A 48,862-nucleotide genomic window follows, 5' to 3' on the forward strand; every position below is an offset into this window, starting at 1 on the left:
AATAACCTGATCCAACTGGATGCGCCCATGGTCAGGAAGCACACAGACAACCCGCATCCCCTTTCGCACGATCTCACCGCTGGCTCCGTCCTGCAGAACCAGCCGCTCTTCCACCATGCCATCCCGATACCGGTGCGCAATCTGCATCGAACTGACCTGATCACCCCGGGCATACACAAAGACGCCGCGATAGGACGTCATGTTGAGGGCAGGACCAAGACGGTTGAGCCAATATTCGGCGCTCTGTTCATTCTTCCCGGCGCTCTCCGCCGTCTCGGCAGACACTTGCCCTGTCAGAACGGTGAGCAACGTCAACATGACCAGCCCGTGCCTGATTGCACCAGGGAATCGACTCTGGATTGCCATTGCGATTCTGCCCATCAGCCGTTTAACTCCAGCCAGTGTCCTGCAAACATGAAACGTCAATACCCTGGTCCGGACGCGCTAACGACACGCGCATAGCCAACGGAGCCTCGACCGGCTCCTACGCTGTTGTGTTGGGCGTGCTCAAGAAGATAGCGGCTAAGATGTTCCCATTGCTCCTCATCAAGTCCTTGCAATGCCACCTCCGGCACCGGCTCGACCGCCGACTCCTGCCGATCCTGTTCTTCTGAAACGCCCGCGGCTGCAATCGCTCCACCATCTTCGGCGGACTCCCAACCAGCACCGGCGCCAAAACCAATCACCGCTGCCAGTGTGACCATCGCAACCGCTGGCCAATGCCAGCTTTTGTCCCGGCGGGGCATCGAGCCGACTGTCGCAGCAGGCGATACCGCACCGCTGCCATCCAGAACATCCCTGACCCCAGCACTGACATCCACAGCCTCCGGTGCCACGCTGCCCTGATGCATGAGATCCCGCACCTGCTGCCAACGCTGCCACTGCGACCGAACCTGATCCTGCTCAGCGTGTGACAGCAGTCTGCGAACTGACAATTCATCTGCCTCGTCATCCATCATTGCCGACAGCGTTTCTTTGAGACGATCATCCATAGGATGCAACCTCATTACGTCCGGGAATCATTTAACAAAGGGCCCAGGTGGCGATCCACTGCATCCCGTGCCCTGAATATTCGTGACCTTACCGTGCCGATGGGGCACTCGAGAATACCGGCGATGTCTTCGTAACTCAGCCCGTCGTACTCCCTGAGCAAAAACGCAGATCGAAGCTCCTCCGGCAAGTTTGATATCGCCACCCTGAGCGCGCTCTGCAACTGATCCCGCTGCAACAGTTTCTCCGGTGACGCATTGTCCCTGAGTCTTGAACCGTCGTCGTAATTCTCGGCTTCCCCCGCGTCGGCACTGCCTTGCGGACGACGCCCGCGGGACTCAAGAAAATTCTTGGCCGTATTCACGGCTATACGGTACAGCCAGGTGTAGAACGCGCTGTCTCCCCGAAAACGGTCAATCGCCCGGTACGCCTTGACGAAGGTTTCCTGGGTAAGGTCCATCACCTCCTGGCTGTCGTAGACATAACGACTGATAATCGACGCAACCCTGGACTGATATTTGACAACCAGAAGATCAAAGGCGGGCCGATCACCATGACGGACCTTTCTTACCAGCTGAAGGTCTGTCTGGCTTTCGCTGCCGTCTTCCTTGTGTCTTTCTGTATCCGCATTCATAGACGGAGTGCCGGAGTTGCCATAGCGTTCGACCGTCTGGCCCACTTGCCTGCTATTCAATGGAATCATGCTGCTGTCCGGCATCCGATGAGTCTACAATGCCCCCTTTTATCCGGGAGCACCCCGTCAGGCCAAATAGACAGCGAGCGCAAAGTTTAGTTCAATACACATCCACATTATGGCCCGCGATTACGACCCGATGCCACAGTCCTACGAATTCGATGTCCTGATTGTCGGCAGCGGTGCTGCCGGCCTCACTGTTGCCCTGAATTTGCCCGAGCACCTGCAGATCGCCGTCATCAGCAAGGCCGATATCAGCAGCGGCGCAACACTCTGGGCCCAGGGCGGCATTGCCGCCGTGCTGGATGACGACGACTCTCTTGAGAATCACGTCAGCGACACCCTCAACGCCGGGGGCGGCCTCTGCCACGAGGATGCTGTCCGGTTTACGGTTGAGCATGGCCGCGAGAGCATCAACTGGCTGATCGACAGCGGCGTCACCTTTACCCGCGATGACCAGTCCCAGTACCACCTGACACGGGAGGGCGGGCATAGCCACCGCCGCATTATCCACGCGGCCGATGCCACCGGCCACGCTGTTTCCACCACCCTGACGTCCCAGGCCCAGGCGCGCCCCAACATTACCCTGATGTCCCGCCGGGTTGCCGTAGACCTGATCACCAATCGCAAGCTGGCATTGCCTGGAAACGCGTGCGTAGGCGCCTACATACTGAACCTGGAAGACAACCATGTCGAACTGTTCCGGGCCCGGTTCACTATCCTCGCCACGGGCGGCGCCAGCAAGGCGTATCGCTATACCACCAACCCGGACGGAGCTTCGGGAGACGGTATAGCCATGGCCTGGCGCGCCGGCTGCCGGGTCGGCAATATGGAATTCAACCAGTTCCACCCCACGTGCCTGTACCACCCACATGCCAAGTCGTTCCTGATTACCGAGGCAGTGAGGGGTGAAGGCGGTGTGCTGAAGCTTCCGGACGGCTCCCGCTTTATGGATCGCTTCGATGATCGAGGCGAGCTGGCGCCCCGGGATATCGTGGCCCGCGCCATCGACCACGAAATGAAACGGCTGGGTGCTGATCATCTATACCTGGACATCAGCCATAAACCGGCCGAGTTCATCAAACAGCATTTCCCAACCATTCGCGAAAAATGCCTGACGTTCGGGATTGATATCACCAAAGAACCGATCCCGGTGGTACCCGCCGCGCACTACACCTGTGGCGGCATACTCAGTGACGAACGCGCCCGCACCGACATCAACCAGCTCTATGTTGTCGGCGAGGCTGCGTTTACCGGTCTGCATGGCGCCAATCGCATGGCCAGTAACTCCCTGCTTGAATGCCTGGTCTACGGCCGTGCCGCCGCTGCGGATATAGCGCGACGGGAATCGGACATTCCTGCACCACCCCAAGCACCGGACTGGGACGAAAGCCAGGTAAGGGATTCCGACGAAGACGTGGTAATCTCCCACAACTGGGACGAACTGCGGCATTTCATGTGGGACTATGTTGGCATCGTTCGTACGACCAAACGCCTGCAGAGAGCCAAGCACCGGATTGATCTGCTGGAACGGGAAATTGGCGAGTTCTACAGCAACTACCGCGTCTCGAACGACCTGCTTGAGCTGCGCAACCTGGTGACCGTGGCGGACCTGATTATCTGTTCCGCGTTGCAGCGCCGGGAAAGTCGCGGCCTGCACTACACACTGGATTTCCCCGGACTACTCCACGAGGCAAGGGATACCGTACTGGTTCCCACCACTTACCGACGGTCGTCTCCCTGAAGGAAATGGCTCGGTCCACTCCAATGCCCACTGGTTAACTGAGAGAATCAATGTCTGACAACACCGAATTCAACCGCCTCTACTGGCACAGCCGCCGCGGCATGCTTGAACTGGACGTTTTGCTGATCCCGTTCCTTGAAAACGCCTATCGAGACCTTCCCACTGAGGACCAGGCACGGTACCAAAAGCTGATCAACTGCGAGGACACCGATATGTTCGAGTGGTTCATGCAGCGCAGCCGCCCGGAAGACCCCGACCTGCAACGCATCGTTGACCTCATACTGAACCGTGTCCAGCCGGATTGAACTGGCACTGATTCCATCCCACGCTGTCGGGTTACTGTGCACCCTGCCCTGGCTGGCGCTGACCCTGTTCGTAGCCGCCGTAGCCAGTGAGTTCAGCCCCCTCCTTCTGGTGCTGGCTATCCCCTCACTCGTGGGTGCGGTTTTCGAGTATCGCCGAACCGGCTTGCTGGTCGGTCCGGCAGCCGTAACCGAACTACGGGTTGAGGGCGAGCAATTATACGTGCGCCTTCGCTCTGGGCAGGACCGCGCTGTCCAGGTTGCGGACGAAAGTCGTCTGGGTGCCAACTTTGCGATCTTGAAACTGCAGCATTCCGGCACCATATCGTGTACATATCCTGTTGTCCTGGTTGCCGTTACGCCGCGGTTTCGCAACATCCCTTCCGATGCATTCCGCCGTTTGCGGGTCTGGCTTCGCCTGGGCCCGACCTCTGGCAGCAAGGCATCTGGTCGCCAAACGCAGGAAATCCACTGATTCTGGAGCGCTTCATGTCAGACATCGAAAGTCCGTTGGCCAACCATCCGCTTCCCCAGCCCCGCTGCGTTTTCATCTCTGACCGTGTCATGGTTCGAATAGCCGGGCCAGGCACCGACAAGTTCCTGCAGGGGCAGTTCAGCCAGCAGATCGACGATGTCACCCAGGGTCATTCGCCAAGAGCGGCAGCCTGTACACCCAAGGGGCGCGCCTATTGCCTGACCCGGTTGGTGAGGGATGGTGATGACATATTGATGGAGCTGCCAGCGAATCTCTCCGACGGCACGGTGACTCATTTGCGCAAGTACCTGATGCTGTTCCGTGGTACGTCAATGGAGGTAGAGTCGGACGCTCGGATCATCGGACTTCTGGGCGATGCCGCAGTAGAAAAACTGCTGCCAGAAGGCACCGGTGCACTGGCAGTCGCAGGCGATTCCGTGAAAATCAACGGAGGCCACGTGATACGTACGATGGACACCGCCGAGGGCATGGCTCGCTATGAACTCTGGCAAACGTGTGATCTGGACACATCGCTACAACAGGCTCTGGCGGACATTCCTGCAGCCCCCCTCGCCGATTGGCAGGCTTCCGAAATTGCTGCCGGCGTAGCATCGCTCACGGCCGCCACCACGGAGAGCTTCGTGCCGCAAATGCTGAACTGGCAGCATGTTGGAGGCATCCACTTCAAGAAAGGCTGCTACACCGGGCAGGAAGTGATCGCGCGCATGCACTTCCTGGGGCAACTCAAAAAAAGCCTTTTCCGGTATACCTGCAGCGATGCCGGCACCCTGCCTGCCCCCGGTGAGTCGCTGCTGGACGGAGATCGGTCAGTGGGAAATGTCGTGAATTCTGTTGGTTTCTCTGACGGACACTCGGAGATTCTGGCCGTTGTGCGCCACGATGCGGCGGAGAAATCATTGGTACCCGAGAGCGCCTCCGACGCGGTTCTGTCACTGCGCCCCTTGCCGTATTCTGTTCCGGAGCGTGAAAAAACCGACACGCCTGATACATAAGTTGACAGGAAGAATCCCGATAATTTGCTATAAAGTACGTCATATACATGAACATATTAGCCTTTCCGGACGTTCCTGCCGGCCAGGTGACACTTAACAGGCGGATTCAAACTGACTATGTCCAACATTGTAGAAACCATAAAAACCGACCTGACCGACGCTATTGAAAACGACAAACTGGTACTTCCGACACTTCCGGAAGTTGCGCTTCAGGTACGCGACATCGCAGAAAACGAGGACTCGGCCATTATTGACCTGGTGAAGGTCATCAGCAACGACACGGCCCTGTCAGCCCGTATCATTCGAGTCTGCAACAGCCCGCTATTTCGCGGCAGCCGGGCGATTGAGAACTTGAATATGGCGGTTGGTCGCCTGGGCATGGCTTATACCAGCAACCTGGCGATGGGTCTTGCCATGGAGCAGATGTTCCAGGCCACTTCGGACATGATCGACAAGCGCCTGCGTGCCACCTGGCAAAAGAGCACTGAGGTGGCCGGGGTGTGCCATGTGCTGGCACAGCATTACACCAATCTCAAGGCAGATCAGGCCACCCTGGCCGGGTTGGTTCACCTCATCGGGGTGTTGCCGATTCTGCGCTATGTGGAAGACCGGGATATTCAGATCAGTAGCATCATGCTGGACAATGTGATTGATGAGATTCATCCGCGTATCGGGGCGACGATTCTGCAGAAATGGGATTTCCCGAAAGAACTTCAGAATGTGCCTCTGGAATACGCGAACCTGCATCGTGAGGTGCCAGCAGCGGATTATGCGGATCTGGTGATGATTGCCAATCTGCAGTTGATTGCCGGGACAGATCATCCCTGGACGGAGGTGGACTGGAAGACAATTTCGGCGTTTGATCGTCTTGGGTTGGATCCTGAGGTGGATATGAGCGAGGAAGAGGACCTGAATGCGCAGATGGAAGCTGCTATGGCGCTTCTTCAGTAGGTTTGGGGGCTGGCCGAAGGTGGGGGCCGCTCTTTCGGGCCGCTTCATTTTTTCAGGATTGGCTCTTACCGTATTGTTCCAGCAGCTGCGATTTGTTTGGCAAAGACCAATCAACGGTCGGCAGGCCCTTCTGCTGTAACCACTCGTTGGCCCGGGAAAAATGCTTGCAGCCGAAGAAGCCGCGGTAGGCGCTTAACGGCGATGGATGTGGCCCGTCCAGTACCAGATGCTTGCTTCGGTCGATGTGCTGGCCTTTTTTCTTGGCGTAGCTTCCCCAGAGTAGAAACACCACCCCTTCACGCTCGCGGTTAATGGTTTCGATAACGCGGTCGGTGAAGGTTTCCCAGCCTTTGCCCTGGTGGGCGCCAGCCTGGCTTTGGACGACGGTGAGGACGCTGTTGAGAAGGAGCACGCCCTGCTCCGCCCAGGGTTGCAGGCAGCCGTGGTCTGGGGGCTGGATGCCGAGGTCGGCGTGGATTTCTTTGAAGATGTTGACCAGCGACGGCGGCGTGGCCACGTGCGGGCGCACGGAGAAGCACAGGCCGTGGGCCTGGCCGGGACCGTGGTAGGGGTCCTGGCCGAGGATAACCACGCGCACCTTATCCAGCGGTGTGCTGTTCAGGGCGTTGAAGCAATGCTGGCTAGCGGGGAACAAGGTCTTTCCCGCCTGCTCTTCCGCCGCGAGGAATTCAGCCAGCTGCTGCATGTAGGGCTGACGGAATTCGTCACCAAGGTGCTCCGTCCAACCTCGCCCTGATTTTAGCTGGCTTGCCAGTATCTCCACCGGCTGCATGTTCAGCCCTCGTCTTTCTTCGTTTCAGCCTTGTGCTCCGGGCGCATGGCGGGGAACAGGATAACGTCGCGAATCGAGGCGGAATCCGTCAGAAGCATGGCCAGACGGTCGATGCCAATGCCTTCACCTGCGGTTGGTGGCAGGCCATATTCCAGCGCCATGACGTAGTCTTCGTCGAAGAACATGGCTTCGTCGTCGCCGGCGTCTTTCTCGGCCACCTGATCCTGGAAGCGCTCAGCCTGGTCTTCCGCGTCGTTCAGCTCGGAGAATCCGTTGGCGATCTCGCGGCCGCCCACGAAGAATTCGAAACGCTCAGTGACGAACGTATCGTTGTCCTTGCAGCGGGCCAGCGGTGACACTTCTTTCGGGTAATCGGTAATGAATGTGGGCTGCATCAGGCGATGCTCAGCAGTCGCTTCAAAGATTTCGATCTGCACCTTGCCCAGTCCCCAGCCTTCTTTAAGGTGAATGCCCAGATCCTTCGCCACCTGTCGAGCACTGGTTTCATCGGCCAGTTGTTCGGCTTTGATATCGGGGTTGTATCGCAGGATGGCGTCCACCACGGTCAGGCGCTCGAAAGGCTTGCCGAAGTCGTACTCAATGGTTTCTTCTTCGCCATCGGACAGGGTACGGGTGTTCACCACCGTGGTGGTACCGAGTACTTTCTGGGCAATGGTGCGCAGCATGTCTTCGGTAAGGTCCATCAGGTCGTTGTAATCGGCATAGGCCTGATAGAACTCCACCATGGTGAATTCCGGGTTATGACGGGTGGAAAGCCCTTCATTACGGAAGTTGCGGTTGATTTCGAATACCCGCTCGAAACCACCGACCACCAGGCGCTTGAGGAACAGCTCCGGAGCAATACGCAGGTACATGTCGATACCCAGGGCGTTGTGGTGAGTCACGAACGGACGCGCCGTGGCACCACCAGGAATCACCTGCAACATCGGGGTTTCGACTTCCATGAAGTCTCGGTCGGTGAAGTACTGACGCATGACGCTGATAATCTTCGAACGTGCATAGAACACGCGGCGACTGTCTTCGTTCACCATCAGGTCAACGTAGCGGTGACGATACCGGGCTTCCGTGTCGGTCAGCCCCTTGTGCTTCTCCGGCAATGGACGCAGCGACTTGGTCAACAGCGTGTACTCGTCCATGCTTACATAGAGGTCACCCTTGCCTGACTTACACAGAATACCCCGCACCCCCACGATATCGCCCAGATCCCAGTGCTTGGTGTCTTTCTGGACATCTTTTGAGGCGTAGATCTGAATGCGGCCCGTCATATCCTGAACCACTTTGAATGCTTTACGATCAAGCATCATGCGGCCGGCAACAGCCACCTGAATGCCCATCTCAGCCAGCTCTTCCTTGCTCTTGTCGCCATATTTGGCCAAAAGCTCGGCCGCGGTTGCGTCGCGACGGAAGTTGTTGGGAAAGGCATTGCCCTGATCACGCATCTCCGCCAACTTGGCGCGACGCTCGGCAATCAGCTTGTTGTCCTCTGGCTGTGCATTCGGGGTGTGTTCAGTCATGTTGGCTCGCAAAATCGGGAATTGTCCGGGTTAGCATGGCAAAGGCGCTGTTTACAGCGCCATCTTCAGGCTGGCTTCGATGAACTTGTCGATGTCACCGTCCAGCACCGACTGGGTATTGCTGGTTTCCACCTTGGTGCGTAAGTCCTTGATACGGCTGTCGTCCAGCACGTAGGAGCGGATCTGGCTGCCCCAGCCGATATCCGCCTTGGCATCCTCAGCCTTCTGTTTCTCGGCGTTACGCTCCTGCATCTCACGCTCAAACAGCTTCGCTTTCAGCTGTTTCATGGCCTGGTCTTTGTTCTGATGCTGGCTTCGGCCAGCCTGACAGGCCACGACAATACCAGTGGGATTGTGAGTCAGACGCACAGCAGATTCGGTCCGGTTTACGTGCTGACCACCCGCACCCGAGGCGCGATAGACGTCGACACGAAGGTCTGCCGGATTGATTTCAATCTCGAAGCTGTCGTCCACTTCCGGTGAGACAAAGACGGATGAGAACGACGTGTGACGGCGGTTGCCGGAATCAAACGGCGACTTTCGCACCAGACGATGCACACCGGTTTCCGTGCGCAACCAACCAAACGCATAGTCGCCCTGGATGTGGATGGTCGCACTCTTGATGCCAGCCACATCGCCTTCCTGCAACTCGACGATCTCGGCTTTGAACCCACGACGCTCCGCCCAACGCAGGTACATACGCAGCAGCATATTGCCCCAGTCCTGGGCCTCAGTACCGCCCGAGCCGGCCTGGATGTCCAGGTAAGCGTTGTTGGCGTCCATCTCGCCGGAGAACATGCGGCGGAATTCGAGCTTCTCGAGCTCTTTGTCAAGCCCGGCCAGATCGGCTTCGATCTCCGCGGCCGTGCCCTCGTCCTCTTCCTCGTCCGCAATTTCGAGCAGACCCTCGGCGTCTTCAAGGCCGGAGGTGAGGTTGTCGATGGTACGAACAATCAATTCAAGATCGGAACGTTCCTTGCCCAGCGCCTGAGCCCGTTCGGGGTCTTCCCATACGGAAGGCACTTCCAGCTCACGCTCAACTTCGGTCAGTCTTTCACTACGCTGATCGTAGTCAAAGATACCCCCTGAGCGCTTCAGTGCGCTCACGAAGGTCTTTTATCTTCGTAACAATGGGATTGATTTCCATGAAATCTTTACTCTCGCTCGGAAAATGAATGCGATCAAAATCAGACGCGAGATTCTACCGGAAATCTGTTCTTAAATCAGCCGGTGGGTTTTTGACTGGGTGCATGCATTGGTCGGCGACGCCCTTCCAGGATACGCGGTGAATACATCCATGTACGCTCGACAAAAACATCCATGTTTTTGACGATCCTGAAAGGGCGTCACCGACCAATGCCTAAACCACGAGTTATCGCCACAAACGTATGAATACGGAGCGATCTCTCAGGTTTGATCGGCATGGGGGTGGGGGTCTTTTTCTGTCGGGAAAAGGTGTCTGAGCGAAGCGAGTTTTTTTCCCAGAAGAAAAAGACCCCCACCCCTGTGCCAGACGCCTAAGTCAGCCCAGCGGCTCCAGATAATCCACCAAAAGCTGCAGGTTAGTACGCCCACGAAAGGTATTTGCATCAGGTTTGTAAACCACCCGCGCACCAGTCCTGGTGTAGTCGGGCACTTCCGGCCCGGTGTTGAAGGCGATGCCATCGATGATGGCGCCGCCCTCTTCCGGCTGGAGCACCAGCTTCAGGTGGTTCTCGCCAACGATGCGCTGGCTGACCACACGGAAGTTGCCGTCAAACAGGGGCTCCGGGAAATGCTGCCCCCAGGGACCGGCACGCTTTAACAGGGTGGCGGTTTCCAGGTGAAGCTCGTCCGGGCTCAGGGGGCCATCGGTGGTAATGGCCGCCTCAAGGTCTTCCGCCCGCAGGGTATCGCGGACCGCCCGGTCGAACGCATCACTGAACGCATCCAGATCACCGCGGGACAGAGTCATGCCTGCCGCCATGGCATGGCCGCCGAATTTTTTCATCATCCCCGGGTGCCTGGCATCAACCACGGCGAGCACGTCTCGGATATGCAGGCCAGGGATGGAACGGGCGGAACCCTTGATGTCCTCGCCGTTGTCGTCGGGGGCGAACGCAATCGTCGGGCGGTGGGTCTGCTCGCGGATACGGGCCGCCAGAATGCCGATCACACCCTGGTGCCAGTCGGTGTCAAACAGGGCCAGGCCCCACGGCAGGCCCTCGATGTCCAGCGACATGGACGCCAGCAGATCCTGGGCCTGGGTTTTCATGTCTTTTTCGATGGTACGACGTTCACGGTTGAAGGTATCCAGTTCACGGGCCAGGCGCTGGGCTTCGTCACGGCTGTCCGCCAGCAGGCAGGCAATGCCCACGCTCATATCGTCCAGGCGACCGGCAGCATTCAGCCTTGGGCCAACCACAAACCCGAGATCCGTGGAGCTGATTTCGCTGTGGTCGCGGCCTGCCACTTCCAGCAGCGCCAGAATACCGGGGCGGGCCTCCCCCTGGCGGATGCGGCGCAGGCCCTGTTCCACAAAGATGCGGTTGTTATGGTCCAGGGGAACAACGTCCGCTACAGTGCCAAGCGCCACAAGATCCAACAGATTGCCGAGATTAGGTTGCGGCTCTGGCAACAGGCCCTGCTCACGCAGATGCTTTCGAAGAGCCGTCAGCACATAGAACATCACACCCACGCCCGCCGCGTTCTTGCTCAAGAAGGGGCAGCCGGGCTGGTTGGGGTTCACGATGGCGTCCGCCTCAGGCAGGGTTTCACCGGCCAGGTGATGATCGGTCACAACCACCCGGATGCCCAGTTCCCGGGCTGCGCGAACACCTTCCACGGCGGAAATACCGTTGTCCACGGTCACCAGCAGGTCCGGCAGCGCACCCTCATCTCTCAACCGGTGGATAATGCCCGGCGTCAATCCATAACCGTCGGAAAACCGGCTGGGCACACGGAAGTCAATATCGTTCAGCCCCAGCATCCCCAATCCCAGCATGGCAACTGCCGTGCTGGTGGCGCCGTCGGCGTCGAAGTCCCCAAGCACCAGCACTCGCTGCTGACTGGTGATGGCTTCCGCCAGGAGCGCAACGGCACGGTCGACACCTCTTAGATCCATGGGCGATGCCAGGTGTTTCAGTGTGTAGGTGAGTTGGTCATCGGAAGTCACGCCACGGGCGGCGTATAGACGGCGAAGCAGTGGGGGCAGATTCTGGCCCCAGTCCGGAGTGGTGTCCGGGCTGGGGCGACGAAGGATTTTTTTGGGCGTCATACCACTCAGGTATTTTTCCAGTGTTTGGCGATAAAGTCCTGCACGGCGGACAGGTCATTATCCAAAACGGTGTATCGCTCCTCCCGTTCGAACAAATCCGACATATGCACCGGCAGGGACGGCTCGGCTTTAACACCTGAGCGCAACACGGCATCCGGGAACTTGGCCGGATGCGCAGTACCCAGGGTAATCATCGGTACCGCCGGGTCGCGACGACAGTTTCGGGCCGCACGCACGCCGATGGCGGTATGGGGGTCGAGCAAGTACTCGTTCTGGTCAAACACCTCACGGATGGTGTCTGTGGTGCCCTCATCACCCACCGCGTCACTGTCAAACAGTTTGCGAGCGTGCTTCCAGCGGTAATCTTCAATGCTGACTGGGCCCTTGGTGGCATTCTCCAACAGGTCCTTTACCGCAGCCCCGTCGCGGCCGTGCAGGTCGAACAACAGGCGCTCGAAATTGCTGGACACCATGATATCCATGCTTGGTGACAAGGTATGCTCAAGCTGGAGCTGCTCGTAGCGATTGCCACTCATAAAGCGATGCAGGATGTCGTTACGGTTGGTGGCGATCACCAACTGGGAGATCGGCAAACCCATTTTCTTGGCCAGATAACCCGCGAAGATATCGCCGAAGTTACCCGTGGGCACCGAGAAAGCCATACTCCGATCCGGACCGCCGAGCGCCAGGGAAGCATGAAAGTAGTAGACGATCTGAGCCATGATACGGGCCCAGTTAATGGAATTCACCGCCGCAAGCTGGGTTTGACCACCGAGGAACGACTGGTCACCAAAGCTCGCCTTCACCATGCGCTGGCAGTCATCAAAGTTGCCGCGCACCGCGATGTTATGGATATTGTCACCCTTCACGGTGGTCATCTGGCGACGCTGCACCTCGGACACCCGTTCATGGGGATGCAGGATGAAAATGTCGACGTGTTCGCATCGGCGGCACCCCTCAATGGCGGCGGAGCCGGTATCACCGGACGTTGCCCCCATGATCACCACGTGCTGCTTGCGTTTCTCCAACACGTAGTCCAACAGGCGCCCCAGCAGTTGCAGGGCAAAATCCTTGAACGCCAGGGTTGGGCCACGGAAAAGCTCCATGACCCACTCATTGGTGTCCAACTGAACCAGCGGGGCCACCGCTTTATGGGCAAATACATCACCGTAGGTCTCGTCCAGCATCCTGCGGAAATCCTCCGCAGGAATCGCATCGTCGACAAACGGGTGCATTACCTTGAAAGCGAGCTCGCTGTAGGAAAGCCCACGCCAGCTTCGAATTTCTTCCAGGCTGAAATGAGGCAACGATTCCGGGACATACAGGCCACCGTCGGTGGCCAGGCCTGTCAGCAGGACGTCTTCAAAGCCCAGGGCGGGAGCTTCGCCCCGTGTACTGATGTATCTCACCTTGCGTTCCTGTCAGTTAAAGTTTTCGGCGCGGATACGGACGACTTTTTCGTCGATATCGCTCAGGGCTTCCAGCTCTTCAATAGCGCGGTTGATCTGTCGCTCCTGGACCGTGTGGGTCAGGATAATTACCGGGATGCGGCCATCTTTCAGCTCCGATTCCTTCTGCATAATGGACTCGATGTTGATGCCGTGCTCACTGAGAATGGAAGCGACTTTCGCCAGCACGCCGGGACGGTCCAGCGCCTGTATGCGCAGGTAATAGGCGGACTGAACATCCTCCATCGGCAGCACCGGCAGATCTTCCATTGCCGCAGGCTCGAAGCCAAGGTAGGGAACCCGCTGGTTGCTCTTGGCAGCCACGGAACGGGCCGCGTCGATGATATCGGCGATAACCGCTGATGCCGTGGCCTCATCGCCGGCGCCGGGGCCGTAATACATGGTCTGGCCAACGGCATCGCCGTCCACCAGGACCGCGTTCAACACACCATCCACCTGTGCAATGAGATGGCTGCGTGGAACCAGCGTGGGATGCACACGCAACTCGATGCCCTCATCGCGGCGACGCGCGATCCCCAGGTGCTTGATGCGATAACCAAGAATTTCCGCGTGAGCGATGTCGTAAGGGGTGATTTCCGAAATCCCCTCGGTGTAGGCTTTTTCAAATTGCAGCGGCACACCAAAGCCTGCAGAGGCCAGGATCGTCAATTTGTGTGCAGCGTCAATGCCTTCCACATCGAAGGTCGGGTCCGCCTCGGCATACCCCAGGTCCTGGGCTTCTTTCAGCACTTCAGCGAACTCACGACCGGCGCGCATCTCGGTGAGAATATAGTTACCGGTGCCGTTGATGATGCCGGCGATCCAGTCAACGCGGTTGGCGGCCATGCCTTCGCGAACAGCCTTGATGACGGGGATACCGCCAGCAACACCAGCCTCGTAGGAAACGATCACATTCTGCTTCGCCGCTGCCTCGAAAATCTCGTTGCCATGGACCGCAATCAACGCCTTGTTGGCGGTGACTACGTGCTTGCCATTTCGGATGGCAGCCAGCACCAGCTCCCGGGCGGTTTCGTAACCACCAATCAATTCGACCACAACATCCACAGACGGGTCGTTCACCACGTCAAAAATGTCGGTACTGAACGGGATATCCCCCAGATCAATATCATTGCGCGGGGTGCGTGTCGCCACCCGGGCAATACGGAGATTGAAACCTGTCCGGCCTGTGATCAGGCTGGCATTACGGGTCAGTACGTTGAACGTACCACCACCGACTGTTCCCAGTCCGCAGATTCCGACATTGACGTCTTTCAAGCTTTCACCTCTGTTCCCGATGGGTTGCTGTGGGGAGCGATAGTATAACGGTTAACGGGCGCCCGAATAAGCCCCGCCTGATGAACAGGCAAACAAGGCATTCCGTAGCCTATCAGAGCAGCCCCAGGCCTTCAGCCAGTTTTTCAGACGGCACGTAACCACGCACCATATTACCGTCTTCCAATACGATCGCCGGGGTACCCGTCACACCGACGCGACTACCCAGCTCGAATTGCTCCCTGACCGGGTTCTCGCAGCTCTGATCATCCACGGATCGACCCTGCTTGGCGGCATTCATGGCAGCCTGCGGATCATCGGAACACCAGACGGAAATATACTTGCGAAAAGAGGGCGTATTGGGGCCGGAACGGGGAAAGCCATAGTAATTGACAGTAATACCCAATTCGTTCAGTCGCGGAACCTCGTCATGCAGCTTGCGGCAGTATGGGCAATCGATATCGGTGAACACAGCAATAGAAGCCTTTTCGGTGCCCTTGGCCGGAAAACTGATCAGCCCCTCATCACCGAACTCGTCCATGGTTTGAGCGCGCTGGGACGCCCTGCCCTGTTCAGAGATATTGGCAATACCGTTCGCGGTCACTTTCAGCAGGTCGCCGGTCAGGAGGTACTGACCATCGGCCGTTGTGAAAATGGTATCGCCGTTATTACTGTACACCTCGTACAAACCCTCAGCCTCCGACTTGCGGACATCGGATATCTTCAGCCCCGGAATCGCTGCGGTGAGTTTGTCGGAAATCGCATCCTCGACCTCGCCCGCATGAGCAGTGTGAGCGCCAGCCGCCAGAGCCGCGAGCACCAGTGGCAGCATGGGTTTAAACAAGTTCTTTATCAGCATATTGGTTTCCAGTTTTCCAGAATCACGAAGGTATATAGCCTGTGAGACGGCGAATTCCGCCGAGTTTGTGCGACACCGCTGCCCGCAAAAAGTTCAGTGTACCAAGCGCCATGCCCGCCGACTAACCCGGGATGTTACGACACTCTAACTAACCGCGCGGATGGTGAGCCTGATGCAGCGATTGTAATCGCTGACGTGCCACATGGGTGTATATCTGGGTTGTCGATAAGTCCGAATGCCCAAGTAACATCTGGACCACCCGTAAGTCGGCACCATGATTCAACAGATGCGTCGCAAAGGCATGGCGAAGAGTATGGGGTGACAGATGCTTGCGAATTCCAGCACGGAGTGCGTAATGTTTGATCCGATGCCAGAAGGTCTGCCGCGTCATCGCAGCGGGACGGTTACCCGGAAACAGTGCGTTGCTGGCCCGCCCCTTGAGAAGCTCACCTCGCCCCTCCCTCATGTAACGTACCAGCCAATCAACTGCCTCTTCACCAAGCGGAACCAGGCGCTCCTTGTTTCCCTTGCCAACAATCCTGATCACCCCCTGGCGCAGGTTCACCTCATCCACCGTTAAAGCCACAAGCTCCGAAACCCGCAAACCGCAGCCGTACAGGATTTCCATCATCGCCTTGTCGCGAAGCTCAATGGGCACTTCAGGATCGGGTTCCGACAACAGGTTTTCCACGTCGTCTTCCGACAAAGAATCCGGCAACCGTCGAGGAAGGCGGGGGCTATCTATTCGCAGTGTAGGGTCTTCAGCGATCACGCCTTCTCGCAAAAGGTAGCGGAAAAAACGACGAAGACCGGAGAGGCGACGGGCAGCCGTGGAGGTTTTGAAACCATCAGACAACCCACGGGATATCCAGCCCAGCAAGTCGGTCCGGCGCACCTCGGTCAGCAGGGGCGTTCCCGGCTGCTCCTGCAGCCAGGCCGCCAACCGCTCAAGATCACTGCGGTACGCCTGACGGGTTTTTTCGCCCAAGCCATCTTCAAGCCAGATGGCATCGGTGAAGCGCACAATGACCGCTTCATCCTGCGATCTAAGCTCAACTCTGGAGGTGGGTTTCCGGGGCATGGCGGCCTACTCGAAACGAAACGGGCACGAAAAGTTCCGGCAACCGGATACGAAAAAGGCAGCCTTGGGCTGCCTTTTCCTGACGAACTGTACCAGCAACTTCTGCTGATCAGCCCAGCTTTTCCTTGATACGAGCTGCCTTGCCAGACAGGTCGCGCAGGTAGTAAAGCTTAGCCTGGCGAACGTCACCACGACGCTTCACACTGATGCTGTCGATCAGCTTGGAGAAGGTCTGGAAGGTACGCTCAACACCCACACCGTAGGACACTTTCCGTACAGTGAAGGAAGAGTTCATGCCACGGTTGCGCTTGCCGATCACAACGCCTTCGAACGCCTGCAGACGCTCACGGTTGCCCTCGGTAACGCGAACCTGGATTACCACGGTATCACCCGGCGCAAAGGCAGGGATTTCCTTGGTCATCTGCTCTGATTCAATTTGACTGATGATGTTGTTCTTGCCGCTCATCGTATGTGCTCCTGATACCCAATCTTTTAATGCCCTGATGATTCAGAGGCACCCGGTTCGTTCAAAATCTCTTCCAGCAGCTCACGCTCTTCGTCCGTAAACACCCGCTTATCCAGCAGGTCGGGGCGTCGCTCCCGGGTTCGCCTCAACGACTGTTTCAGCCGCCAACGCCGGATCTGATCATGGTGACCGCCTAACAAAACATCCGGCACAGCCTGACCTTCGTAAACCTCCGGCCGGGTGTAGTGCGGACAATCCAGCAAACCGTCAGCAAAGGAATCCTGCTCTGCCGACTGCGCATGACCCAGCGCTCCGGGGATGAGGCGTGTAACCGCATCAATGACAGCCATGGCCGCCAACTCGCCACCGGAAAGCACGAAATCTCCCAGTGACACCTCCCGATCGACTTCCGCCGATATCAGGCGCTCATCAACACCCTCATATCGCCCAGCGACGAGAATAAGACTCTCTTCCGCTGCCAGCGATTCAACCACGCCCTGATTCATCGCCTCCCCCTGGGGAGACAGATAAACCACGCAGGCGCGTCCGGGTGCAGACTCCCTTGCCGCATGGATGGCATCCCGTAGTGGCTGAATTTTCATCAGCATACCGGGGCCTCCACCGTAAGGCCGGTCGTCTACCGTTCGGTGACGATCATGAGTGAATTCCCGAGGATTCCAGGCCGTGAACGTCAACAGACCATCACGAACGGCCCTTCCGGTAATCCCGTAATCCGTCACCGCAGCGTACATCTCCGGGAACAGACTGACTGCGCCAATCCACACCCGTCAGAACTCCGGATCCCAGTCGGCCACCAAACGCGAGCCGGCCAGATCCACACTCCGGATTACCTGGTCCGGAAGATAGGGAATCAGCCGCTCGCGCTGGTCAATGGAGGCGTCGGTTGCCCGCACCACCAGGACGTCGTTGGAGCCTGTTTCTATCAGATGATGCACCTTACCCAGGCACTCATCTTCTGTCGTGAAAACGTCAAGGCCTTCCAGTTGATGCCAGTAGTACTCCCCTTCGGGAAGCTGCGGCAATTCCTCGGTAGACACGATAACGTCGGCACCACAGTAACTGTGGGCCACTTCACGATCATCAATACCTTTTAACCTGACGACGATCCCCTGGCCTTGCCGGCGACCTTCCTCAAGCCTGGCCGGGATACGCTTGCCGTTGTGGACCAAGGTCCAGTCGCGGTAGTTCAGTATTCCGTCCTTGGGGTCAGTGTAGGAGTAGACTTTAAGCCACCCCTTGACCCCAAACACCGAGGTAATCTGACCAATCACAGTTTCCTGCGAGTGTTGAGCCATACCCTAACCCCGGTGGTGAAACGTTCTTTCAATTACTCTGCCGCAGCGCCTTTCAGCAGCTGTGCAACGCGCTCGCTGGTCTGGGCGCCTTGACCCAGCCAATGATCGACGCGATCACGATCAATACGCAGACGCTCTTCCTGGCCACGGGCAACCGGGTTGAAGAAACCGACGCGCTCGATAAAACGACCGTCGCGGGATTTGCGGCTGTCTGTCACTGTCAGATGGTAGAACGGGCGCTTCTTGGAGCCGCCACGAGCCAAACGGATTATTACCATTTCGACCAATATCCTGTTCTGTTGTACGAACTTTGTACGATTCACACCCGCCAAGCTTCAGAAAACACTGGCTGGCGCGAAGACCCATACTCGAAAGGGGCGCTATTCTATGCTAAATGAACGCCAAAGAAAACAGGGAATACATCCCGGTTTCTACATACGCCCACGCGGGGGCATACCACCGCCTGCGCCACCCGGCGGCATCATACCGCCAAGACCACGCATCATGTTAGCCATTCCGCCTTTCTTGCCGAATTTCTTCATCATTTTCTGCATTTGCTTGTGCTGCTTAAGCAGACGATTCACATCCTGAATTTGCGTACCGGACCCCGTCGCAATGCGGCGTTTGCGGGAGTTGTTAATCACATCCGGGTAGCGGCGCTCCTTCGCCGTCATTGAGCAGATAATGGCCTCCATCTGCCCCATGGACTTGTCATTGACCTGTTGCTGGGCCATCTGCGCCATCTGACCCATGCCGGGCAGCTTATCCATCAGACCGCCGATGCCGCCCATGCTTTTCATCTGCTGAAGCTGGTCACGGAAGTCTTCAAGATCAAAGCTCTTACCTTTCTTGATCTTCTTTGTCAGTTTCTGGGCTTTCTTCTGATCAATCTTGCGCTCGGCTTCCTCTATAAGGGAGAGCACATCCCCCATACCCAGAATCCGGGACGCCACCCTGTCAGGATGGAACGGCTCCAGGGCATCGGACTTCTCACCCACACCCAGGAACTTGATCGGCTTGCCGGTGATGTGACGCACCGACAACGCGGCGCCGCCACGGGCGTCGCCATCGGTCTTGGTCAGGACAACGCCCGTCAGCGGCAGCGCATCGTTAAAGGCCTTGGCTGTGTTGGCTGCGTCCTGACCTGTCATGGCGTCGACCACAAACAGGGTTTCAACCGGGTTGACGGCTTTATGGAGCCGACCAATCTCGCCCATCATCTGTTCATCAACGTGCAGGCGGCCGGCCGTGTCCAGAATCACAACATCGATATGCTTCTTGCGGGCTGCATCCATGGCGCAATTGGCGATATCAACAGGATCCTGGTCCTCAGAACTGGGAAAGAACTCCACACCCACTTCACCAGCCAGTGTTTCCAGCTGACGAATGGCCGCCGGGCGATACACGTCAGCGCTCACCACCAGAACGGACTTTTTCTGCCTCTCCTTAAGAAAGCGGGAAAGCTTGGCTACGGTCGTGGTCTTGCCGGCGCCCTGTAAGCCGGCCATCATAATCACTGCCGGTGGCTGTACCGCCAGATTGAGGGACTCGTTACCGTCCCCCATCACGCGCTCAAGCTCCTGCTGGACAACTTTCACAAATACCTGGCCCGGACTCAGGCTACGCTGAACTTCCTGCCCGATAGCCCGCTGACGCACACCCTCAATGAATGCCTTGACCACGGGAAGGGCTACGTCCGCCTCCAACAGCGCCATGCGCACTTCACGCAGCGTTTCCTTTATATTGTCGTCGGTCAGCCGCGCCTGCCCAGATATCTTGCGCAGACTGCCGGAAAGTCGGTCCTGGAGGTTTTCAAACATGTTGCTCTTCCGTACCCGGATAAATTGGTTGCATGAAACACCGGAACCCGATCAGGCTCCTTGATTCCTGTTGCATAATCGCGACATTATAACCAGACTATCGCTCTGAAACGACCAGCCCGGTCAAATCGGCGTGGAACCCCGCCGATCTCGAGTTTGAAAGTGGTTATAAAAAGGACGTCATGGGAACGCTGATCCTCGCGGTCACTTCGTTATTGCTTTACAGCGTAGGTACCGCCCTGCAGGCACTCAGCTTCCGCGGACGGGTACACACCAGCATCGCCATCACCACCCTTATTGGCTTGCTGGCCCTGACAGCACATGGTCTGCTGATTGCACAGACCGTTCACCGTGAAGGCGGTTTCGATTTCGGCTTCTTCCAGAGTTCCGTCCTTATTTCCTGGCTGATTGCTTTTTTACTGCTTGCCCTCAACCTTCGAAAACCGGTACAAAGCCTTTTCCTCGGCGTTTACCCGCTGGCGGCACTGACCATCATTATGAGCCTGATCACGCACTCCCCTTCCCGACTGGTGCCGGAAGACAGCTACGGTATGCTCTCCCATATCGCATTGTCGGTGACAGCCTACAGCCTGTTTACGCTGGCCGCCATACAGGCGGTACTGCTCTACCTTCAGAATCGCCAGCTCAAACAGAACTATAACAGCATCCTTATCCGCAACCTGCCACCACTACAGACCATGGAGTCACTGCTGTTCGAGCTAGTGTGGGCAGGCGTGGTCATGCTGATTCTGGCGATTGTGACCGGCGCTCTGTTCATTGACGATCTGTTCGTCCAGGATCTGGCCCACAAAACGCTGTTCTCACTGTTGTCACTCATTGTCTTCATAGCATTGCTGATCGGGCGCTATACAAAGGGTTGGCGCGGCATTACCGCCAGCCGCTGGACACTGGCGGGCTGCGCCCTTTTAATGCTTGCCTTCTACGGAAGCAAGTTCGTGCTGGAACTGATTTTTCACAGAGGCGGCTGACGCCACCACGAATCATCCCCCGGACAGACACCAACTTGACACCCCGACTTTCAACCGCCTATTTTCCCAACTTGTCGGCAACATAAGGACATTGAGTCTTGAACGAGACATCGCTTACCGCGCTGTTCATCATCCTGGCAGGGCTTATCCTGCTTTCCGCCTTTTTCTCCAGTTCTGAAACCGGGATGATGTCACTGAACCGGTACCGACTGAAGCACATGGCCAAGACCGGCCATAGAGGTGCCCGGAGAGCACAATCTCTCCTTAATCGCACCGATCAGCTGATCGGCGTCATCCTGATAGGCAACAACTTCGTCAACATCTTTGCCTCGGCCATCGCCACGGTGATTGCCATCCGTATATGGGGTGATGCCGGGATTGCCATCGCCACCGTCCTGCTGACCATCGTCATCCTGATCTTTGCTGAAGTCACACCCAAAACCCTTGCTGCACTGTTTCCCGAAAAGATTGCCTTTCCAGCCAGCCACGTACTGGGACCGCTGCTCAAATTACTCTATCCCGTGGTTTGGGCGGTTAATCTGTTTACAGGCGCCATCCTGAAGATCATCGGCGTGTCCGCCGACGATGCCGCCAACGAGCACCTCAGCCGCGAAGAACTGAGAACCCTTGTAAATGAGGCGGGCGCACTGATCCCAGCCAAACACAAGGACATGCTGGTTAGCATCCTCGACCTTGAGAAAGTGACCGTGAACGACATCATGGTGCCACGCAACGAGGTGGTCGGCATCGATCTGGATGATGACCTGGACACCATCCTGCGCCAACTAAGAAGCAGTCAGCACACTCGCTTGCCGGTGTTCAAGGGGGACATCAACAACATTCAGGGCGTGCTTCACCTGCGCAACGCCTCAAAACTCCTGCTTCACGATGAAATCAACAAGGCCATGCTGATGCAGCTGTGCCGTGAGCCCTATTTCATTCCGGAAAGCACACCCCTCAACACCCAACTGATCAACTTTCAGAAGGAGAAACGACGCTTCGGCATCGTTGTTGACGAGTACGGAGAAGTACTTGGCCTGGCGACACTGGAAGACATTCTTGAGGAGATCGTTGGCGAATTCACCACCGATTACGCCGCCACCAGCCCCGACATCATTCCCCAGGACGACGGCACATACATCATCGATGGTACGTCCGCTGTGCGAACCATCAACAAAACCCTTGGCTGGAAGCTACCTATTGATGGCCCCAAAACACTCAACGGCCTCATCACCGAAACCCTGGAAAACATCCCGGACACCAACGTGTGCCTGAAGGTGGGCGGGCACCGCGTTGAGGTGCTCCAAATCAAGGACAATGTGGTCAAGGCTGCGATCGTTCACCCCAAAAAGAAGAAAAAGCGCGCTATGGGCTAGATCATCTGGCTATAACACCTGACTATTTAGAAAGATCAAATTTTAATATTTTTCTTGACCGAAATGCGGTTCCACCCAAGACTGGAGTCACGCAAAAAATAATAACAACATGCCGTAAGGCATATGATCCGCCGTTCCTTAGGGTGCTTTGGAACATTAGTGGGTTTTGTTAGCGTTTGGTCATGTTACCGTGTGTTAAAATGCGGTAGATTTAACGTATAAAGAAAAAATACAGCTGTAAGCTCGGTCATGTATCCGGTTGAGGCGTACACAGGAGTCGGCCATGAATAAGCAGTCCGGCATACATTATCTCCGCGAGCACCGGGAGGCAGGGAGCTCAAATCCCGTACCTGCGCAGGTGGTTCGCATCCGCGACACTGTCGTTGCTGGACTGGGGGATTTGTTGCAGGGTGCATTTGATGCAGTTGATGACTCGCTGTTCGAGCTGGCAAACAACGCCAGAAGCAACAACGAGCAAAACCGCTATTTCGAGGCCATGCGCGAAATCCGTATCAAGCGGAAGGGTGTAGAGCGTCACTTCCAGAATGCGGTAGCACAACTGTTCGCCAATCCGCCTCAAAGCGGCAGCGTGGCAGCCGACGAAAGTCTAGCCAGCCAGACCAGCTCAGACAGCCTGTCGCTGGTAGGCGACGACGACCTGGAAGAACAGGTTGCCCTCAATGCCATGATCACCAAGTCCAAGGTCCACTTTCAGGGTCCCCTGTTACAACTGCAGACACGCTTCAGCGTGGTTTATCCGGGCGCCAGTGACGAAGCGCCGGTTAACCCCATGGCGCCGGAACATCTCTGCAGCGCCTTTGTGGAAGCCATCCAGGCGCTGGAAATCCAGATACGCGAACGCCTGATTCTGCTCAAGCAATTTGATCGTTACGTTGTCTCCAACCTTGGCATGTTGCTGGACGAAGCCAACCGAATCCTCATCCAGGCCGGCGTGATTCCGAATTTCCGCTACCACGGCAAGGCCGGTAAACAGCAGAGCAAGACAGCATCCGGCACTCACGCTGACGAAACAGGTGGGAACGCCAGCGCGATGACGGAACCCGCTGCTGCGGAAAGTCAGCAAGGGCACCATGAAGGCGCCATGTTCGACCAGATCCGGCAGATGCTGGCGCTCCAGCGCGCCAACGCAGGCATTCCGCCGCGGGCATCCGACCCCAATATTCATGTCGTTGGGGGAGCGGAACTGGCAAGTCTGCTCGGCTCACTTCCCCAACACCCCCCTGGCGAACAGATTAGCGGCAACCTGAGTGCCGGCGAGCCGGTGATGGTTGACCTCCATCAGGTTGTCCAACAGTTGCTGGCACAGGCCGGAACGACCAGCGATGGCAAAAAGCCGGCGTTGGCGGAAATGGACGAGGACCTGATCAACCTCGTGTCCATGTTGTTTGAATTCATTCTCGACGATTACAACCTCTCGGCCCCCGTGCAGGTCCTGATCAGCCGATTGCAGATCCCCATCCTCAAGGTGGTGATCAAGGACAAGTCATTCTTCAGTAAAGCAACTCACCCAGCCCGCCGCCTGCTGAACTCCCTGGCACGGGCCGGCATTGGCTGGAGCGAGAGTGACGAGAAAACCCGCGACAAGCTGTACGAGCAGATCCACGCCATTGTCGTTCGCATACTGAACGAATTCGATGGTGACGTAACACTCTTTGAAACCCTGGGTGAGGAGTTCGAACAGTTCCTGGCAAGGGAAAACCGCAAGTCCTCCCTGGTGGAGCAGCGCACCCGGGAATCCGAGCGCGGACGTATCAAATCGCAGAAAGCTCAGGAAACCGTCGATCAGTTGCTGCAGAAAAAACTGGCGCGATACAAGCTTCAGGAGCCAGTGCGGAACATCCTGATCAACGGCTGGAGCCGGGTGATGTTCCTGGCTTACCTGAGGGACGACGTGGAACACCGCTGGCTACAGACTGTCCGCGTGGTGGATGACCTCATTTGGTGCCTGCATCCGCATCAGGAAGATGAAGAGCGGGATCAGTGGGTTCGCGTGGTTCCCGGCTTGCTGAAGTCACTCCGGGCCGGGCTTGAAGAGGTTTCCTACAACTCATCCAAGCTGGATGAGATGATGGCGGACCTCAAGCACGAGTTAACGGAAGCTTTCCGAGCCAACGCGCTGGCCGAGGCCATGGAGGACTCTCCCGAGCCGGAGCCCGAAGAAGACATCCCCACGGCTCATCAGACTGCCATCGAGCGCCAACAGGAGCTTGAGGACGCCGCCATCGCCGAATATGTGGCACAGATCGATGCTATTGAAATCGGCAATTGGGTGGAGTTCAACCTGGTCAACGGGGCCAGCTTCCGCTGCAAACTGTCCGCCATCATTGAGGAAGCAGACTGCTTTGTTTTCGTAAATCGCATGGGGCTCAAGGTGATCGAGAAAACCCGCACCGACCTGGCGCATGAGATGCGGCGCGGCCGTCTGACCGTCCTTGAGCAGGGAGCGCTGATTGACCGGGCGCTGGACGCAGTCGTGGGCAGCTTGCGGAGCAAGGCAGGTTAAAAGTACTGGGAGCGTCTGAGCAACAATGCTGGAGTATGGCAGTGTTACCGGCCTCCCGGACAAATACCGGATCACCCTGGCGATATCGGTTGCCTTACTGCTTCATACCCTGATAATGGCCACCCTTCCCTATACGGCTCCAAGCGCGGAAAGCCATCGCCAGACGGTGAAAGTGGAACTGGTCAGTCCTGGCACCTTGCCGGAATCCGCCGCCAGCGCGACATCGCCGACTCGCACGACAGCTCCGGACCGCAACACGATCACAACTGAACCAACGTCCACCAGCGACCAGCGTGACCCCGTTGCTGTGGAATCGCCGCAAGTCGACACCAGTCATCCCCGGCACAAAGAACCAACTGCGCGTTCGGCGCCATCACCACAAACACCCGTGGTGGAGCCCCAATCTCCAGCACGGACAACGCCCTCGCAGGACTCGGCCGCTACTGCCGCAGGCAACCCGGAGCAACCGGTGGAGGACACGCCGGAAAAGGTCACTCAGATAACCTCGTCGCCACGAGATGTGGATCCCTATACGGCAAGCCTGGCCGTACACATTGGTAAGGAACTCGGCAAACGACCGGTTCCTTCCAGCCGCAGTGTCACCGAGCCGGTGAGCAGTCAGCTTGAGCTGAAACTACTCCCAAGCGGAGCACTTACTGGTGCCAAGGTCACCAAATCGACGGGGTTCAACGACATAGACCGAGCGATTTATCAGGCTGCCCTGCTAGCCAGCCCTTATCCAAAACCACCGGAAGAATACTCAGGAAGGAAGCAATTCCGGGTCGAACTCATTTTCGCCCCGGAACGACTTTAAACACGGTTAACTCAGGCTTCTGCCTGTTTCGCAGCGGCTTTGACCTGCTCGGCCAGCTCACCACTTTCCGACATTTCGAGAATAATGTCGCAGCCGCCTACCAGCTCACCATTGATATAGAGCTGCGGGTAGGTGGGCCAGCTTGAATAGACCTTGAGGCCTTCACGCAATTCCTGGTTATCAAGAATATTTACAAAGGCGAACCGCTCGCCGCATGCCATCAGCGCCTGGACGGTCTTCGCTGAGAAACCGCACTGCGGAGCCTGTGGAGTGCCTTTCATATAGAGGATAATGGCGTTTTCCTCAAGCTGGCTCTTGATGGTTTCGTTGATGTCCATGAACTCTCACCTCTCATTGGAAACGGGGTCGCCCGGTTGCGACATGCCTGACACTATTGTACACGTCCCGTGACGCTCACCAAACACCGCCTGACACCTGCATATGCCCTGGCGTTGTCTTCAGCCCCCTGACGGGCTAGACTTGAGCCCCTGCCTTTCAGGCAACCTCCGTTTCCGTATTTCCCGCCAGTGCGGCTCTCACCGCGTGCTGGCGTATTGCCGTTTCAGGACAATGACCACCGCGGGCCGGTTGTAACCACGAATAGATCCGGATTTCTTGGATAGGGTTATCGATTAATTAAGGGCCACTCCATGGCAGCAAGACATTTTCTCACACTCAATGACTTAAGCTCCGACGAGCTTGAAAGTCTGGTCGACCACGGCACTAAACTCCGCAACGATTGGCGCCAGGGCGTCGTGCGCGAAACCCTGAAGAATCGTGTCCTGGCAATGATCTTCGAGAAGTCGTCAACCCGTACGCGGGTATCCTTCGAAGCGGGCATGACCCAGCTCGGTGGCGCTGCTCTGTTCCTCTCTCCCCGTGATACCCAGCTCGGACGAGGAGAACCCATTGAAGACTCCGCCATCGTGATTTCCAGCATGGTGGACGCTGTCATGATCCGGACGTTTTCCCACGATACCGTCGACGCATTCGCGGCGGCCTCCAGAGTGCCCGTCATCAACGCTCTGACAGATGATTTCCATCCTTGCCAGCTGCTGGCCGACATGCAGACGTACCGGGAACATCGCGGCAGCATTCGTGGCGGTACGGTTGCCTGGGTTGGCGATGGCAACAACATGTGCCAGTCCTACATCAATGCAGCAACGCAGTTCGGCTTTAACCTGCGCGTTGCCTGCCCGGAGGGTTACGAACCTGACAGTGAATTGCTGAAAACCCATCAGGATCGGGTGTCTGTGGTTCATGATCCGGCTGAAGCCGCCAGAGGTGCCGATCTCCTGGTCACGGATGTCTGGGCCTCCATGGGGCAGGAAGATGAACAGAAAGCCCGTCAGAGAGTCTTCCAGAACTACCAGATCAATCCCTCGCTGATGAAATTGGCGGACAAGGACGCCCTGTTCATGCACTGCCTGCCGGCGCACCGTGGCGAGGAGATATCCGCGGACATGATGGAACACCCGCGTTCGGTGGTCTGGGACGAAGCCGAAAACCGCTTGCACGCCCAGAAAGCGCTGCTGGAATTCCTGATCCTCAATCGACTGGACTGACCGAATGACCGATAGCCTGGCTCAGCCTGCTGACTGGCTGCTGGAAGTAAACAACCTGTCCTGCGGGTATGGCGATGGCTCAGTGGTCAGGAACGTCAACTTTGCCCTCAGTCACGGCGACATCGGCTGCCTGCTGGGCCCCAGCGGTTGCGGAAAAAGCACCATCCTCAGGGCATTGGCAGGATTTCTTCCCATCAATACCGGTGAGATTTGCCTGCAGTCCAGTTCCATCAGCCTGCCCGGTCGCACTCTCGCCCCTGAGAAGCGCCGAATCGGCATGGTGTTTCAGGACTACGCCCTGTTCCCGCACCTGACAATTGCCGAAAACGTCGGCTTCGGCTTGCGCAGAGAGGATCGCGAGGAAAAACATCAGAAAGTCACCGAGTTGCTCAAGGTGGTTCATCTGCAGGATCTTGCCGACAACTACCCCCATGAACTGTCGGGTGGGCAGCAACAAAGGGTGGCGCTTGCCCGTGCCCTGGCACCGGAACCCACGTTGATACTGCTGGACGAGCCGTTCTCTAACCTCGACGCAGATCTGCGCCGCCGACTCAGCCTGGATGTGCGGGAAATCCTCAAGACACTGGGCATCAGTGCCATCCTGGTCACTCACGATCAACAGGAAGCCTTCGCCATGTGTGATCAGGTGGCGGTTCTGAAAGACGGCGGAATACAGCAATGGGACGTGCCCTACAACTTATACCACGAACCCGCCAACCGTTTTGTTGCAGGTTTCGTGGGCCAGGGAGGTTTCGTTCCAGGAAAAGCGTTGGGGCCGGACACGATTGAGTCCGAGCTGGGAGTCATCCGCGGCAACCGCGCATACACCTGGCAACCCGGCACGCTGGTCGACGTGCTGATCCGGCCAGACGACATCGTCTACGATGCCAACTCCGAACTTAAGCCAAAAGTGGTGGAAAAGACCTTTGCCGGGACGTCGACGCTCTATCGCTTTCGCTGCTCGGAAGACACCGAGTTCGAGGCCCTGTTCCGGAGCCATCTGGACTTTCACCTGGGCGAACACGTGCCAGTCCGGGTGGAGGCAGACCATCTGATCGCCTTCGAGAGAACCTGAGAGCCCGAACCTCAGTTATTACAAACCCGCTCCACGGAATCCAGCCAGCCGGCGTACAGGGTCTCCCGCAGTGCCGGCTTCATAGCCGGCTCGAAGCGATGTTCCCGCTCCCAGAGTTGTGCTATCTCGTCCAGCCCCTGGTATACACCGGTCTGCAGCCCGGCCAGATAGGCCGCCCCCAGAGCCGTGGTCTCCGTCACGCGGGGGCGGTCCACCGGCACATTGAGGATATCCGCCAGAAATTGCATCACCCAGTCGTTGACCACCATGCCACCATCCACCCGCAGTGCCTGCAGGGACGCACCATCGTTCTGGATGGCGCGGATCAGGTCCTTGGTCTGATAGCACACGGATTGCAGGCCGGCGGTGACGATCTCGCCGATTCCAGTGTCCCGGGTAAGGCCGAGAATCGCCCCGCGGGCATGGGGATCCCAGTGGGGCGCACCCAGTCCGGTAAAGGCCGGCACCAGATAAACCGGGTTTTCCACCCCCACTTCCGAGGCGTAATCAGAGGATTCGCTGGCGTGACTGATAAGCTTCAACCCGTCCCTGAGCCATTGCATGGCGGCGCCGGCAACAAAGATGCTGCCTTCCATGGCGTAGCACGGTTTGCCATTCAAACGATACGCCATGGTTGTCAGCAACCGGTTTTCGGAGCGTAGCGCCTTTTCGCCGGTATTCAGCATCAGGAAACAACCGGTGCCATAGGTGCTTTTCGCCATACCGGGCTCGAAACAGGCCTGCCCAATCAATGCTGCGTGCTGGTCGCCTGCGATGCCTGCGACCTGCACCGATGCCCCCAGCCACTGCCTGTCAGTGGTGCCAAAATCCGCGGCAGAATCGAGCACTTCCGGCAACAGCGCCCGGGGAACCCGGAAGAGGGTCAACAACTCGTCGTCCCATTGCTGACTATGGATATTGAACAACGCCGTGCGCGAGGCGTTGGTGGCATCGGTCTTGTGGGAGCGCCCACCAGTCAGATTCCAGAGCAGCCAGCAGTCCACAGTACCGAAGGCAAGCTCGCCAGCTTCCGCCCTCTGACGGGCACCGTCCACATGGTCGAGTATCCAGGCAATCTTGGTGGCGGAGAAATACGGGTCAATCAAGAGGCCGGTGCGTTCCACCACCCTACCTTCATGGCCATCGGATTTGAGTTTGGTGCAAACAGACGCTGTGCGTCGATCCTGCCAGACAATCGCGCGGTGAATTGGCTCTCCGGTTTTCCGATCCCAGATCACCGTGGTTTCCCGCTGATTGGTGATGCCGATACCTGCCAGGGTTGAGGCATCCAGCCCTGACGACTCGAGAACCTCCCTGCACACCGCCAATGTACTGTGCCAGATTTCGCCGGCCTCATGTTCCACCTGGCCATCTTTCGGAAAGTACTGGTGAAATTCCTGTTGCGCCGTGGCGATGGCTTGGCCGGAGGCATTGAAAATGATCGCGCGGGAACTGGTGGTCCCCTGATCGATGGCGAGCAGGTGCTGGGTCATGGGGCGTCCTTTCAGGTGCTTCAGCATTGTTCTGGTCAATGCTGCAATCTTCTCAAAGGATTGCTAAGAACGCTATGGGAAAGTCGGGCATAAAAAAAGGGCCGGAAAACCGGCCCTCAAATGACGAATGAAACAAGGAAAGTTCGTAAGAACTACAACCTCAAAAGTCATCCCTTACACATTTAGTATCGGCTCGGATTGCCCAGCCTTCAGTTGAGGTTGTGTTGCGCCTTTGTTACATCAGGTTAGGGGCTGAGAGGCGCATCACAAAACGGCTTAGAGGGTGTGCTCCACCGGCTTCTTGCGAGGCCAGACCAGACTGAAGCGGGCTCCGCCCAACTCGTCGCTGCGACTGACAAACGCCTGCCCACCATGCCAGTAGAGGATTCTCCTGACAATGGAGAGGCCAAGGCCATAACCGCCCGAGGTTCGGGTACGGCTGTCATCGAGGCGAGCAAATGCAGTAAACACTTTTTCCCAATCCTCTTCGGGAATACCGGGGCCGTCGTCCTCCACATCAATGCGGCAATTATCCTCATCAAACTGGCAGTGGACTTTCACGCGGCCGGCCGCGTATCGGGCAGCGTTTCCTACCAGATTCTGAACCGCCCGGTGCAGATACCGCGGCTCCACGTCGGACAGCGACCAACGCTCGGATTCATCGTCAATATCTGCCTCGATGGTGTGGTCCGGGCGGATCATCTGCTGTTCGCCCACCACCTGGCGAACGATATCACTGACCGACTGCTCCTGAAGCGCAAATACAGGGCCACCCTGCTCCAACCGGGCGTAGGTCAGGATTTCATCGATCAGCTCATCAAGCTCCTGGATGTCGCCGTCAATGCCGTCAAGCTGCTTCTGGAGCGCCTCCGGAGAGTTGGCGCTTTCGATCATCTGGACACCGAATCGAATACGGGCAACTGGTGTTCTCAGCTCATGGGAAACCGCGTGGATCATTTCCCGCTGAACCCCTACCAGACGCTGGATATGCTCCGCCATACTGTTGAAAGCAGCGGCCAACCGGGACACAAGGCGACTGTCGCCGGCATCCACCCGCGCCCCCATCTCGCCCCGGGCTATGCGGATTGCCACCGACTCCACGGCCCGGAGATTGCTGTCCACATCCCTTAACGCCAGATAGAGAGCCAGTGCGAGAACGCTTCCCGCCACTACAAGCAATAGCAGCATTACCGGCCATGCCCAGGGACTGAAGGGCGCGGGCATGGCCATGTCCACGAGAGTGCCATCTTCCAGACGGATCAACACCTGGGCACGATCCCGGGAGGGATGATGGTACAGCGAGATACCCCGCTCGGAGACGCGTTCGAGAACCTCGGAATCCGGAAGTGCAGCCTGATCCCGAACCGGCAGCAGCTCTACCCCGAGCGTATCGGATAGCTGCGACATGGCACCTTCCCGGCCATCCGAAGACATGTCATCAAGATGCAGACGCGCGATGAGAGCGGTTGCCTCGGCAACATCGCTGTAGATATCCCGAAATCGCAGGTCGATGATCCCACCGCTGTCGTTCCGGACCATGACCTGCTGGCCGATACTGGTGTCCATCGCCACTACCTGACCGTAGGAAAGGCGCTCCATGATGACATCGGACACCGACAGGTTACCCGGCGGCGTCACCCGGAAATCGTAGAAGGACTTGAGCCACGGATACTGTTGCTGAGAATGAGGTGTCGCGACAAGCCAACGCAACAGGGGCTCTGAAAAACGTTCCTGCCAGTACTGCTCCCTGACGGAATTCACACCCAGGAACAATGCGGCACAAAACAGGAGAATCAGAAAGGTAAGACCAATCAGCCGGGCGTAAAGCTTGAGAAAAAACTTGAGGGGCATTGCGATAACCCTGGCAATGAACGCCGGCCCCGCCGGGCCAGCGCCAGAGACTGAACAGTCAGGCTTCCTTTACGAACAGGTAGCCTTTGCTGCGTACGGTTTTAATGCGCCTCGGGTGGATGGGATCGTCGCCAATCTTGGGACGTATCCTCGAAACCCGGACATCGATCGAACGGTCCTGGCCGTCGTATTCGATCCCTCTCAGGGCGGTGAAGATTTCCTCCCGACTGAGCACTCGGCCAGCATTGCTTGCCAATAGCCAGAGCAGGTCGAATTCCGCACTGGTGAGGTCGATACTGTCGTCGTTCAACCATGCTTCGCGCATTGACCTGTCCACCACCAGGTTGTTGAACTGCAGCCTGACCGGTTCTTCACCGCTACCCTCTTCCGCAGCCACCGAACCATTCTCGGTAACCCGCCTCAGCAAGGCGCGGATTCTTGCCAGCAGCACCCTTGGCTGAACCGGCTTGCCGATGTAATCGTCGGCCCCCATTTCCAGGCCGAGCACCTGGTCCAGATCGTCCGTGCGGGCGGTAAGCATGATAATCGGGCCCGGATAGAAAGGCCGCGCGCGCCTGCAGATAGACAGTCCATCCTCACCCGGTAACATCAGGTCAAGCACGACCAGATCCGGCTGGTCCTTGCGAATGCGCTCCACCGCGTTCCCACCGTGAGTTTCGAGGGTGACAGTCAACCCGTTGCTCTCCAGGTACTCCCTGGTCAGCTCTGCCAGCCTCTCATCATCTTCGACTATAAGAATCCGCCAACTTTCGTTCGTCTGTTCCACGCCATCCATCTCTGATTTTGTTTTTCCGGTTTCTGAAACGTCCGGCCAACGTCACCCTACATGGCCGGAACAGAGCTGCCTGTCAGAAGATCAGCTATCCAACTGACAATACAGGCTACCTCCTGTAACAGCAATTATACATGCTATTCAGAAATATACATGGAACCGCCTGTTCGTTACAGCCCGTGACAAACGTCACACCGCCACACCGGTAACGGGACTTGTCACAAAGTCGTCATCCCCCGTTCATTCCGATGTCACACCGGATTCATAGCCTTGTCGAAAAGTGGAAACAAAGAGGCATTGCCATGAACGCCCAGACCGCCCGCCTGTCACGCTCGGCCCGACAGCTCAAAACCGTCATAACCCAACAGCCGGATCTCGTTGAATCCGCTCAGAAACTGCGCTATCAGGTTTTCTCGGAAGAGTATGGTTCTGACCTGGGGGCTACCGTCCCCGGCGTTGATGCGGACGAGTTTGACCGATTCTGCGATCATCTGATTGTCACCGATGAGAACACCGGTGAACTGGTGGCTACAACACGAGTGCTTCACCACAGCCAGGCCATGGAAGCCGGAGGCTTCTATTCCGAGGGTGAGTTCGAACTCTCTTCCCTTTACCAACTCCCCGGGACTGTCGCCGAGCTTGGGAGAACCTGTGTGCACCCGGACTATCGTAATGGAGCGACCATCAGCCTGTTGTGGGCGTCCGTTGCGGAATACCTGGTATCGCGAAACGTGGATTACCTGATTGGCTGCGCCAGTATCGGTATGTCAGATGGCGGCCTGAAAGCCTGGCGCATAGCCCGATACCTGCAGCGGGAATTCCTGGCCGGCGAGGAGTACCGGGTAACCCCGTTACGGGCAATGCCGCACCTGACCCACACTGTCAGCGAGGATCGCCCGGTGGACGTTCCCGCACTGATCAAGGCCTACATGCGCCTCGGCGCCCGCGTCTGCGGCGAGCCCTGCTGGGACCCGGACTTCCGTTGCGCAGACCTGTTGGTGGTGCTGGACGTCAACAACCTGGCCAGTCGCTACAGCCGCCATTTCATGCGTAAACAGGCCCAGTAGACAACCGGGACTACCCTGGCAACCCGAGGATTGGTTATGGAACTGATACGCCTGACCGCAAGACTGGTGCTCTTTACCGGCTTCATGGGCCTGACGGCAACGCTTGCCGGCACCCTGTTACTGGTTGAGACCCTGCTCCGCTGCCAAATCGACCGCGCACCCTTCGCCCGCATCTGCTTTAACGGAGCCAGTCGCTGCCTTGGCTTTCGCATGTCCACGCAGGGCACCTTCAGCGAAAAGCCCGTGCTTTACGTCAGCAACCATATCTCCTGGTCGGACATTCCTGTACTTGGCGGACAGGTGCCCCTGCGCTTCCTGTCCAAAGCGGAAGTGGGCCGCTGGCCGGTGATCGGTTGGCTGGCCACGCAGGCGGGCACGCTGTTCATTCAGCGCGGCAGTGGCAAAGCCGGCCAGGCCCGCGACGAAATTGCCCGCACCCTTCTGAACGGGCAGTCGGTGCTGGTGTTTCCCGAAGGCACCACCACAGCCGGAGTGACCGTCCTGCCCTTCCATAGCCGACTGCTTCACGCCGCGGCGGATGCAGGCGTGGACATACAACCTCTGAGCATCGGTTATTTGAGAAACGGCCATCCCGACCATTTGGCGCCGTTTATTGGCGACGATGAGTTTCAGCATCATTTAATGCGCATGCTGCGCCAGCCGGCGGTCGAGGTCGGCGTTATCGCCCATCCAGTGGTGACGATCGACGACAGCACGGACCTGGAAGATGTAACGCGGGATTTGCGGCAGACAGTACACGATGGGTTGCGGCAGATTCAGGCGGGACGACTTTCAGACCAGGCATCAGACAGGCCGACAGCGGTTGCCGGCCCGGAGCTGTAACTCAGCTCAGCGGATGGCCGGCGTTGATTTCCTCTTCCGTGGCTTCACGCTTACCGATGATCTCCAGATCAAAGTACAGGGTAAAACCCGCCAGCGGATGGTTGGCATCCACCCGCACCAGGTTGCCATCAATGCTTACCACCTGTACCACCTGGGCCGTGTCGCCGGTGTTGGTCTGAAATTTCATCCCTACCTGCAGGTTCTCCACACCCTCGAACATGGAGCGGGGTACTTTACGGATCAGCTCCGGATTATGTTCTCCGTACGCCATGGCTGGCGGCACGGTCACTTCCAGGCAATCGCCGACATTACGGTCTTTCACCGCTTTCTGGATGCCTTCGATGATTTCCGGGCTGCCTTCCAGGAAATGAAGCGGCTCGCTGCCCTCGGAGGTGTCAACCAGCTCACCGAGCTTGTTCTTGAGGACATAGTGGACGGTTAATACAGCAGGTTTTTGCATCAGGCGTTTGTGTTTCCTGTATTCGGGGGTGTATCAGTCAGATTCAGGCCATGGATAACCAGGCGCCGGTCCAGTCTCGCCTTCAGGCTCCGGGGCTTATCCAGGCTCATACGCTCCAGCAACGGCTGGTAGCGATTTTCGTCATCGTTTGCCTTGACGGCGCGCCACACGGTCAACAGTTTACCACGACGAGTCGCCGTTGCGGCCTTCAGAGTTTGTAAAGCCTTGCCCAGCCGGAGTTCTTCATCGGTAAAGTCCCGCCCGAACGGGAATGCTGGAAACATATCCGTGTCCCCGGCGATCTTTACAGCCTCTCCAACCGCCTCCGGCGTGTTATTGCACCAGTGCTCAGGCAGACGGAACGATGCATCTACTTTTCCCGCTTTCTGGGCCTGCTTCAGCAAGTCGGCCTGGAAACGGGAATCTGCAATGCGGATCAGTTGCAGGTATACCTGCTCGTCGGACTGGCCCCTCAGATCCGCAATACCGTACTCGGTGATGACTATATCGCGAAGATGACGGGGAATGGTGCAGTGCCCGTAACTGAAGACAATATTGGACAGTGTTTCCTCACCGGACCTACGGGTACTGCGCAGGGTCAGGATAGACCGCGCGCCCGGCAGCTCGTGGGCCATGGCGACAAAATTGTACTGGCCGCCAACACCGCTGACCACACGGCCGTCTTCCAGCCCGTCGGACACGGCCGCACCGCTTAGCGTATGCATCATTGCCGAGTTGATAAACCGGCCATGCACCCTCTGTGCAGCTTTCAGACGCTGGTTGCCGAACGCGTGGTCATACAAGTGGTTGATGTAGTTGACGCTGGTCATGCAGATGCGTTGGCGGTCGCGCGGCGCCAGGTCCCGCAACCGCTGATAGAAGGCTTCGGGGCCGACGAAGAAACCACCATGCACCACAATCCCTCCGGTCAGTGACTTTCCCAGGGCCAACGACTCAATGGCGCTTCTCGCCTCTTCACTGTCCAGATCCGGATCCAGGGATTGCTCGCCCACACGCAACCGCCCGCCTTTGAACTCGACCTCCGGATTCAGGATGCCGTAACGACACAGCCACTGCACGTCCCTGGCCCGTAACGGCGAGTCGATCAACTGTTCCCGCCGCAGGACATCAAGGGTGTCGAGAGAAACACTGTGAGTAAGTTCGCCCCGGTTTATCAATGTTTGCAGTCCGGCATGATCAAACACCTCGCGGGTCAGGACACCCGCCTCCATGAGGTAAATAAAACCATCCACCATCATTTCACTGCAGCCGTAGAGTCCCTCCTCGAAGACATCCGTGCCACCGTACCCGGAAACCACCGGGAAGCGGTCTGCCACCTTCAGGTGATCAAACACCTGCTTCCAATGCTCGTTGTGACGATGCCGCAGAATCGCGCTGTGAACCAACGCCGCGCCCAGCGAGCCAATCCCCACCTGCAGGGTCCCTCCATCCCGGAGCAACGCACTGGCGTAGAACCCGATAAGGTGATCTTCCGGGCTGACCGCCATTTGCGGTGCCGAAAACAGGGGGTAGTCGGAGGCGGCATGCTCCAGGACGATATCAAACTGGCCCATCTCGACGGCGGCGTCATTGCCGAGAAAGGGCAAATGGCTGTTGGTCTCTGCCACCAACGCCACGGGGGTTCCGGCCGCTTCCCGCGCCCGTAACAGGGGCAGCAGGTCCAGACTCAGATCCGGGTTGCAGCTCAGGCTAACGTAGCCCTCCTGATCCGGCTCGGTCGCCGGAGCCACCATCTGGCCGACGACATTGACACCGAGCGCCATAAGGTCGCGCACGGCATGGGTGTAGTTGGTACAGACATAGTTGCGCTGTTGGTCCTTGTTACTCAGAAAGGACCCGGCCTTGAAGAAAAACTCGGATACCCGCACGTTCCCAGGCAAACGCTGGCCAATCACGTCCCGTGCGTAATCAAGTTCCGGAATCCGCCCGTACAGGCGCTCGGCGAACGGGCCCATGAAACGCTTTTCCAGCGATGAACTGCCACCGGGCGCGGTCAGGGATAGCGCCGTGACAATGTGAAGCTCTATGGACGGATCGTCCTTGGCACGCTGGTAGAGAGCATTGGTAAAACGTATGGGTTTACCAAGCCCCAGTGGCAGGCCGAGTGTGATGCGCTTACCCACCCGGCGAATCAGCTCGTCCACACAGGCGCTGCTGTCTGCGAGCGTTACCGGTTGTTCCTCCACCATCTCGGCCATAGTGTTACTCCCTTAGTTGCCGTCAGAATGCTTACCGGTACGGATAATCACATGTGCCATTGCGACAGGCAATGCGCAGAGACAGATAAGCGGTGGCGGGGATTCGTGGGAGGTCAGTCAGGGTTCAGAAGGAGAAAACGTCGGTGGGGGTTCAGAAATTCCAGCGAAGGTTGAGGCAGGCGCCCTCTTCAAGCAATGCAATACCGTGGTCCGGCTTGGCGCGATCTGACGCGTAGGACTTCTTTCCTGAATCTGAGCTGCTGAGACTGAGGCTCAGCAGGCGCGAACCAATGGTCGCATACATGTCGGATTCTTCACGCTCGAAGTCACCCGACATCTCTTCCTGAAGCTGATACACGTTCTCGGCCGGGACTTCGTCTGCAAACACACGTTCGCTCGCTTCGGCGCGAACGACGAAGGCGATCATATTGAGTGCAAGAAGTGCGACGAAGATACGGATAATCATAATAAATCTGGCAACCTGTAATCGAAGCGGAATTCTACTGTCATGTAATGCTTAAGTCTAATGATTAAAGGTCAGAAAGATGTGATTTTGCACACAAAAGCGCCGATTTTTTGTCACAGGATCACCGCATTTTTGTCAAGAAAACAGCAATCTTTGTTGCAAACTGTAAGCACCCCACTCTGCCGCCTGTAACGGTCAGAGTGGTTGCTTCACGATGGGAACTGTTAAAAAACCGTAACGCTTGCAGGATTAAGGGCAGGGGTAGGTGTACACCTGGTTAAGGTTCTCTATCTCCCCAAGCACCTCTTCGCTCAGGGACACCGACGCTGACCCCAGGTTCTCACGAAGCTGCTCAAGCGTCGTGGCCCCAATAATGTTGCTGGTAACGAAATCACGGCTGGTCACGTACGCCAGCGCCATCTGTACCGGTGACAGCCCGTGGCTGGCCGCCAGGTCTACATAGGCTCGGGTCGCTTCGGCACCACGACCGCTGGTGTAACGGGTGAAGCGCTCAAACAAGGTCATCCTGGCGCCTTCCGGGCGTTTACCGTCGAGATATTTGCCAGAGAGCATGCCGAAGGCCAGCGGGGAGTATGCGAGCAGACCAACCTGCTCACGGCAGGCAATTTCCGCCATTCCCACTTCAAACGTGCGGTTGAGCAGGTTATAGGGGTTCTGCACGCTGACAACCCTGGGCCAGTCATGCTCCCGGGCCAGCCTGAGGTATTCGTTCGTTCCCCATGGGGTTTCGTTGGAGATTCCTACGTGGCGGACTTTCCCTTCCTTGACCAGCTCCGCCAGTGTGCCCAGTGTCTCCTCAATGGGGGTAGCCTGCTCGTCCACACTGTGCCGGTACCCCAGCTTGCCAAAGAAATTGGCGTTACGATCCGGCCAGTGCACCTGGTAGAGGTCGATATAATCGGTCTTGAGCCGGCGCAGGCTGTCTTCACAGGCCTGACGAATATGGTCCCGGGTCAGGCGCGGACCATCCCGGAGGTAATCCAGTCCATTACCCGGCCCCGCCACCTTGGAGGCTATCACCAGGTCGTCGCGACGGCCCCGCTTCGCCAGCCAGTTGCCCAGATAGCTTTCCGTGAGGCCCTGGGTTTCAGCCCGCGGGGGCACCGGGTACATCTCCGCGGCATCGATGAAATTAATGCCCTCGGAGGTGGCCAGATCCAGCTGCTCAAACGCTTGCTGTTCGGTATTTTGCTCGCCCCAGGTCATGGTGCCCAGGCAAATCTCGCTTACATCAATGTCGGTCCTGCCGAGCTTGCGGGTTTTCATGCGTACTCCCGAATCTGATTGGTGAAAAAGGTAAAGGGATTGTCACGGGATTGTCCCGGAACTGTCATGCCAGGTTTCCATAGTGGAGGCATGAAAGAGGAAACCACAGGTAACACCGCGATGAGAGTCACCCAGGCTTCAGGGCGCAAGCACCACATTACCATTGTTTCGGAGACCTTTCCTCCGGAAATCAATGGCGTGGCGAACACCCTCAGGCACCTATGCCTGGGCCTGATGCAACGTGGCCACAAGGTAACGGTCATCCGTCCACGCCAGCGCCATGAATCAAAAGGGCGATTCGAAGGTGCCGGGGAATGCCTGTTTTCCGACGAGCAAGTTGTGACCGGCCTGCCGCTACCGGGTTACAGTGACCTGAGGTTCGGAATGACCCGGCCGGGCTTCCTGGCCTCACTCTGGAAGCATCAACGCCCGGATGCCATTTACGTTGCCACCCAAGGCCCCCTCGGCGTAGCGGCCGTTGCGGCCGCCAGACGGGCCGGCATCCCGGTCAGCTCCGGTTTTCACACCAACTTCCATGCCTACAGTCGCTACTATGGTGCCGGGTTCCTGGAAAAACTGTTGTGCAGCTACGGCCGTTGGTTTCACAACAGGACGGCCATAACACTGGTGCCCACCCGGAAAATCGCACAAACCACCCATGACATGGGCATTCAACCGACATCGGTCTGGAGTCGCGGCGTTGACTGCACCCGTTTTTCGCCCCACAAACGGGACGCGGTGCTCCGGCAACAATGGGGACTGCAAGCCAACGACCGCGCGGTACTCTATGTTGGTCGCCTCGCTCCGGAAAAAAACCTTCAGATGGCGGTGTCATGCTTTGAGCGTATCCGCGGGCTGCACCCCTGCGCGAAATTCATACTCGTAGGTGATGGACCGATGCGCAAGCGCCTTGCCGAACGCCATCCGGATTACGTTTTTGCAGGAACCCGCCGTGGCGAAGATCTGGCCCGGCACTATGCCTCCGGTGACATCTTCCTGTTCCCCAGCAAAACCGACACCTTCGGCAACGTGGTTACTGAAGCCATGGCCAGCGGCCTGGCGGTGGTTGCTTTTGACGATGCCGCCGCCAGCGAACATATCCGCCATGAAGACAACGGCATGAAGGCTCAGCTCAGCAACGACGAAGGTTTTGTCGACCATGCCCTGCGCCTGGCCGACCAGCCAACCCTGATGAACAGGGTACGGGCACAGGCGCGCCTGGACGCACTGGACCTGAATTGGGCCGCACAGGTTGAGCAGTTCGAACACCTGATACTGAACCAGCCACTGAGGAACAACTACAATGCCCTCCACAAGCAAGGCATCTCGCTTCTTTAACGTGGTGGATCAGAGGGAATTTGCCCTCTGCCAGTCCATCAATCGCTCTCTGCGGTTTCGCCCGGTGCAGGGGTACTTCAAGGTTGTCAGCCGGCTGGGTGATGGCTGGCTATGGTATCTGGTCATCCTGTCGATGCCAGTGCTTATGCCTCAGGCCGGGCTCGCCATCGCGCTGCTGATGGTGGCTACCGGCCTGACCTGCACCATTACCTACAAGCTGCTGAAGCGCTGGCTGATCCGCGAGCGCCCGTTTATATCGTTTCCTTCGATAAACTGCGGCACACCGCCCCTGGACCGTTACAGCTTTCCGTCCGGTCACACCCTACATGCCGTCTGCTTCAATACGGTGCTGGCCATGACAGCGCCTGAGGTGGCCTGGCTGTTGTTGCCGTTCACCCTGAGTGTTGCCGCCTCCCGGGTCGTGCTCGGCCTTCATTACCCCAGCGATGTAGCGGCAGGCGCCTTGATCGGCGGTTGCCTGGGCCTGGCTTCGGTTAACGGCCTGTACGACCGGTTTATTCAAATAGCCGCAGTTGCATAACCGGCGACTCATCACTGCGAAAGCGCACGCCCAACCCCAGCAGGCGCACCGGGCGGCCCGTATCAGTCACCAGTTCATCCAGCAGCGGCTGATAGTCTTCCAGCTCGGGCTCCTGAATCCGGTCGCGCACACGCTCCAGGGTATGGGTGGAAAAGTCGCTGTAACGAATCTTGATAAACAGTTTGTGAATGGGTTTTCGGCCGGCCTTGCGGCTGAGCCGGAGGTTCAGGTCGGCCACCAGCGAGGCCATCACCGACTCGCAGGCGCGCTTGTCCGGCAGGTCCTGGGAAAAGGTCCGTTCCACGCTGACGGACTTGGCAATGCGCGACACCACCACATCCCGATCATCACGGCCGAACGCCATTTCCCGCAGCCGGTACCCCTGCTTGCCAAACTTCTCCGGCAGGGCTTCAGCGGGTAGCGCCTGAATGTCGCCACAGGTGGCAACGCCCATCGTGTGAAGTTTGCCAGCGGTCACTTGCCCCACGCCAAAAAGCTTTTCGACCTTCAGGTCCTGAACGAAACCCTTGACGTCCTCAGGGCGGATCACGAACAGGCCGTCAGGTTTTTTCCAGTCACTGGCAATCTTCGCCAGGAACTTGTTGGGGGCCACACCGGCGGAAATAGTGATACCCACCTCATCTTTCACTCGCTTGCGCAAGTATTGCGCCATCAACGTGGCACTGCCCTTATGCTCGGTTACCTCGCTGACATCCAGGAAGGCTTCGTCCAGCGACAGCGGCTCCACCAGATCGGTCAATTCCCTCAGGATGGCCATCACCTGTTTCGACACCGCCCGGTAGCGGGCCATGTCCGGCGGCACGGTCACCAGGCCGGGGCACAAGCGCCGGGCTTCGCCGCCAGGCATGGCGGACCGCACGCCAAAAGCCCTCGCTTTATAGTTGCAGGTGGTAACCACTCCGCGGCCACCTTCGCCACCCACGGCCAACGGAACTTCCCTTAATGAGGGATCGTCCCGCATTTCCACGGCGGCGTAGAAGCAGTCGCAATCTACATGGATAATCTTGCGCTGGGCCATGACTCTTCAATCAAGTAAATTATCTGTACATATGTACAGCCTTGTATCTTACGGTAACATGCTGAGAATGTCAGGAGCTCCAATTAGCAACTCCCAACGACGACAGAGACAGGTGTGAGCAATCATGACAAACCCGATCCCAGAACAATCGCAGACGGAAATTGAAGCCGCCGCGTTTCGAAAGCTGGTCAACCATCTGCGCGAGCACACCGAGGTCCAGAATATTGACCTTATGAACCTGGCAGGGTTCTGTCGCAATTGCCTCTCCAAATGGTATCGCGCCGAAGCCGCCGAGAGAGGCTTCGAGCTGTCTGACCCGGACGCCCGGGAGATCATCTACGGCATGCCTTATGAAGAGTGGAAAGCCCGCTACCAGCAAGGGCCCAAACAGGACCACAAGGCATGAACGTCAATGACGCGGTTCGTATCCACCTGGCATCGGTTGAGGCCGGCCATGGCGACTTTGACGATACCCTGGCGCTGATTGACCGATTCTTCGACTATCAGCCCACCGGGTTTCACAACGGACCGCTGTACAATGGCACCGGCGAGAACGCCGGTTCATGCCGGGTATTTTCCCTGGCCCAATACTGCAACCTGACCGAATCCGACACTTTGTGTCTGTTTGCCCAGCACTACCAGCAAGTGCTGGACGAACCGGCAGGTGAAAGCCATGGCAACATCCGCCAGTTCATGGGCACCGGCTGGTCCGGTATCCGCTTTGACGGCCCGGCGCTTCGTAAACGCCCGGGCACCACTCAGGACGACACCACGGAAGAGACCCATCCATGAGCGAGACCGCCGTATCCGGGGTAAAGCAGTGCTTCCAACTGAAGAGTGCGAACGTTTCCATGACCGCACTGGAGCTGTATTTTTTTGACAATGACGACTTCGAAAGCACGCTCAGAGACAAAATCAGCCAGGCACCCGGATTCTTCAAGGACATCCCCCTGATCATCAGCCTGGAAAAGTATGAGGGGCTGAGCAGCGAACTGGATTTTTTCAAGATCATCGGCGCCTGCCGCCGCCACAACATCCATGTCATCGGCGTACGCGGTGGCAACGATGATCAGCGCCGCCTCGCCCGCGGTGCGTCATTGGCGCTGCTTCCCGGTGGCAACCAGCGCGACCGGGACATCGATACCGCGCCGGCCACGGAATCGGCCGCCACTGAACCGACCGAAAACCCGACTCCCGCCAGGGTCGAGAATCCGGGTGAGCCAGCGCCCGCGAAAATCATCAATCAGCCAGTCCGTTCGGGCCAGCAGGTTTACGCACCCGAGGGCGACCTGATCATCCTTGCGCCGGTTCAAGCCGGCGCCGAAGTGCTTGCGGCCGGCAACGTTCATGTGTACGGACCATTGCGCGGGCGGGCCCTCGCGGGTATTCACGGCGCGGAACATGCACGGGTATTCTGCCAGTCTCTTGAAGCAGAGCTTGTGTCCATCGCCGGACACTATAAAATCTCCGAAGATCTTCAGGACAACGGCTGGAAAACCGCCGTACAGATCCAGCTCAGGGATGACCTGCTGGTGGTAACGCCACTGGAGAAGGCCTGAAAAGAACGTAACTACCCGCACGGGCGGGAAAAACGACGAATCCACCGCAAAACAGGAATGCAACCTTGGCTAGAATCATTGTCGTTACCTCAGGAAAAGGTGGCGTAGGTAAAACCACAACCAGCGCCTCTATCAGCACCGGCCTGGCGAAGCGAGGCCACAAAACCGTGGTGATCGATTTCGACGTGGGCCTGCGCAACCTGGATCTCATCATGAACTGCGAACGCAGGGTGGTGTACGACTTCGTGAATGTGATCCAGGGCGAAGCCACTCTCAACCAGGCTCTGATCCGGGACAAACGGGTCGACACCCTGTATATCCTGCCGGCCTCCCAGACCCGGGAAAAGGAAGCCCTGACCAAAGATGGCGTTGAGAAGGTGATCAACGAGCTGTCCGAGCGGTTTGACTACATTGTCTGTGATTCTCCCGCCGGCATTGAGCATGGCGCCCTGATGGCGCTCTACTATGCCGATGAGGCGGTAGTTGTTACCAACCCGGAAGTGTCCTCCGTGCGGGATTCAGACCGTATTCTCGGCATCCTGCAGAGCAAATCGCGGAGAGCCGAGATGGGGCAGGACCCCGTAAAAGAACACCTGCTGCTATCCCGCTACAACCCGGATCGGGTGGAAAAGGGCGAAATGCTTTCCGTGGCCGATGTGGAGGAAATTCTCGCCATCCCCCTGCTGGGCGTGATTCCGGAGTCCCAGGTGGTACTGAATGCCTCCAACCAGGGCGTTCCGGTCATTCTTGAGGAAGACAGCGATGCCGGACAGGCCTATGATGATGCCGTGGCCCGCCTTCTGGGTGAGGAGCGAGAACATCGCTTCATGACGTCCCAGAAAAAAGGTTTCTTCTCACGGATGTTCAAGGGGGGCTGACGGATGAGTTTCCTGGATTATTTCAAGAGCAAGAAAAACAACCGGTCCGCCAGCGTTGCCAAGGAACGCCTACAGATCATTGTTGCCCACGAACGGGGCCAGCGCGACCAACCTGACTACCTGCCAGAATTGCAGAAAGAGCTGCTTGCGGTCATCCGCAAGTACGTTCAGATCAGCGATGACCAGGTCCAGGTGGAAGTTGACCGCAACGACAGCTGTTCGGTACTGGAACTAAACGTTACCCTGCCGGAACACTGACCGCGCCACTACCAGCGTGCGAAGTGATCCTCCATCAGTCCCCGTAGCCCGTCTACGGGGACTGAGTTGCCCGCCTCATCGCGCACTGTGCCGGAAAAGGTACCAATGTACTGGCGGAAATTGGAGGCAATCAGCCATGCATTGAGTCGCTCCCGCCGAACCCCCGATGGCTCAAACCAGAGATCGATCCTGCCATCGTCCGTGGTGACCTGCCAGGGTGCGGTTTCATCGTAGCGATCAAACACGAAACGGGCCTGCCCGAGCTTGATACAGCGCCCTTCCAGCCAGAGCGCATTTTCCGTCATACCGGTTTCATTCACGCCCGCCGCCAGATTGAGACCAACGGCACGACCATCTGCCAGCACCCCTGCCACACTCGCCCAGTTCCAGGCGGTTTCGCGCCTCATAAAGCCGCAACTCCAATCAACGGCTGCGCGTGACAGCGAGTCGCATTGCCAGCTCTGTCCCTGCCACCGAATGTCTCCGGACACCGGCAGACCCGCTGATTTACGGGTAAACACCCAACCGCTGTAACCGGCTGGGCACACCAGTCGCAGAGGGCGGGTGTCCCCTTCTATATTCAGGGCTATCCGGAGGTCACCGGGGCCGGAAACCAACACACCACGCGAGTGGCCGTCCGACGTAATACGAACGCATGTTTTCCCTTTACGAAACTCCGTCACCCCGGTTTCAGGCCTTGGCTCAATGTGAGTTCCCTTCGCCAATGGCTGCGTCAGGGACTGCTCCAGCATCTGCCCGGTCTTGAAATCATAAAGATAGAAAAACGCCGTACTGACCAGTTTCAGATCCACTACCGCCAGCCCGAACACCCAACCCGGCGCCATCGCACTGACGAACTGGAACTGGTTAAAACGGGCTTTACGGGCCAGGGCCGAGCGCGGTTTATCCATCACCGTACGGAGGTCAAAGTCCCGGTAGTTGATGACATCCACTGGTGTGTCCAATACGCCGTAGGGAATCCGCCCTCGGTCATCGATCAGTCGCTTGTTCGGTTTTTTCATCGTCAATTCGGGCCAAATGTTAACGTCAGGAATTCAGTCAGTTACCCAGTTCACAAACCCCCGATCGTAGCAGGTTGGCACCAGATCAGTCGTGCTAGACTCGCCCGACCATGTTCAAGGAAGTGTACCTCATGCAAAACCTGAGAGCCCGTGGCAACCAACGCCCGGCCAATCGACGCGTCATCTGGCTCGCAGCCACCACGGTTTTCCTGCAGGCCTCAGGTTTGACCTTCGCCGGGCTGCCAGCCGAAGACTCAGAAAACTGGAGCCTTCGCAAGGAAACCGATCGTATCCGGGTCTATACCACTGATCAGCCGAACTCCAGCTTCCAGGCCTTCAAGGCTGTGGCTGTGCTTGATGTGCCGATCGAGAATCTGATGGCGGTTATGATCAATCCCAAATCCTGTGTTCAGTGGGTTCATAACTGCTCGGAATCCTATGCCTTCGGCTCGGGTGACTTTGATGAGCGCTACGCCTACTCGGTCAACGATATGCCCTGGCCGGTCACCGACCGGGATTACGTACTACGGATTCGCACCCGGGGCCAACAGGTCGACGGCGAAATCGTGATGGACCTCAACGCCATTCCCGATCAACGGGCCGAGGAAGATGACTACATCCGTGTCGACAAGTCCGACACCCTTTACCGCTTTATTCCCGAAGACGGCCAGACCCGGATGATCTGGGTTCAACACACCGAGCCAAACGGTTCGATACCCGGCTGGCTGGTCAACACCCTGCTGGTGGACATTCCTATCCGTTCCATGGAGCAGTTGGAACGGGTTGCCCAGTGGGACCGTTACCAGAACTACGAACTGATCTATGACTCGCAGGGCCAACTGAAAGATGTAGCCCCCAAAGCTGAATCAGGGGATGACTAGAACATCAGCAACAGCTAAGCTCTTTTACAAAGGACCTGCTAACGGAGCCGATTCGTCAATGACCGTTCTCGCCTACGAGATCATGACCCCGAGCATCAAGGCCGTACCCCAATCCTGGACGATGGACCGTCTGGCCAGGTTCCTCACTGACAACGAAATCACCGGCAGCCCGGTTACCGACGAAACGGGCGAGATTGTCGGCATTGCCACCCTGAAGGACATCACCGAATTCCGCTGGAACGCCAGCCGTTCCGAGTCCGATGCGCGCATGACCCCGGAAGAAGAACACGAAGCCCGGCGCCTGCGCATGGCCATTTTTGAGGAGATGGGCAAGGTGCCGGTGGAAGTGCGTGACATCATGACCCCTATCGTTTTATCGGTTGACGAGCAAACGCCTGTGCGCGACATTGCCGATATTATGATGCGTGAACACCTGCACCGGATTTTCATCACCAAAGACGAAAAGATCACCGGTATTGTGACCACGTATGACATGCTCAAACTGATCTCCGACCAGGAGCTCACCAACCGCTGTGCCGGGAACGGCTGACCAGAGAGGTATCACACCCTATGCCAAGAGCATCGCAGGCTCGCAGAAAGATGTATGTCCTCGACACCAACGTCCTCATCCACGACCCGAACGCCCTCCTGAACTTTGAAGAACACGACGTCATCATTCCGATGACGGTCCTCGAAGAACTCGACAGTCTCAAATCCGGCAAACAGGCCGTTGCTGCCGATTGCCGACAGGCCATCCGCAACATCGACAAGTTGCTGGGTGACGCCAGCCCAGGAGAAATCGAGAAAGGCGTACCCATCGTGCGCGGCAAGAAAGCAGAACCGCTCGGCGCGTTATCGATACTGATGAGCACGGACTACCAGGGCAACCATGGCCTGCCCGAGCACCTGAACGACAACAAGATCATCAATACCCTGGCGGCCCTGCAAACCCGCCACACATCGCGCGACATCATCCTTGTCAGCAAGGACATCAACATGCGATTGAAAGCCCGGGGCTTCGGCGTGGAGGCCCAGGACTATCACAACGACATGCTGCTGGACGATATTGACCTGCTGCCGAAAGGGTACAAAGAATTCCCGAACTCGTTCTGGGACACCATCGAGAAGGTCGAAACCATCCAGCGGGAGGGTATTACCGAACACATCCTTCGTCGTGAGGGCGACCTGGCCAGGCTGACCATCAACGAGTTCGTTATTGATGAACAGGGATTCGTTGGCAAGGTGTCTGATGTGGGCGAAGACCAGATTGTCATTCGGGATCTGCACCAGCACGATCTGATGCACGAGGAAGTCTGGGGCCTGGTACCGCGGGATATATACCAGGCCATTGCCCTGAACCTGCTGCTGGACCCCGATATCCACCTGGTAAACCTGACCGGTTCCGCCGGCTCCGGTAAAACCATCCTCGCCCTCGCGGCCTGTATCGAAATGACGGTTGCCAGCAAGCTGTACAAACGCATCATCGCCACCCGTAGCACTCAGGGTCTGGACGAGGACATTGGCTTCCTCCCCGGCACCGAAGCGGAGAAAATGGAGCCCTGGCTGGGGGCCATCGTGGACAACCTCGAAGCTCTCCACGAAGACGATGAAAATATGACCGCCAGCGTGGACTACATCCTCAGCAAGGTGCCATTGCACTTCAAGTCGATGAACTACATTCGTGGCCGCAGCTTCCAACACAGCCTGATCATCATCGACGAATCCCAGAACCTGACGCCGCATCAGATCAAGACCATCATCACCCGTGCCGGCAACGGCTCCAAAGTGATCTGCTTGGGTAACCTGGCTCAGATCGACACCCCTTATCTGAGCGCCCTGAGCTCGGGACTCACCTACATGACCGAGCGCTTCAAGAGTTTCCGCCATGGCGGGCACATTCACCTACAGGGCGTCCCACGTTCTGTTCTGGCGGAGTACGCAGAAGCCAACCTTTAACGGAGTCTTACGAAAAAATACAGCAGGACATAGTTGCATCGCCTAAGCTTGAGCCAAGCAGACAGGTGAACGGCTATGTCCATTTTCGCAAAAACAACCATACCGATTGTTCTGATGGCCGTCGTGCTTGCGGTGGCCTCCTTCTTCATTCAGCGACATCTCATTTTCCCGGCGTTCGCCACCATAGAGCGCGACTCTGCCCGTGACCAGATAGACCGGGTGGTCAGACGTATCGAAGCCCAGCTCGAAACGATTGAGTTCACCGTTTACGACTGGGCGGCCTGGGATGACACCTATGAATTCAGCAATGACCTTAATCAAAGATATGTCACGTCGAACCTACAACCCGACACCTTTGAAAACTTCGGCTTTGAAGTCGCCCTAATAATGGACAGGAATGGCAACTCCCTTTGGGCAGGGGTGTTCGACTACCGTTCCGGCGAGGACATTATTGATCGTACTGAGTCCCACCAAAGTGAGCTTCTTGCAGCAGCCAGCGACTACACCGAAAACATCGATCTTTCGGCCGACTGTAGTTGCCCCCGCTAAACCG

The 48,862-nt window shown here is 57.5% G+C and carries 50 protein-coding genes (1 of these 50 running past the window's edge); 24 read left to right on the forward strand and 26 right to left on the reverse strand.

Going from position 1 to position 48,862, the window contains the following annotated elements; genetic code table 11:
• The 3 genes in view from B2590_RS15425 to rpoE are tightly spaced (at most 41 nt apart) and all read right to left on the reverse strand, a layout consistent with a single transcriptional unit that may run on beyond the window.
• Positions 1-381 carry the 5' end (the start) of a MucB/RseB C-terminal domain-containing protein gene (locus B2590_RS15425; RefSeq protein WP_414673270.1) on the reverse strand. 669 nt of this gene lie to the left of the window's left edge, so 381 of the gene's 1,050 nt are visible here — the first part of the coding sequence; the start codon lies at positions 379-381; the stop codon falls past the left edge of the window.
• A 41-nt stretch (positions 382-422) separates the two neighbouring features.
• A complete protein-coding gene (locus tag B2590_RS15430) occupies positions 423-992 on the reverse strand; it encodes a sigma-E factor negative regulatory protein (protein ID WP_041335054.1) in 570 nt (189 codons plus the stop codon).
• Positions 993-1,006: 14 nt separating this feature from the next.
• Positions 1,007-1,624 (reverse strand): RNA polymerase sigma factor RpoE, encoded by a 618-nt coding sequence (rpoE, locus tag B2590_RS15435; RefSeq protein ID WP_127402363.1) that lies wholly within the window; start codon positions 1,622-1,624, stop codon positions 1,007-1,009.
• A gap of 199 nt (positions 1,625-1,823) precedes the next feature.
• On the opposite strand from rpoE, the gene nadB reads away from it, so the two are divergent.
• From nadB to B2590_RS15460, 5 genes are all read left to right on the forward strand, one after another.
• Positions 1,824-3,428 (forward strand): L-aspartate oxidase, encoded by a 1,605-nt coding sequence (gene nadB / locus B2590_RS15440; protein WP_177190603.1) that lies wholly within the window; start codon positions 1,824-1,826, stop codon positions 3,426-3,428.
• A gap of 50 nt (positions 3,429-3,478) precedes the next feature.
• Positions 3,479-3,733, forward strand: coding sequence for a succinate dehydrogenase assembly factor 2 (locus B2590_RS15445; protein ID WP_082040573.1), 255 nt, complete (start codon positions 3,479-3,481; stop codon positions 3,731-3,733).
• Positions 3,717-4,205 carry a hypothetical protein gene (locus tag B2590_RS15450; RefSeq protein WP_052479541.1) on the forward strand — a complete coding sequence of 163 codons (489 nt, stop codon included), beginning with the start codon at positions 3,717-3,719 and terminating at the stop codon, positions 4,203-4,205. The genes B2590_RS15445 and B2590_RS15450 overlap by 17 nt, the downstream gene beginning before the upstream one ends.
• Before the next feature lie 14 nt (positions 4,206-4,219).
• Entirely contained in the window at positions 4,220-5,218 is a 999-nt protein-coding gene (locus tag B2590_RS15455) for a YgfZ/GcvT domain-containing protein (RefSeq protein WP_278366799.1), read from the forward strand.
• Between the two features lie 117 nt (positions 5,219-5,335).
• Positions 5,336-6,169, forward strand: a complete 834-nt coding sequence (locus tag B2590_RS15460) for an HDOD domain-containing protein (protein ID WP_036204169.1) — start codon at positions 5,336-5,338, stop codon at positions 6,167-6,169.
• A 52-nt stretch (positions 6,170-6,221) separates the two neighbouring features.
• On the opposite strand, the gene ung is transcribed toward B2590_RS15460, so the two are convergent.
• The 13 genes from ung to ffh all read right to left on the reverse strand — a co-directional run bounded on the left by ung (position 6,222) and on the right by ffh (position 20,015).
• Positions 6,222-6,962 carry a uracil-DNA glycosylase gene (gene ung, locus B2590_RS15465; RefSeq protein WP_036204167.1) on the reverse strand — a complete coding sequence of 247 codons (741 nt, stop codon included), beginning with the start codon at positions 6,960-6,962 and terminating at the stop codon, positions 6,222-6,224.
• 2 nt (positions 6,963-6,964) lie between these two features.
• The gene (gene lysS / locus B2590_RS15470) at positions 6,965-8,497 is read right to left on the reverse strand and encodes a lysine--tRNA ligase (RefSeq protein ID WP_091641866.1); all 1,533 of its coding nucleotides are present in this window, start codon (positions 8,495-8,497) and stop codon (positions 6,965-6,967) included.
• 51 nt (positions 8,498-8,548) lie between these two features.
• A protein-coding gene (gene prfB, locus B2590_RS15475) for a peptide chain release factor 2 (protein WP_126810486.1) occupies positions 8,549-9,644 on the reverse strand; the annotation gives its coding sequence in 2 pieces (ribosomal slippage) (positions 8,549-9,571 and positions 9,573-9,644; 1,095 coding nt in all).
• A 375-nt stretch (positions 9,645-10,019) separates the two neighbouring features.
• The gene (recJ, locus tag B2590_RS15480) at positions 10,020-11,753 is read right to left on the reverse strand and encodes a single-stranded-DNA-specific exonuclease RecJ (protein ID WP_091641868.1); all 1,734 of its coding nucleotides are present in this window, start codon (positions 11,751-11,753) and stop codon (positions 10,020-10,022) included.
• A gap of 5 nt (positions 11,754-11,758) precedes the next feature.
• The gene (gene thrC, locus B2590_RS15485) at positions 11,759-13,162 is read right to left on the reverse strand and encodes a threonine synthase (RefSeq protein ID WP_041333520.1); all 1,404 of its coding nucleotides are present in this window, start codon (positions 13,160-13,162) and stop codon (positions 11,759-11,761) included.
• Between the two features lie 12 nt (positions 13,163-13,174).
• The gene (locus B2590_RS15490) at positions 13,175-14,476 is read right to left on the reverse strand and encodes a homoserine dehydrogenase (protein WP_036204154.1); all 1,302 of its coding nucleotides are present in this window, start codon (positions 14,474-14,476) and stop codon (positions 13,175-13,177) included.
• A 112-nt stretch (positions 14,477-14,588) separates the two neighbouring features.
• Positions 14,589-15,332, reverse strand: a complete 744-nt coding sequence (locus tag B2590_RS15495; protein WP_286811525.1) for a DsbC family protein — start codon at positions 15,330-15,332, stop codon at positions 14,589-14,591.
• Between the two features lie 148 nt (positions 15,333-15,480).
• Complete coding sequence (xerD, locus tag B2590_RS15500; RefSeq protein WP_036204151.1) at positions 15,481-16,413, reverse strand: site-specific tyrosine recombinase XerD; 933 nt, start codon at positions 16,411-16,413, stop codon at positions 15,481-15,483.
• A gap of 109 nt (positions 16,414-16,522) precedes the next feature.
• A complete protein-coding gene (rplS, locus tag B2590_RS15505; protein ID WP_007154388.1) occupies positions 16,523-16,879 on the reverse strand; it encodes a 50S ribosomal protein L19 in 357 nt (118 codons plus the stop codon).
• 26 nt (positions 16,880-16,905) lie between these two features.
• On the reverse strand, positions 16,906-17,664 hold the full coding sequence (gene trmD, locus B2590_RS15510; RefSeq protein WP_036204148.1) for a tRNA (guanosine(37)-N1)-methyltransferase TrmD: 759 nt from the start codon (positions 17,662-17,664) through the stop codon (positions 16,906-16,908).
• A 3-nt stretch (positions 17,665-17,667) separates the two neighbouring features.
• Entirely contained in the window at positions 17,668-18,195 is a 528-nt protein-coding gene (gene rimM, locus B2590_RS15515; RefSeq protein ID WP_286811524.1) for a ribosome maturation factor RimM, read from the reverse strand.
• Between the two features lie 32 nt (positions 18,196-18,227).
• A complete protein-coding gene (rpsP, locus tag B2590_RS15520; protein WP_286847983.1) occupies positions 18,228-18,473 on the reverse strand; it encodes a 30S ribosomal protein S16 in 246 nt (81 codons plus the stop codon).
• Between the two features lie 153 nt (positions 18,474-18,626).
• Positions 18,627-20,015 (reverse strand): signal recognition particle protein, encoded by a 1,389-nt coding sequence (gene ffh / locus B2590_RS15525; protein ID WP_286810971.1) that lies wholly within the window; start codon positions 20,013-20,015, stop codon positions 18,627-18,629.
• 182 nt (positions 20,016-20,197) lie between these two features.
• Here ffh and B2590_RS15530 point away from each other — a divergent pair, with 182 nt between their 5' ends.
• The 4 genes from B2590_RS15530 (at position 20,198) to B2590_RS15545 (ending at position 25,718) form a co-directional block, all read left to right on the forward strand.
• Entirely contained in the window at positions 20,198-21,004 is an 807-nt protein-coding gene (locus B2590_RS15530; RefSeq protein ID WP_286810970.1) for a cytochrome C assembly family protein, read from the forward strand.
• Positions 21,005-21,102: 98 nt separating this feature from the next.
• Positions 21,103-22,380, forward strand: a complete 1,278-nt coding sequence (locus tag B2590_RS15535) for an HlyC/CorC family transporter (protein ID WP_041333515.1) — start codon at positions 21,103-21,105, stop codon at positions 22,378-22,380.
• 283 nt (positions 22,381-22,663) lie between these two features.
• Positions 22,664-24,904: a DUF1631 domain-containing protein gene (locus B2590_RS15540; RefSeq protein WP_036204133.1), complete on the forward strand. Its 2,241-nt coding sequence runs from the start codon at positions 22,664-22,666 to the stop codon at positions 24,902-24,904.
• 25 nt (positions 24,905-24,929) lie between these two features.
• Positions 24,930-25,718 carry a TonB family protein gene (locus B2590_RS15545; RefSeq protein WP_286810969.1) on the forward strand — a complete coding sequence of 263 codons (789 nt, stop codon included), beginning with the start codon at positions 24,930-24,932 and terminating at the stop codon, positions 25,716-25,718.
• Positions 25,719-25,729: 11 nt separating this feature from the next.
• On the opposite strand, the gene grxD is transcribed toward B2590_RS15545, so the two are convergent.
• Complete coding sequence (grxD, locus tag B2590_RS15550; protein ID WP_036204127.1) at positions 25,730-26,056, reverse strand: Grx4 family monothiol glutaredoxin; 327 nt, start codon at positions 26,054-26,056, stop codon at positions 25,730-25,732.
• Between the two features lie 312 nt (positions 26,057-26,368).
• Here grxD and argF point away from each other — a divergent pair, with 312 nt between their 5' ends.
• A complete protein-coding gene (gene argF, locus B2590_RS15555; RefSeq protein ID WP_041333511.1) occupies positions 26,369-27,283 on the forward strand; it encodes an ornithine carbamoyltransferase in 915 nt (304 codons plus the stop codon).
• 4 nt (positions 27,284-27,287) lie between these two features.
• The gene (locus B2590_RS15560; RefSeq protein WP_036204120.1) at positions 27,288-28,358 is read left to right on the forward strand and encodes an ABC transporter ATP-binding protein; all 1,071 of its coding nucleotides are present in this window, start codon (positions 27,288-27,290) and stop codon (positions 28,356-28,358) included.
• A gap of 11 nt (positions 28,359-28,369) precedes the next feature.
• On the opposite strand, the gene glpK is transcribed toward B2590_RS15560, so the two are convergent.
• From glpK to B2590_RS15575, 3 genes are all read right to left on the reverse strand, one after another.
• Entirely contained in the window at positions 28,370-29,851 is a 1,482-nt protein-coding gene (glpK, locus tag B2590_RS15565) for a glycerol kinase GlpK (protein ID WP_286810967.1), read from the reverse strand.
• 276 nt (positions 29,852-30,127) lie between these two features.
• On the reverse strand, positions 30,128-31,702 hold the full coding sequence (locus B2590_RS15570) for an ATP-binding protein (protein ID WP_286810966.1): 1,575 nt from the start codon (positions 31,700-31,702) through the stop codon (positions 30,128-30,130).
• Between the two features lie 58 nt (positions 31,703-31,760).
• Positions 31,761-32,498 carry a response regulator gene (locus B2590_RS15575; protein ID WP_286810965.1) on the reverse strand — a complete coding sequence of 246 codons (738 nt, stop codon included), beginning with the start codon at positions 32,496-32,498 and terminating at the stop codon, positions 31,761-31,763.
• A 299-nt stretch (positions 32,499-32,797) separates the two neighbouring features.
• Here B2590_RS15575 and B2590_RS15580 point away from each other — a divergent pair, with 299 nt between their 5' ends.
• Together B2590_RS15580 and B2590_RS15585 are read left to right on the forward strand one after the other, a co-directional pair.
• On the forward strand, positions 32,798-33,562 hold the full coding sequence (locus tag B2590_RS15580; protein WP_286810964.1) for a GNAT family N-acetyltransferase: 765 nt from the start codon (positions 32,798-32,800) through the stop codon (positions 33,560-33,562).
• 36 nt (positions 33,563-33,598) lie between these two features.
• A complete protein-coding gene (locus tag B2590_RS15585; RefSeq protein WP_286810963.1) occupies positions 33,599-34,405 on the forward strand; it encodes a lysophospholipid acyltransferase family protein in 807 nt (268 codons plus the stop codon).
• Between the two features lies 1 nt (position 34,406).
• On the opposite strand, the gene B2590_RS15590 is transcribed toward B2590_RS15585, so the two are convergent.
• From B2590_RS15590 to B2590_RS15605, 4 genes are all read right to left on the reverse strand, one after another.
• Positions 34,407-34,865: an FKBP-type peptidyl-prolyl cis-trans isomerase gene (locus tag B2590_RS15590; RefSeq protein ID WP_007154405.1), complete on the reverse strand. Its 459-nt coding sequence runs from the start codon at positions 34,863-34,865 to the stop codon at positions 34,407-34,409.
• Positions 34,865-37,075, reverse strand: coding sequence for an acetyl-CoA hydrolase/transferase C-terminal domain-containing protein (locus B2590_RS15595; protein WP_414673560.1), 2,211 nt, complete (start codon positions 37,073-37,075; stop codon positions 34,865-34,867). Before B2590_RS15595 ends, B2590_RS15590 begins: the two co-directional genes overlap by 1 nt.
• 160 nt (positions 37,076-37,235) lie before the next feature.
• Positions 37,236-37,550, reverse strand: coding sequence for a hypothetical protein (locus B2590_RS15600; protein ID WP_199448218.1), 315 nt, complete (start codon positions 37,548-37,550; stop codon positions 37,236-37,238).
• A 249-nt stretch (positions 37,551-37,799) separates the two neighbouring features.
• Positions 37,800-38,837, reverse strand: a complete 1,038-nt coding sequence (locus B2590_RS15605) for an NADP(H)-dependent aldo-keto reductase (RefSeq protein ID WP_199448219.1) — start codon at positions 38,835-38,837, stop codon at positions 37,800-37,802.
• Positions 38,838-38,927: 90 nt separating this feature from the next.
• On the opposite strand from B2590_RS15605, the gene B2590_RS15610 reads away from it, so the two are divergent.
• A complete protein-coding gene (locus B2590_RS15610; protein WP_286810972.1) occupies positions 38,928-40,175 on the forward strand; it encodes a glycosyltransferase family 4 protein in 1,248 nt (415 codons plus the stop codon).
• Entirely contained in the window at positions 40,141-40,716 is a 576-nt protein-coding gene (locus B2590_RS15615; protein ID WP_036204101.1) for a phosphatase PAP2 family protein, read from the forward strand. The genes B2590_RS15610 and B2590_RS15615 overlap by 35 nt, the downstream gene beginning before the upstream one ends.
• Here B2590_RS15615 and dinB read toward each other — a convergent pair.
• Complete coding sequence (gene dinB, locus B2590_RS15620; protein WP_036204097.1) at positions 40,691-41,755, reverse strand: DNA polymerase IV; 1,065 nt, start codon at positions 41,753-41,755, stop codon at positions 40,691-40,693. The genes B2590_RS15615 and dinB overlap by 26 nt on opposite strands.
• A 124-nt stretch (positions 41,756-41,879) precedes the next feature.
• Between dinB and B2590_RS15625 the strand changes: the two genes are divergently transcribed.
• From B2590_RS15625 to minE, 5 genes are all read left to right on the forward strand, one after another.
• Complete coding sequence (locus tag B2590_RS15625; RefSeq protein ID WP_036204094.1) at positions 41,880-42,161, forward strand: DUF1244 domain-containing protein; 282 nt, start codon at positions 41,880-41,882, stop codon at positions 42,159-42,161.
• Entirely contained in the window at positions 42,158-42,547 is a 390-nt protein-coding gene (locus B2590_RS15630; RefSeq protein ID WP_286810961.1) for a HopJ type III effector protein, read from the forward strand. The genes B2590_RS15625 and B2590_RS15630 overlap by 4 nt, the downstream gene beginning before the upstream one ends.
• Positions 42,544-43,314, forward strand: coding sequence for a septum site-determining protein MinC (gene minC / locus B2590_RS15635; RefSeq protein ID WP_036204088.1), 771 nt, complete (start codon positions 42,544-42,546; stop codon positions 43,312-43,314). The genes B2590_RS15630 and minC overlap by 4 nt, the downstream gene beginning before the upstream one ends.
• Before the next feature lie 65 nt (positions 43,315-43,379).
• The gene (gene minD, locus B2590_RS15640; RefSeq protein WP_036204085.1) at positions 43,380-44,192 is read left to right on the forward strand and encodes a septum site-determining protein MinD; all 813 of its coding nucleotides are present in this window, start codon (positions 43,380-43,382) and stop codon (positions 44,190-44,192) included.
• A 3-nt stretch (positions 44,193-44,195) separates the two neighbouring features.
• Positions 44,196-44,450 carry a cell division topological specificity factor MinE gene (minE, locus tag B2590_RS15645; protein WP_007154416.1) on the forward strand — a complete coding sequence of 85 codons (255 nt, stop codon included), beginning with the start codon at positions 44,196-44,198 and terminating at the stop codon, positions 44,448-44,450.
• Positions 44,451-44,458: 8 nt separating this feature from the next.
• On the opposite strand, the gene B2590_RS15650 is transcribed toward minE, so the two are convergent.
• Positions 44,459-45,472, reverse strand: coding sequence for a DUF2804 domain-containing protein (locus tag B2590_RS15650; RefSeq protein WP_286810960.1), 1,014 nt, complete (start codon positions 45,470-45,472; stop codon positions 44,459-44,461).
• Between the two features lie 131 nt (positions 45,473-45,603).
• Here B2590_RS15650 and B2590_RS15655 point away from each other — a divergent pair, with 131 nt between their 5' ends.
• The 4 genes from B2590_RS15655 (at position 45,604) to B2590_RS15670 (ending at position 48,858) form a co-directional block, all read left to right on the forward strand.
• On the forward strand, positions 45,604-46,353 hold the full coding sequence (locus B2590_RS15655) for an START domain-containing protein (protein WP_075195994.1): 750 nt from the start codon (positions 45,604-45,606) through the stop codon (positions 46,351-46,353).
• Positions 46,354-46,411: 58 nt separating this feature from the next.
• A complete protein-coding gene (locus B2590_RS15660; protein ID WP_036204075.1) occupies positions 46,412-46,903 on the forward strand; it encodes a CBS domain-containing protein in 492 nt (163 codons plus the stop codon).
• 20 nt (positions 46,904-46,923) lie between these two features.
• Entirely contained in the window at positions 46,924-48,309 is a 1,386-nt protein-coding gene (locus B2590_RS15665) for a PhoH family protein (RefSeq protein WP_036204072.1), read from the forward strand.
• A gap of 75 nt (positions 48,310-48,384) precedes the next feature.
• Positions 48,385-48,858, forward strand: coding sequence for a CHASE4 domain-containing protein (locus B2590_RS15670; RefSeq protein ID WP_286810959.1), 474 nt, complete (start codon positions 48,385-48,387; stop codon positions 48,856-48,858).
• Positions 48,859-48,862 lie beyond the last annotated feature (4 nt).

The sequence above is a fragment of the Marinobacter sp. UBA3604 genome (assembly GCF_002375325.1).
Classification (GTDB): domain Bacteria; phylum Pseudomonadota; class Gammaproteobacteria; order Pseudomonadales; family Oleiphilaceae; genus Marinobacter; species Marinobacter salarius.

Excerpts from the sequence above, each read along its gene's own strand:
- B2590_RS15660 (WP_036204075.1), top strand. The coding sequence starts at position 46,412 with ATGACCGTTCTCGCCTACGAGATCATGACCCCGAGCATCAAGGCCGTA.
- B2590_RS15650 (WP_286810960.1), bottom strand. The coding sequence starts at position 45,472 with ATGAAAAAACCGAACAAGCGACTGATCGATGACCGAGGGCGGATTCCC.
- B2590_RS15610 (WP_286810972.1), top strand. The coding sequence starts at position 38,928 with ATGAAAGAGGAAACCACAGGTAACACCGCGATGAGAGTCACCCAGGCT.
- ung (WP_036204167.1), bottom strand. The coding sequence starts at position 6,962 with ATGCAGCCGGTGGAGATACTGGCAAGCCAGCTAAAATCAGGGCGAGGT.
- B2590_RS15630 (WP_286810961.1), top strand. The coding sequence starts at position 42,158 with ATGAACGTCAATGACGCGGTTCGTATCCACCTGGCATCGGTTGAGGCC.
- B2590_RS15580 (WP_286810964.1), top strand. The coding sequence starts at position 32,798 with ATGAACGCCCAGACCGCCCGCCTGTCACGCTCGGCCCGACAGCTCAAA.
- B2590_RS15460 (WP_036204169.1), top strand. The coding sequence starts at position 5,336 with ATGTCCAACATTGTAGAAACCATAAAAACCGACCTGACCGACGCTATT.
- nadB (WP_177190603.1), top strand. The coding sequence starts at position 1,824 with ATGCCACAGTCCTACGAATTCGATGTCCTGATTGTCGGCAGCGGTGCT.
- B2590_RS15590 (WP_007154405.1), bottom strand. The coding sequence starts at position 34,865 with ATGCAAAAACCTGCTGTATTAACCGTCCACTATGTCCTCAAGAACAAG.
- B2590_RS15575 (WP_286810965.1), bottom strand. The coding sequence starts at position 32,498 with ATGGATGGCGTGGAACAGACGAACGAAAGTTGGCGGATTCTTATAGTC.
- B2590_RS15570 (WP_286810966.1), bottom strand. The coding sequence starts at position 31,702 with ATGCCCCTCAAGTTTTTTCTCAAGCTTTACGCCCGGCTGATTGGTCTT.
- minC (WP_036204088.1), top strand. The coding sequence starts at position 42,544 with ATGAGCGAGACCGCCGTATCCGGGGTAAAGCAGTGCTTCCAACTGAAG.
- B2590_RS15540 (WP_036204133.1), top strand. The coding sequence starts at position 22,664 with ATGAATAAGCAGTCCGGCATACATTATCTCCGCGAGCACCGGGAGGCA.
- B2590_RS15625 (WP_036204094.1), top strand. The coding sequence starts at position 41,880 with ATGACAAACCCGATCCCAGAACAATCGCAGACGGAAATTGAAGCCGCC.
- B2590_RS15495 (WP_286811525.1), bottom strand. The coding sequence starts at position 15,332 with ATGCTGATAAAGAACTTGTTTAAACCCATGCTGCCACTGGTGCTCGCG.
- lysS (WP_091641866.1), bottom strand. The coding sequence starts at position 8,497 with ATGACTGAACACACCCCGAATGCACAGCCAGAGGACAACAAGCTGATT.
- B2590_RS15600 (WP_199448218.1), bottom strand. The coding sequence starts at position 37,550 with ATGATTATCCGTATCTTCGTCGCACTTCTTGCACTCAATATGATCGCC.
- B2590_RS15430 (WP_041335054.1), bottom strand. The coding sequence starts at position 992 with ATGGATGATCGTCTCAAAGAAACGCTGTCGGCAATGATGGATGACGAG.
- rpoE (WP_127402363.1), bottom strand. The coding sequence starts at position 1,624 with ATGAATGCGGATACAGAAAGACACAAGGAAGACGGCAGCGAAAGCCAG.
- B2590_RS15655 (WP_075195994.1), top strand. The coding sequence starts at position 45,604 with ATGCAAAACCTGAGAGCCCGTGGCAACCAACGCCCGGCCAATCGACGC.
- glpK (WP_286810967.1), bottom strand. The coding sequence starts at position 29,851 with ATGACCCAGCACCTGCTCGCCATCGATCAGGGGACCACCAGTTCCCGC.
- B2590_RS15560 (WP_036204120.1), top strand. The coding sequence starts at position 27,288 with ATGACCGATAGCCTGGCTCAGCCTGCTGACTGGCTGCTGGAAGTAAAC.
- dinB (WP_036204097.1), bottom strand. The coding sequence starts at position 41,755 with ATGGCCCAGCGCAAGATTATCCATGTAGATTGCGACTGCTTCTACGCC.
- B2590_RS15585 (WP_286810963.1), top strand. The coding sequence starts at position 33,599 with ATGGAACTGATACGCCTGACCGCAAGACTGGTGCTCTTTACCGGCTTC.
- B2590_RS15455 (WP_278366799.1), top strand. The coding sequence starts at position 4,220 with ATGTCAGACATCGAAAGTCCGTTGGCCAACCATCCGCTTCCCCAGCCC.
- ffh (WP_286810971.1), bottom strand. The coding sequence starts at position 20,015 with ATGTTTGAAAACCTCCAGGACCGACTTTCCGGCAGTCTGCGCAAGATA.
- rplS (WP_007154388.1), bottom strand. The coding sequence starts at position 16,879 with ATGAGCGGCAAGAACAACATCATCAGTCAAATTGAATCAGAGCAGATG.
- recJ (WP_091641868.1), bottom strand. The coding sequence starts at position 11,753 with ATGACGCCCAAAAAAATCCTTCGTCGCCCCAGCCCGGACACCACTCCG.
- grxD (WP_036204127.1), bottom strand. The coding sequence starts at position 26,056 with ATGGACATCAACGAAACCATCAAGAGCCAGCTTGAGGAAAACGCCATT.
- B2590_RS15665 (WP_036204072.1), top strand. The coding sequence starts at position 46,924 with ATGCCAAGAGCATCGCAGGCTCGCAGAAAGATGTATGTCCTCGACACC.
- rimM (WP_286811524.1), bottom strand. The coding sequence starts at position 18,195 with ATGGCTCAACACTCGCAGGAAACTGTGATTGGTCAGATTACCTCGGTG.
- B2590_RS15670 (WP_286810959.1), top strand. The coding sequence starts at position 48,385 with ATGTCCATTTTCGCAAAAACAACCATACCGATTGTTCTGATGGCCGTC.
- B2590_RS15595 (WP_414673560.1), bottom strand. The coding sequence starts at position 37,075 with ATGGTGGAGGAACAACCGGTAACGCTCGCAGACAGCAGCGCCTGTGTG.
- B2590_RS15445 (WP_082040573.1), top strand. The coding sequence starts at position 3,479 with ATGTCTGACAACACCGAATTCAACCGCCTCTACTGGCACAGCCGCCGC.
- rpsP (WP_286847983.1), bottom strand. The coding sequence starts at position 18,473 with ATGGTAATAATCCGTTTGGCTCGTGGCGGCTCCAAGAAGCGCCCGTTC.
- B2590_RS15545 (WP_286810969.1), top strand. The coding sequence starts at position 24,930 with ATGCTGGAGTATGGCAGTGTTACCGGCCTCCCGGACAAATACCGGATC.
- B2590_RS15530 (WP_286810970.1), top strand. The coding sequence starts at position 20,198 with ATGGGAACGCTGATCCTCGCGGTCACTTCGTTATTGCTTTACAGCGTA.
- minE (WP_007154416.1), top strand. The coding sequence starts at position 44,196 with ATGAGTTTCCTGGATTATTTCAAGAGCAAGAAAAACAACCGGTCCGCC.
- B2590_RS15605 (WP_199448219.1), bottom strand. The coding sequence starts at position 38,837 with ATGAAAACCCGCAAGCTCGGCAGGACCGACATTGATGTAAGCGAGATT.
- argF (WP_041333511.1), top strand. The coding sequence starts at position 26,369 with ATGGCAGCAAGACATTTTCTCACACTCAATGACTTAAGCTCCGACGAG.
- xerD (WP_036204151.1), bottom strand. The coding sequence starts at position 16,413 with ATGCCCCGGAAACCCACCTCCAGAGTTGAGCTTAGATCGCAGGATGAA.
- B2590_RS15615 (WP_036204101.1), top strand. The coding sequence starts at position 40,141 with ATGCCCTCCACAAGCAAGGCATCTCGCTTCTTTAACGTGGTGGATCAG.